47 protein-coding genes, 2 tRNA genes and 1 pseudogene (1 of these 50 running past the window's edge) are annotated in these 57671 nt (G+C 69.1%); 25 read left to right on the forward strand and 25 right to left on the reverse strand.

From position 1 onward, the window contains the following. Positions 1-69: 69 nt before the first annotated feature. The 3 genes from H149_RS0106790 to H149_RS0106800 all read right to left on the reverse strand — a co-directional run bounded on the left by H149_RS0106790 (position 70) and on the right by H149_RS0106800 (position 3087). On the reverse strand, positions 70-1722 hold the full coding sequence (locus H149_RS0106790) for an AMP-binding protein (protein WP_020648992.1): 1653 nt from the start codon (positions 1720-1722) through the stop codon (positions 70-72). Between the two features lie 250 nt (positions 1723-1972). Next, positions 1973-2545 carry a TetR/AcrR family transcriptional regulator gene (locus H149_RS20055; protein WP_020648993.1) on the reverse strand — a complete coding sequence of 191 codons (573 nt, stop codon included), beginning with the start codon at positions 2543-2545 and terminating at the stop codon, positions 1973-1975. Next, complete coding sequence (locus H149_RS0106800) at positions 2542-3087, reverse strand: hypothetical protein (RefSeq protein ID WP_154654673.1); 546 nt, start codon at positions 3085-3087, stop codon at positions 2542-2544. Before H149_RS0106800 ends, H149_RS20055 begins: the two co-directional genes overlap by 4 nt. A 167-nt stretch (positions 3088-3254) precedes the next feature. On the opposite strand from H149_RS0106800, the gene rpmB reads away from it, so the two are divergent. Both rpmB and rpmG read left to right on the forward strand, forming a co-directional pair. Further along, positions 3255-3491, forward strand: a complete 237-nt coding sequence (gene rpmB / locus H149_RS0106805; protein WP_020648995.1) for a 50S ribosomal protein L28 — start codon at positions 3255-3257, stop codon at positions 3489-3491. 19 nt (positions 3492-3510) lie between these two features. After that, on the forward strand, positions 3511-3681 hold the full coding sequence (rpmG, locus tag H149_RS0106810) for a 50S ribosomal protein L33 (RefSeq protein WP_020648996.1): 171 nt from the start codon (positions 3511-3513) through the stop codon (positions 3679-3681). Between the two features lie 154 nt (positions 3682-3835). Here rpmG and H149_RS20060 read toward each other — a convergent pair whose 3' ends face one another. Continuing rightward, the gene (locus H149_RS20060) at positions 3836-4141 is read right to left on the reverse strand and encodes a hypothetical protein (protein ID WP_020648997.1); all 306 of its coding nucleotides are present in this window, start codon (positions 4139-4141) and stop codon (positions 3836-3838) included. 256 nt (positions 4142-4397) lie between these two features. On the opposite strand from H149_RS20060, the gene H149_RS0106820 reads away from it, so the two are divergent. Beyond that, on the forward strand, positions 4398-5210 hold the full coding sequence (locus H149_RS0106820; protein WP_026352938.1) for an OmpW/AlkL family protein: 813 nt from the start codon (positions 4398-4400) through the stop codon (positions 5208-5210). A gap of 81 nt (positions 5211-5291) precedes the next feature. On the opposite strand, the gene H149_RS0106825 is transcribed toward H149_RS0106820, so the two are convergent. Then, on the reverse strand, positions 5292-6110 hold the full coding sequence (locus H149_RS0106825; RefSeq protein ID WP_051101813.1) for a dienelactone hydrolase family protein: 819 nt from the start codon (positions 6108-6110) through the stop codon (positions 5292-5294). A gap of 37 nt (positions 6111-6147) precedes the next feature. Next, positions 6148-6708 (reverse strand): NADPH-dependent FMN reductase, encoded by a 561-nt coding sequence (locus H149_RS0106830; RefSeq protein WP_026352939.1) that lies wholly within the window; start codon positions 6706-6708, stop codon positions 6148-6150. Between the two features lie 125 nt (positions 6709-6833). Between H149_RS0106830 and H149_RS0106835 the strand changes: the two genes are divergently transcribed. After that, on the forward strand, positions 6834-7040 hold the full coding sequence (locus tag H149_RS0106835; RefSeq protein ID WP_020649001.1) for a SlyX family protein: 207 nt from the start codon (positions 6834-6836) through the stop codon (positions 7038-7040). A gap of 8 nt (positions 7041-7048) precedes the next feature. On the opposite strand, the gene H149_RS0106840 is transcribed toward H149_RS0106835, so the two are convergent. Both H149_RS0106840 and H149_RS20065 read right to left on the reverse strand, forming a co-directional pair. Next, the gene (locus H149_RS0106840) at positions 7049-7564 is read right to left on the reverse strand and encodes a DUF3016 domain-containing protein (protein WP_026352940.1); all 516 of its coding nucleotides are present in this window, start codon (positions 7562-7564) and stop codon (positions 7049-7051) included. Between the two features lie 64 nt (positions 7565-7628). Continuing rightward, a complete protein-coding gene (locus tag H149_RS20065; RefSeq protein WP_169518320.1) occupies positions 7629-8666 on the reverse strand; it encodes a GNAT family N-acetyltransferase in 1038 nt (345 codons plus the stop codon). Between the two features lie 99 nt (positions 8667-8765). On the opposite strand from H149_RS20065, the gene msrA reads away from it, so the two are divergent. Both msrA and H149_RS0106855 read left to right on the forward strand, forming a co-directional pair. Next, positions 8766-9386, forward strand: coding sequence for a peptide-methionine (S)-S-oxide reductase MsrA (msrA, locus tag H149_RS0106850; protein WP_020649004.1), 621 nt, complete (start codon positions 8766-8768; stop codon positions 9384-9386). 164 nt (positions 9387-9550) lie between these two features. Then, positions 9551-10255, forward strand: a complete 705-nt coding sequence (locus H149_RS0106855) for a hemerythrin domain-containing protein (protein ID WP_020649005.1) — start codon at positions 9551-9553, stop codon at positions 10253-10255. A 32-nt stretch (positions 10256-10287) separates the two neighbouring features. On the opposite strand, the gene H149_RS0106860 is transcribed toward H149_RS0106855, so the two are convergent. From H149_RS0106860 to H149_RS24340, 7 genes and pseudogenes are all read right to left on the reverse strand, one after another. Next, positions 10288-11637: a GAF domain-containing protein gene (locus H149_RS0106860; RefSeq protein WP_020649006.1), complete on the reverse strand. Its 1350-nt coding sequence runs from the start codon at positions 11635-11637 to the stop codon at positions 10288-10290. After that, positions 11634-12131 carry a hypothetical protein gene (locus H149_RS20070; protein WP_039748394.1) on the reverse strand — a complete coding sequence of 166 codons (498 nt, stop codon included), beginning with the start codon at positions 12129-12131 and terminating at the stop codon, positions 11634-11636. The genes H149_RS0106860 and H149_RS20070 overlap by 4 nt, the downstream gene beginning before the upstream one ends. Before the next feature lie 382 nt (positions 12132-12513). Beyond that, positions 12514-13563: an NAD(P)-dependent alcohol dehydrogenase gene (locus H149_RS0106870; RefSeq protein WP_020649008.1), complete on the reverse strand. Its 1050-nt coding sequence runs from the start codon at positions 13561-13563 to the stop codon at positions 12514-12516. 126 nt (positions 13564-13689) lie between these two features. Next, positions 13690-14868, reverse strand: a complete 1179-nt coding sequence (locus H149_RS0106875) for a BaiN/RdsA family NAD(P)/FAD-dependent oxidoreductase (RefSeq protein ID WP_020649009.1) — start codon at positions 14866-14868, stop codon at positions 13690-13692. A 51-nt stretch (positions 14869-14919) separates the two neighbouring features. Next, entirely contained in the window at positions 14920-17181 is a 2262-nt protein-coding gene (locus H149_RS20075; protein WP_083930874.1) for a DEAD/DEAH box helicase, read from the reverse strand. Positions 17182-17319: 138 nt separating this feature from the next. Then, entirely contained in the window at positions 17320-18042 is a 723-nt protein-coding gene (locus tag H149_RS24335) for a pseudouridine synthase (RefSeq protein ID WP_026352942.1), read from the reverse strand. Positions 18043-18104: 62 nt separating this feature from the next. Beyond that, positions 18105-18453 (reverse strand): annotated as a pseudogene (locus tag H149_RS24340) (DUF72 domain-containing protein); the annotation flags it as partial. An 89-nt stretch (positions 18454-18542) separates the two neighbouring features. Between H149_RS24340 and H149_RS0106890 the strand changes: the two are divergent. Beyond that, the gene (locus H149_RS0106890; protein ID WP_026352943.1) at positions 18543-19583 is read left to right on the forward strand and encodes a lysylphosphatidylglycerol synthase transmembrane domain-containing protein; all 1041 of its coding nucleotides are present in this window, start codon (positions 18543-18545) and stop codon (positions 19581-19583) included. Here the strand turns inward: H149_RS0106890 and H149_RS0106895 are convergent. After that, a complete protein-coding gene (locus H149_RS0106895) occupies positions 19564-20931 on the reverse strand; it encodes a cytochrome P450 (RefSeq protein WP_020649013.1) in 1368 nt (455 codons plus the stop codon). The genes H149_RS0106890 and H149_RS0106895 overlap by 20 nt on opposite strands. Before the next feature lie 151 nt (positions 20932-21082). Here H149_RS0106895 and H149_RS20080 point away from each other — a divergent pair, with 151 nt between their 5' ends. From H149_RS20080 to H149_RS0106910, 3 genes are all read left to right on the forward strand, one after another. Next, positions 21083-21904 (forward strand): DUF3014 domain-containing protein, encoded by an 822-nt coding sequence (locus H149_RS20080; RefSeq protein ID WP_020649014.1) that lies wholly within the window; start codon positions 21083-21085, stop codon positions 21902-21904. A 75-nt stretch (positions 21905-21979) separates the two neighbouring features. Further along, complete coding sequence (locus H149_RS0106905; RefSeq protein ID WP_020649015.1) at positions 21980-22390, forward strand: DUF6491 family protein; 411 nt, start codon at positions 21980-21982, stop codon at positions 22388-22390. A gap of 41 nt (positions 22391-22431) precedes the next feature. Beyond that, positions 22432-23343, forward strand: coding sequence for a 2-hydroxyacid dehydrogenase (locus H149_RS0106910; RefSeq protein ID WP_020649016.1), 912 nt, complete (start codon positions 22432-22434; stop codon positions 23341-23343). Between the two features lie 41 nt (positions 23344-23384). Here H149_RS0106910 and H149_RS0106915 read toward each other — a convergent pair whose 3' ends face one another. Next, a complete protein-coding gene (locus H149_RS0106915; RefSeq protein ID WP_020649017.1) occupies positions 23385-23717 on the reverse strand; it encodes a hypothetical protein in 333 nt (110 codons plus the stop codon). Between the two features lie 307 nt (positions 23718-24024). Between H149_RS0106915 and H149_RS0106920 the strand changes: the two genes are divergently transcribed. The 5 genes from H149_RS0106920 to H149_RS0106940 all read left to right on the forward strand — a co-directional run bounded on the left by H149_RS0106920 (position 24025) and on the right by H149_RS0106940 (position 37806). Beyond that, positions 24025-26193 carry a TIM-barrel domain-containing protein gene (locus tag H149_RS0106920; RefSeq protein WP_083930857.1) on the forward strand — a complete coding sequence of 723 codons (2169 nt, stop codon included), beginning with the start codon at positions 24025-24027 and terminating at the stop codon, positions 26191-26193. Continuing rightward, positions 26190-27635: a purple acid phosphatase family protein gene (locus H149_RS0106925; protein WP_020649019.1), complete on the forward strand. Its 1446-nt coding sequence runs from the start codon at positions 26190-26192 to the stop codon at positions 27633-27635. Before H149_RS0106920 ends, H149_RS0106925 begins: the two co-directional genes overlap by 4 nt. A 244-nt stretch (positions 27636-27879) precedes the next feature. After that, positions 27880-32745, forward strand: a complete 4866-nt coding sequence (locus H149_RS0106930) for an NAD-glutamate dehydrogenase (RefSeq protein ID WP_020649020.1) — start codon at positions 27880-27882, stop codon at positions 32743-32745. Positions 32746-33008: 263 nt separating this feature from the next. Next, a complete protein-coding gene (locus H149_RS24195; protein WP_020649021.1) occupies positions 33009-37106 on the forward strand; it encodes a M36 family metallopeptidase in 4098 nt (1365 codons plus the stop codon). 64 nt (positions 37107-37170) lie between these two features. Then, positions 37171-37806 carry a DUF6438 domain-containing protein gene (locus tag H149_RS0106940; protein WP_020649022.1) on the forward strand — a complete coding sequence of 212 codons (636 nt, stop codon included), beginning with the start codon at positions 37171-37173 and terminating at the stop codon, positions 37804-37806. Positions 37807-37999: 193 nt separating this feature from the next. On the opposite strand, the gene zapE is transcribed toward H149_RS0106940, so the two are convergent. The 4 genes from zapE to H149_RS0106960 form a co-directional block, all read right to left on the reverse strand. Beyond that, positions 38000-39070, reverse strand: a complete 1071-nt coding sequence (gene zapE, locus H149_RS0106945) for a cell division protein ZapE (RefSeq protein ID WP_026352946.1) — start codon at positions 39068-39070, stop codon at positions 38000-38002. 26 nt (positions 39071-39096) lie between these two features. Then, positions 39097-40407, reverse strand: coding sequence for a D-arabinono-1,4-lactone oxidase (locus H149_RS0106950; protein WP_169518321.1), 1311 nt, complete (start codon positions 40405-40407; stop codon positions 39097-39099). Between the two features lie 71 nt (positions 40408-40478). Then, positions 40479-41231 carry a lysophospholipid acyltransferase family protein gene (locus H149_RS0106955; RefSeq protein WP_020649025.1) on the reverse strand — a complete coding sequence of 251 codons (753 nt, stop codon included), beginning with the start codon at positions 41229-41231 and terminating at the stop codon, positions 40479-40481. Positions 41232-41267: 36 nt separating this feature from the next. After that, positions 41268-42167, reverse strand: coding sequence for an AraC family transcriptional regulator (locus tag H149_RS0106960; protein WP_039748403.1), 900 nt, complete (start codon positions 42165-42167; stop codon positions 41268-41270). Positions 42168-42269: 102 nt separating this feature from the next. On the opposite strand from H149_RS0106960, the gene xerD reads away from it, so the two are divergent. The 5 genes from xerD (at position 42270) to H149_RS0106985 (ending at position 48943) form a co-directional block, all read left to right on the forward strand. Then, positions 42270-43199, forward strand: a complete 930-nt coding sequence (gene xerD / locus H149_RS0106965) for a site-specific tyrosine recombinase XerD (RefSeq protein WP_020649027.1) — start codon at positions 42270-42272, stop codon at positions 43197-43199. A gap of 87 nt (positions 43200-43286) precedes the next feature. Next, positions 43287-44045: a DsbC family protein gene (locus H149_RS20090; protein ID WP_020649028.1), complete on the forward strand. Its 759-nt coding sequence runs from the start codon at positions 43287-43289 to the stop codon at positions 44043-44045. Between the two features lie 145 nt (positions 44046-44190). Next, positions 44191-46803 carry a bifunctional lysylphosphatidylglycerol flippase/synthetase MprF gene (gene mprF / locus H149_RS0106975; RefSeq protein WP_026352949.1) on the forward strand — a complete coding sequence of 871 codons (2613 nt, stop codon included), beginning with the start codon at positions 44191-44193 and terminating at the stop codon, positions 46801-46803. Next, positions 46800-48272 (forward strand): virulence factor family protein, encoded by a 1473-nt coding sequence (locus H149_RS0106980; RefSeq protein WP_020649030.1) that lies wholly within the window; start codon positions 46800-46802, stop codon positions 48270-48272. Before mprF ends, H149_RS0106980 begins: the two co-directional genes overlap by 4 nt. Beyond that, positions 48269-48943: an HAD family hydrolase gene (locus H149_RS0106985; RefSeq protein ID WP_020649031.1), complete on the forward strand. Its 675-nt coding sequence runs from the start codon at positions 48269-48271 to the stop codon at positions 48941-48943. Before H149_RS0106980 ends, H149_RS0106985 begins: the two co-directional genes overlap by 4 nt. Positions 48944-48945: 2 nt before the next feature. On the opposite strand, the gene H149_RS0106990 is transcribed toward H149_RS0106985, so the two are convergent. After that, entirely contained in the window at positions 48946-49719 is a 774-nt protein-coding gene (locus H149_RS0106990) for a metallophosphoesterase family protein (RefSeq protein WP_020649032.1), read from the reverse strand. A gap of 443 nt (positions 49720-50162) precedes the next feature. Here H149_RS0106990 and H149_RS0106995 point away from each other — a divergent pair, with 443 nt between their 5' ends. Genes H149_RS0106995 through H149_RS0107005 form a run of 3 tightly spaced genes read left to right on the forward strand, consistent with a single transcriptional unit; the run spans position 50163 to position 52091 of the window. After that, positions 50163-50507, forward strand: coding sequence for a hypothetical protein (locus H149_RS0106995; RefSeq protein ID WP_020649033.1), 345 nt, complete (start codon positions 50163-50165; stop codon positions 50505-50507). A 23-nt stretch (positions 50508-50530) separates the two neighbouring features. Next, on the forward strand, positions 50531-51169 hold the full coding sequence (locus H149_RS0107000) for a hypothetical protein (RefSeq protein WP_020649034.1): 639 nt from the start codon (positions 50531-50533) through the stop codon (positions 51167-51169). Between the two features lie 19 nt (positions 51170-51188). Beyond that, on the forward strand, positions 51189-52091 hold the full coding sequence (locus tag H149_RS0107005) for a hypothetical protein (protein WP_154654675.1): 903 nt from the start codon (positions 51189-51191) through the stop codon (positions 52089-52091). Positions 52092-52217: 126 nt separating this feature from the next. Here H149_RS0107005 and H149_RS0107010 read toward each other — a convergent pair. The 3 genes from H149_RS0107010 to H149_RS0107020 all read right to left on the reverse strand — a co-directional run bounded on the left by H149_RS0107010 (position 52218) and on the right by H149_RS0107020 (position 56430). Beyond that, positions 52218-52294: transfer RNA gene (locus H149_RS0107010), tRNA-Val, on the reverse strand. A gap of 72 nt (positions 52295-52366) precedes the next feature. Beyond that, complete coding sequence (gene uvrB / locus H149_RS0107015; protein WP_020649036.1) at positions 52367-54433, reverse strand: excinuclease ABC subunit UvrB; 2067 nt, start codon at positions 54431-54433, stop codon at positions 52367-52369. A 125-nt stretch (positions 54434-54558) separates the two neighbouring features. After that, a complete protein-coding gene (locus H149_RS0107020; protein ID WP_020649037.1) occupies positions 54559-56430 on the reverse strand; it encodes an ATP-binding cassette domain-containing protein in 1872 nt (623 codons plus the stop codon). A 108-nt stretch (positions 56431-56538) separates the two neighbouring features. Here H149_RS0107020 and H149_RS0107025 point away from each other — a divergent pair. Both H149_RS0107025 and H149_RS0107030 read left to right on the forward strand, forming a co-directional pair. Further along, positions 56539-56614: transfer RNA gene (locus H149_RS0107025), tRNA-Asn, on the forward strand. A 76-nt stretch (positions 56615-56690) separates the two neighbouring features. Beyond that, a protein-coding gene (locus H149_RS0107030) for an amino acid aminotransferase (RefSeq protein WP_020649038.1) crosses the window boundary here: on the forward strand, positions 56691-57671 show its 5' portion. Its footprint extends 216 nt past the window's final position; only the first 981 of its 1197 coding nucleotides appear in the window; it begins with the start codon at positions 56691-56693; its stop codon lies off the right edge, out of view.

A 57671-nucleotide genomic window follows, 5' to 3' on the forward strand; every position in this document is an offset into this window, starting at 1 on the left:
AAAAAGCCCTCGCGGAGGCGAGGGCCGAAACGCGCATGCCGGCACGAGCGGCCGGCACTGTGCAGGTTTTCAGTCTTCCCAGACGACCTTCGTGTCGCGGTCGCCCGCGCACTTTTCGAGCAAGGCCGCATAGCGCTTCTCGACCTCGTTGCGCTTGACCTTCATCGTCGGCGTCATCATGTTGTTGTCGATCGTCCAGGCGTCCTTGGTGACGACGATCTTGGCGATTTCCTCGTGGTTTTCGAGCGTGGCGTTGACGGCTTCCATTTCCGCGATCAGGCCGGCCTCGACCTCGGCGCGCGATCTCTTCAGCGCCTCGGCGGTCAGCGTCACGATCATGATCGGCTGCTTGAGTCCGGCGCCGACGAAGCACAGCTGGTCGATGTCGGTGTCGCGCGACAGCGCGCCCTCGATCGGCGCCGGCGCCACGTACTTGCCCTTCAGCGTCTTGAAGATGTCCTTCACGCGGCCGGTGATGTAGAGATAGCCGTCCTCGTCGACGCGACCCTTGTCGCCGGTGCGCAGCCAGCCATCGGCGGTGAACAGCTCGGCGGTCTTCTCCGGATCCTTGTAGTAGCCCGGCGTGACGGCGGCGTGCTTGAACTGGATTTCGCCGTCATCGCCGATGCGCATGTCGGCGCCCGGCTGCGCGCGGCCGACCGAGCCCCAGCGATTGGCGCCCGGCAGGTTCACCGTCGCGTAGATGTTGTTCTCGGTCATGCCGTAGCCCTGCAGCACGGTGATGCCGAGCTTGTCGAGCCACTGCATCAGCGGAATCGGCATCGGCGCGGCGCCGACGATCAGGTAGCGCGCGTTCTGCAGGCCGATGCCGGTCTTGATCTTCTTCTTGATCAGCGACGAGAGGACCGGGATCTTCAGCAGGACGTCGAGCTTCTTCTGCGGCAGCTTCTTGAGGATGCCGGCCTGGAAACGGCCGTAGACCAGCGGTACGCCGAAGAAGCGCGTCGGCGCGACTTCCGGCAGCTGCTCGGCGAGTTTCTCGAGGTTCTCGAGGAAGAACACCTCGGCCCCGTAATAGATCGAGCCGAGCTCGACGGCACCGCGCTCGAAGGCGTGCGCGAGCGGCAGGTACGAGAAGAAGCGTTCCTGGCCCTTGGCCGGCATCGACTTGAGCATGCCTTCGGCCGCGAACAGGACGTTGCCCATCGTGATGATGACGCCCTTCGGATTGCCGGTGGTGCCGGAGGTATAGACGAGCGTGTGGATCGCGTCGAGCGCCGGCGGCTGATAGCCGGCGAACGGCTCGGATGCCCGCACCAGATCGTCCCAGAGGTGGTCGCAGCCGGACACGCCGGCGTACGGGAAGCCGATCTTGACGATGCCTTCCGGCAGCGCCTGCATGAACTCGTCGGCATCCGGCATCGGGCCGATGAAGATGGCCTTGGCCTCGGCGTGGTTGAGGATGTACTTGACGGCGTCGCTGGCCTGCTTCGGATAGAGGCCGACGCTGATGTAGCCGGCCATCGCGATCGCCAGATCGGCGAGGAACCAGTGCGCGGTGTTGCGCCCGGAAATGGCGATGCGCGAGCCCGGCGGCAGGCCGAGCTTGCGCAGCGCGGTCGCCATGCCGCGAACCTGCGCTTCGCATTCGGCGAAGGTGTACTTCTTCCAGATGCCGTCGACCGGCTGGTAGAGCCAGGCCTTGTTCGGCTGCTCCTTGGCCCATTGCACCAGCATCTCGACCGGGTTCTTGAGAGACATCTGCACTCCTGCAAGTTGCGAAAACCGTTTGCGGAGCGATCCACCGGCGGACGACCGCCAGCCTAGGGCGCCTGCGGACGCGCCGGCATGAACAGGCACGGGTCCGGCGGATCCGGATGGTCGTATGGCCCGTCGAGGGTGAACGGCTCCGAGGGCGGCGCGGGGCGGCGGGGGAAATCGCGGCGCGGCGGCCCTTCTGTCGGGCGATTGTAGCGGCGTTCGCCGGCGACGTGGTCCGCGCGAGCGCGCGTCAGCGGGTGGTCAGGCGCGATGCGAGCGGCGTCGGCGCGCCGGCGTGGTCGAGGAAATGCCAGAGCGCATCGCGGTACGCGTTCTGGCGTCCGCCGGCGCGCAACTCGATGCTGGCGACCTCGTTGAGCATCGCCAGATAGAGACGCGCCAGCGCGTCGGCGTGCGCGCGGCCGGCCGCGCGCATTTCGGCGGCCAGCAGCAGGCCGTAGATCTGCGTCTGCTGCCGGATCGCCTGCAGCACGCTAGGCTGCCCGTAGGCGGCCAGCAACCAGTGGCGCAAGGCGGCGTTCTCGAGGTTGTAGCCGAGGTAGGTTTCCGAGGCGAGCATGATCCGCCGCAGCCCCGGCGCGGTGCCTTCGGTGACTTTGATCAGCCGCTGCCGCATCTGCTCGAGAAAGTGGTTATGCAGGGCCTCGACATAGGCGGACAGATCGTCGAACGCCAGGAGAAAAGCGCCCGGCGTGACGCCGCCGGCCGTGCAGACGCGTTCGACGGAAAGCGCGCTGTACGGGACACGCTCGGCCAGCTGTGGCGCCACGGCGAGCAAGCGCGAGCGAAGCTGATGCGTCATGCCGCGCGCACCTGATCGAAATAGCCGAGCAGCGCGGCGCGCAGCTCCGGCAGGCGCCGACCGGCCGCGGCTTCGGCGGCCGCCGTCTCGATCAGCGCGGCCGTGCACAGCCGCGCGGTTTGCGGCGCGAACGGCCAGCCGACGGCGTTCAGCTCCAGCTGGAACATCAGGCTGAAGCCGGTGACGCGCTGGCGGATGATGGCGGCGCCTTGCGGATGGAAGCGCAGCCGACGGGCGAGGGTGGCGAGTGCCGGTCGATCGAGCAGGGCCTGCAGGTAGGTGTCGATCGCCAGCTGCAGGCGCACGCGGCCGGCCGGCATGTTCAGCGTCAGCTTGGCGACGAGATCGCGTACCTCGTCGTACAGCCGGGCAAGCAGTTCACACTGCAGGGCGACGCATCCGCCGAAATGCGCGTCGACGGCGTCTGGCGGCATCTGCGCCGCCTGGGCGATGCGTGCAGCGTCGAGCGCCGCGCCGCCCTCGCTGGCGAGACGGCGCGCGGCCTGCAGCAAACGGATTCTGGGCGGAAGCGATTCGGACATCGGCGGAGTATCCTTTGCGGCCGAGTCTGTCGTCCTTGCGCGGGATCACGGCAGTCCTCGAACGTGGGGTGTCCGCGCCTCTTGCTCTGGCCGAGTTCGGCTGGCACAATTGCGCCCCTTTTCGTGGCCCTTGGGCCGCGTCGCACTGTCCCTAAGGGTTTTGTGTCATGTCGAAAGTCTGTCAGGTCACCGGCAAGCGTCCGATGGTCGGTAACACCGTCTCGCACGCCAACAACAAGCGCCGTCGCCGGTTCGAGCCGAACCTGCACACGCATCGCTTCTGGCTGGAGTCGGAGAAGCGCTTCGTGTCTCTGCGTGTTTCCGCGCAGGGCATGCGCATCATCGACAAGAAGGGCGTCGACACCGTCGTCGCCGAGCTGCGCGCGCGCGGCGAAAAGGTCTAAAGAGACCGGGAGCTAGATCATGGCCAAGAAGAAAGACGTCGAGAAGATCAAGCTGGTGTCGACTGCCGATACCGGTTATTTCTATACGACGACGAAGAACCGCAAGAACACGCCGGACAAGTTCGAGTTCAAGAAGTACGATCCGGTCGCGCGCAAGCACGTCGCGTTCAAGGAAGCCAAGATCAAGTAAAAGCCGCCAGGCTTTTGCTGGTTTGTGCCGACAACGCCGCCCTCGGGCGGCGTTGTCCGTTGGGCCCCGAAGATTCGCGAACGGCGGCAGACGGCATCCACGCGCAACAAAAAGCCGGGCATTGCCCGGCTTTTTGCATGAAGTCCGTCGCCGTCTAGTGATGGTGGCGGTGATGGTCCCGGCCATGCGGCGGAGGACCGTAGCCGCGCGGGCCGCGGTCGACGTAGACGACACGCCGCTCGTAGTAATACGGCGCCGGGTAGTACGCGACCGGGGCCGGCGCGTAATAGCGCGGCGGCGGGGCGTAATAAACCGGGGCCGGCGCGACGTAGACCGGCGGCGGCAGGCCGAGGCCGATGCTGAGGGATACGTCCGTATGCGCCAGTGCCGGCAGCGGCGCCACGGCTGCGGTCAGCAGGCCGGCAGCCACGAAGGCGGTCATTTTCGTCTTGATGTTCATGGTCGATGCTCCTGTCCTCCTCGGACGCCTTGCAATCTACGGGCAGGCGATGAACCGCTTCTGAATATCGCCCGAGATGGCGCGCTCCGGCGGGCGCGCCGCTGGCGTGCGCTTGCGCGTTGGGGCGGCGCGCATCGACGGTGCTGCGGTGCGTGCACTAGTTACTTCGTCCGCGCGGCGGCGTAGAGTCGCGCGCTTTCCCCAAGAGCACGCCGGCGCCATGCAGCGCCGGCCGACGACGACGGAGTTCGCAAACATGAGAGGCGCTCTGCTGCTGCTTGCGCTGTGCCCGTTTTCCCTACCGGCACTGGCACAGCAAGCCGGCTCGGTCGTCCTGCAGGCTGGCTGGATTCATGGGCAGACGCTCGACAGCAGCAAGCCGCTGCATACCGACCTCAAGCCGGGGCTCGGTGCGCTGATCGGCATTCCCGACAGCTTCGATTCGCCCGGCACCGCGGCGTCCATCAACGATGCCGATACGCTCCTGCTGGCGAGCACCTATTTCGCCACCGATCATTGGGCCGTGAAGATCGAGGGCGGCATTCCGCCGACGTTCGATCTGCACGGCGAGGGTGTCGTGCAGCCGAACCGGAACATCGACGCGCTGAGGGTCGATCTCGGCGCGCACAATCCGATCGCCTCGTCGCGCCAATGGAGTCCGGTGCTGCTGCTGCAATACCACTTCGGCCGCGCCGAGGCGCGCTGGCGGCCTTATCTCGGCCTTGGCGTGACGTACACGTGGTTCACCAACGTCGAGCTCGGCAAGGGTTTCTACGATGATCTGAACAACACCTTCGGTCGCGCGCTGGCGGTGGCCAACGGCAAGCCGCCCGGCGACACCTATGTGGAGGCCGATTCGTCGCCGGGCTGGGGGCCGATCGTCAACGCCGGCCTGTCGTACGCACTCAGCCGGCAATGGGGGCTGTCCGCTTCGGCTTCGTACGTGGCGTTCAAGACCGAATCGACGATCGACATCTATGCCGGCGACGGCACGCGCCTGTCGCACAGCACCACGCAGATCGACGTCGATCCGCTGGTGATGGCGCTGATGCTGACGTACGTCTGGTAAGCGCGGCCGCCGTCCAGCGAAGGCCGGTCGGATGACCGGCCTTCGTCGTTGCGGGCGCGGCGCTTGCCGCCGCAGCGTCTGTCAGCCCGGGACGCCGGCCGCGAAGGCTTCGGCCAGGAAGTCGCGCATCAGCGCGAAGGCGCGGCGCGCGGTCTTGGCGTCGTACATCGACTGGCCCGGCTGATTGGCTTTCTTGTCGGTGAACGAATGCACGGCGCCGCCGAAGTGCACCAGCTCCCAGTCGACGCCGCTGCTGCGCATTTCGACGAGGAACGGTTCGATCTGATCGGCCGGCACATAGGGATCGGCGTCGCCATGCAGCGCCAGGATGCGGGTGCGGAACTTCAGGTTCCGGTCCGGTGCCGCGATCGCGAGGTTGCCGTGGAACGACACCGTCGCTGCCAGCGGTTCGCCGGTACGGGCCAGTTCCAGCGCCGTGCCGCCGCCGAAGCAGAAGCCGATGATGGCGACCTTGCTGGTATCGGCGATCCGCGCCTCGCCGGCGTAGCGGACGGCCTCGTCTTTCGCGGCCTTGGCGCGGCGGCGCAACTCGGGGCGATCGCTGTACAGCGCACGCACCGCCTGGCCGGCGGCCGCGGCGTCGGCCGGCTGGCGGTCGCGGCCGTACATGTCGGCGACGAACACGACGTAGTCGCGCGCGGCGATTTCGCGCGCCTGCTCGCGGTTGTCGGCGTTCGTGCCGAGCCAGTTCGGCACCATCACGACGAGCGGCAGCGGCTGCTTCACGGCGTCGTCGTAATAGACGTAGCCGCGATACTCGCCATCGCCGATCTTGTAGTCGACGATCTTCTCCACGCTGCGTGCCGCCACCGGCATGCTCAGCGCAGCGAACGTCAGGGCGCCGGCGGCGGCGAGCAGGGTTGTCATCTTCGTTCTCATCGGGACTCCTCCATGGTTCTTCGTGTCAATGCGCGCGTCAGCGACGATGCCAGAGCGCCCACTCGCGCAGCGCGAGCAGGAACTTGCCGAGCAGCTCGCGGGTCGGTTCGTGCACGAGCTGGCCGCTCGCGTCAAAGCGCTCCGGCGCGTGGCCGATCATCACCTCCGGCTTGTTGAGAAAGCGCAGATCCAGATACACGCCGATCTGCCGCAGGTGATATTGCGCACGTGCCGTGCCGAGCATCCCGGAACTGGCGCCGATGATCGCCGCCGGCTTGCCGGCGAACGGATTCGGCTGCAAGCGCGATACCCAGTCGATCGCGTTCTTCAGCGTGCCGGGCACCGAGTAGTTGTACTCCGGCATCGCGAACAGCAGAGCGTCGGCTTCCGCGATCTGCCGCGCCAGCCGCAGCACCGCTTCGGGATAACCCTCAGCCTGGCGGTCGGCATCATAGAGCGGGACGTCGGCGATGCTGCCGATGTCGATCTGCATGTCTTCCGGGGCCAGCGCCTGGCAGGCGCGCAGCGCGGCGGTGTTGTAGGAGGCCCGGCGGAGACTGCCCGATAGGGCGAGACCTTCAGTGCGTGTGACACGGATTCGATTCCTCTTGGATGACGACCGATCCCAGACCCCGCGCGCATGGTAGCGAAGCATCACGCGCCGCGGTGCGCACGCGTGCCGCCGCGATGCGACAATGCCGCGGCCGCCATGAGTACGCACCGATGAACGACGACCGGCTGATCGATCTCGAGACCCGCCTGACTTATCAGGAGGCGCTGCTGCACGATCTCAACGCGGTGGTGGTCGCGCAGCAGCAGCGCATCACCGAGCTGGAGACGCTGGGTCGCCAGCTGCTGGACCGCGTCGTGCGCCTCGGCCAGGACATCGACAAGGGTTCGGCGGCGGACGAGATTCCGCCGCACTACTGACGCCGCCGTCAGCGCGCCGGGTTCCTGCGCGTGAACGTCTTCGCGAACCAGGCGTCGAGCATGTCCTTCTCGTAGCGCAGCGGCTCGCTCGAGCGGCGCAGGCTGCTGTTCGCCAGGTAGCTCATGTCGCTGAGGCTGGCGTCGCTGTCGGCCAGCGTGCGACCGTCCTGCTGCAGCGTGTAATGCAGGTCGATGCGCGGCCAGTCGACGTCGCGCATGATGCGAATGCGATCGTTGCCGCCGGGCTGCGGATCGAAGCGGCCGGCGAGGTCGATGTCGGTGATGGTGATCTGCAGCGTCTCGCCGGCCGGCAGCTTCTTCGCGCCGAGCTGCTCGAGATGCGCTTTCAGCGCATCCAGCACCTGGGGACTGGTGCGCGAGCCGATGCCTTCGGTGCCGGCGTCGGTGAACTTGTCCGGTTTCTTGAAGCTGACCGTGGTGTTGCCGGCTGGCGGCGCAGCGGCTGGCGGGGCAGCGATCGCTGTGCCGGCGACCAGCAGCAGCAACAGGGCGGGAGCACGCATGACGGAACTCCAGGCTGGGTGAACGCGGCTAGTGTGCGCCGGACGCCGGGCGGTCGCCACACGGTCAGGCGCCTTGCCCCTGCTGCGCGGCGACCCAGTGTTCGAGGCGCTGCCGCTCGTCGGTGAAGGCGCGCCCGATCGCGTCGTGCAGGCCGTCGTGCGCGAACCAGTGCGCCGAGTAGGCCAGCTCGGCGGCGAAGCCACGCGCCAGCTTGTGCTCGCCCTGCACGCCGGCGTCGAAGTGCGGCAGTCCGCGCGCCAGGCAGCGCTCGATGCCCTGGTAGTAGCAGAGTTCGAAGTGCAGCGCGTCGACCGGCATCGCCGCGCCCCAGTGCCGGCCGTAGAGCGTGTCGCCGTCCTCGAAGAAGAAGGCCATCGCCAGCAGGCGCGGGCCGTGGCGGGCGAGGCAGAACGACATGCGCACGCCGAACGCGTCCGCCCAGCGGCGCAGGCAGTCGAGATTGAGGTACGGTTCCTGGCCGCGCTGCGCATAGGTGCCGGCATACAGCGCGTAGACCTGCGGCCATTCCGTGTCCGACAGCTCGGCGCCGCTGCGCCACTCGATCGTCAGCTCCGTCAGCTTGCGGCGTTCGGCGCGGATGTTCTTGCGCTTCTTGCCCGGCAGGCGGGCGAGAAAGGTGTCGAAGTCGGCGGCGCCGTCGGCATGCCAGACGTAGCGCGGCTGGGCGCGGCCGATCCAGCCGTCGGCGGCCAGCAGCGCCAGCTCCTCGCGCGGCAGGAACAGCACGTGCGCGCCCGAGCCGGCGCGGCCGGCCTGTTCGCGCAGCGTCGCGCCGAGCGCGCGCCGGCCGGCGTCGTCCGCGGCGAGCAGGCGCGGGCCCGGCACCGGCGTGAACGGCACGCAGGCGACCTGCTTCGGGTAATAGCGCAGCCCCATCTGGCGATAGACGCGCGCGATCTCGAAGTCGAAGACGAACTCGCCCCAGGAATGGCTCTTTTCGTAGCACCAGACGCGGCCGGCGCCGGTCTCGACGTGGCGCGGCGTCCAGCCGGTCTCCGGTGTCGCGCAGCCGCTGTCCTCGAGCGCGGCGATGTAGGCCGGATCGGTGAACAGCGTAGCGGGCGGCGGGCGGGATGGCACGGCTGCGATCATTGTGGCGCAAATATCCGTCCCCATCTTCACGAACCCGGCCGGCGCAGGCGCTATCGTGTGGCCGGTCCCCGCACTCGGAGCAGGCAAATGATCGGCAGTCTTTTCGGCGGCAGTCTCAAGATCAGTCCCAAGGACGTTCCGGCCGCGGCCTACGATCCGCCGGAAAGCGGCGCGCCGAAGCTTGCGGTACTGGCCGGCGGCTGCTTCTGGTGCGTCGAGGCGGTCTATCGCGAGCTCGACGGCGTGCTGGCAGTGACCTCCGGCTACGCCGGCGGCAGCGCGCAGACGGCCGACTACAAGGCGGTCTGCAGCGGCGATACCGGCCATGCCGAAGTCGTGCAGATTGCCTACGATCCGGCGCGGACCAGCTTCGGCAAGCTGCTGAAGATCTTCTTCGCGGTCGCCCACGATCCGACCCAGCTGAACCGCCAGGGCAACGACGTCGGTACGCAATACCGTTCGGCGATCTTCTACGCCGACGCCCAGCAGAAGCAGGTCGCCGAGGCTTACATCGCCCAGCTCGACGCGGCCGGCATCTACAAGGCGAAGATCGTGACCCGGCTCGAGCCGCTGCAGGCCTTCTTCGAGGCCGAGGCCTACCACCAGAACTACGCGGCGCTGCATCCGGATCAGCCCTACATCGCCGCGATCGCGCTGCCCAAGGTCGACAAGCTGCGCGCCTACTTCGGCGAAGACCTCAAGGTCTAGCCGCGCTGAGGGCGAACCGCCGGCTGCGTCACAGTGCGCGGCCGGCTTAAGGATTCTTTATGGTTTTCTTAATCAAGAAATAAGAACGCCGGCGTTCCCGCTTGCCTACAGTGACGGCCATCCGGAGCAAGGCCTCCGCCCCAACCACGAGCCGGGAACCGACCATGCAGCACAGTGAACAGACCATCGCGCGCTACGACATCTACGCGCGCATCCACAAGGCCATCCGCGCGATGATGAGCGAGACGCTGACGGCGGTCGGGCGCTGCGACTGGCTCGATCGCGATGAATGCGCGCAGACGCTGGCACAGCTTCGCGATCTCGCCGACTTCTGCTTCGCGCACCTGACGCACGAGAATCAGTTCCTGCATCCGGCGATGGAAGCGCGTGCGCCGACGACGTCGATGGCGGTCGCGCACGAACACGTCGAGCACGAGACGGCGATCAAGCGCCTGCGCACGCAGGCCGCCGCCGTCGAGATGCTGAACGGCGATGCGCGCCTGGCTGCCGGCGATGCGCTGTACCGCATGCTCGCCGCCTTCGTCGGCGAGAATTTCCTGCACATGCACGACGAGGAGACGCGCCACAACGCCGTGCTGTGGGCGACCCATAGCGACGCGGAGATCGCCGGCATCGAACAGGCGCTGGTCCGTTCGCTGGCCCCGGGAGAGAACCAGCAGTCGATGCGCTGGATGATTCCGTCGCTGACGCATCACGAGCGCGTCGCGCTGTTCGCCGGCATGCGCGAGCATGCGCCGGCGCCGGTGTTCGAAGGCACGCTGGCGATGGCGCGCGGTCTGCTGCCGGCCGCCGACTGGAACAAGCTCGATGCGGCGCTGCAGCTCGGCGTGCAGGCTAACGCCGCCTGAGACGGCGTCCACGCGACTGCGGCGAGATTTCCTCAGGCCACTTCGATGAGGCGCAGCGGCCGGCCGACCTGCAGGCGGAAGCGGCCGCGGCCGGTCTTCTCGATGCGCAGGCAGTCGCTGCGCTCGGCCAGGCGCCGGGCGAGCAGCACGAGGCGCGCCTCGAGGTTGTCGGCGATTTCCGGCAGGCGCAGCGAGGGATCGAGGCGCAGCTCGCGATTGCTGAAATCGGCGCGCCCGTCCCGCTGCCAGCTGCCGAGCAGCTTCCAGATGATGGCGCCGGCAACGCCCTTGATCAGGTAGTCGTCGTCGAGGAACACGCTGTCGTCGCCGCGGTAGCGGCGTACCGTCAGCGGCGCGCCGGCGGACGCCGGCGCCGGTGCCGCGGCCAGGCCGCGTTCGTCGGCGACCGCTTCGGCGTCGTCCTGCTGGGCCGCCCGCTGCGCCTGTTCGAGCGCGAGCCCGAGCTGCGCGGCGAGCGCCATCAGCGCGTCCTCGTCGTCGTAGCCGAAGCGACGCTGCTGCGGGCTCTCGGCGTAGAGCGCGCCGAGCACTTCGCCGCCGTGCACGATCGGCACCGCGAGCTGGCTCTCGGCGTCGGCGAGCCCGGGAAAGGCGATCTCGGTCGGCGCCGGCGGCAGGCCGCTGCCCTGCGCGGCGGCGCGCACGTAGCTGTACTCGGAAGTGGCGTAATTGATGCGGATCGGGATGTTGTGCGCGGCGGCGACGCCGATCACGCCGTCGCCGAGCGCGATCTCCGCGCCGACGCCGGACTCGGCATAGCCGCGGCTGGCGATCGCGTAGAGCCGGCCGCGGCCGACGTCCAACATCAGCAGCAAGGCATGGCGGATGTCGAAGTGGCGCTCGAGCGCATCGAGGGCGGCGTCGAGCAGCGCCTCGAAGCCGCCGTTGCACGACGCGATCGCGGTCGACGCGGCGCGCAGCGCGGCAAGTGGCTTGCGGCCCGGGGGCCGAGGCAGCGGCGCCAGACCGGGCACGGCCTCGATCTCGCGCACGCGGTAGACGTCGGCGCCGCGCAGGCGGAACACCGCAGCCATGCTGCTGTGCGAGGCGATGCCGGCGAGTCGCGCCTTCATGCGCTCGAACAGCGGTCCCTCGGATTCGGTGCGCAGATAGTCCAGCGTCAGACGATAGCTGGCGCCGGTCTGCGAGTCGGTCGCGTAGAGCACGGCCTCGCGCCGGCACAGGACGTTCTCGCGGGTCTTGTTGAAGAACTGGAAGCTGAGCGCCAGATGCGCGGCGTCGACATACTCGGCGTGCGAGACGAGCGTGACGTTGGGCACGCCGTCGACCGAGATGGTGGCGATCGCGCAGGGAATCGCGCTGTCGAGGCATTCGCGGACGGCGTCGAGATCGGGCTTCACGGCGTCTGATCGGCAATGCGCTGGCCGGCCTGCGGCCCCGGCGTCTGTTCGAAAGCGGTGTGCGGAACGAATGCGATCGCAGCGAGCGGCGCCGGCGTGCCGCCGATGATGATTCGCACCAGCGGCCGGCTGAAGCCCATCGGCGCGATCATCGCCGCGAAGGTCTCGAAATGCCGTTCGGCGAGTGCCGCCGTCTCGGTCGGCGGCAGCGCGACGCGCACCGCATGGCCCTTGAGCTGCAGCGTCTGGTGCGTCTCGGGGGCATTGATGACGACCGCTAGGTCCGGATGGCTGTCGAGATCGCCCAGGAGTTGCGCGGCCTGTTCGGAGTGCACGACCAGCAGCAGCCCGCGGCGGTCGTCGGCGACGCGCACGCCGAGCGCGCGCGCCAGCGTCGGCCGCATCTGGCCGTCGCGGCTGGCGGCATAGATCGAGCGCGGCCCGGCGATGAACGCGGCCTGCTCGACCGTCAGTGTGGTGACAGGTTTGCCCATGCCGCGGATCATAGCGGCGTCGGCGCGCCACCGGCGTCATGACGGCCTTACAAATCCCTCACAAATGGCGGAGACCGGGTGCCGGATCTCGATCGCCAGCGTCGCCAGCCGCACCAGCCGCGCAGGCGCAGCTCGGCGCGGTCGAGGAAGCCGGCGAAGGTGCGCGCCTCGCCGGCGGCGATCAGCGAGCCCGGCCCGGGCGCCGGCATCAGGATCACGCCGACGGTGATCCGCCCGCCGCCGCCCGCCAGCAGCAGCGGCCGCTGGCAGCGGTCACGGCGATGCTGCTGGCGGCGGGCGTGGTAGCGGGCAAAGCGTTCGCCGGGCGGCGCTTCGCGGAGGATCGTCCAGTGCTGCCTGATCCGCCCGCGCGCCAGACCGGTCAGGCGGCGAGCGTGGCGTTGTCGATGACGAAGCGGTACTTCACATCGCTCTTGAGCATGCGTTCGTAGGCCTCGTTGATCCTGGCGATCGGAATCAGCTCGATGTCGGAGACGATGCCGTGTTCGGCGCAGAAATCCAGCATTTCCTGCGTTTCGCGAATGCCGCCGATCAGCGAGCCGCCGAGCTTGCGGCGCGAGAAGATCAGGTGCTGGAACTGCAGCGTCGGCGGCGTGTCCGGCACGCCGACCAGCGCCATCTCGCCGTCGCGCTTGAGCAGCGCGAGGTAGGCGTTGATGTCATGCGGCGCCGAGACCGTGTCGAGGATGAAGTCGAAGCTCTTCACGTGCGCTTTCATCTGCGCCTTGTCCTTCGACACCACGACTTCGCTGGCGCCGAGGCGCTTGGCGTCCTCGGCCTTGCCGGGTGAGGTCGTGAACAGCACGACGTGGGCGCCGAACGCGTGCGCGAACTTCACCGCCATGTGGCCGAGGCCGCCGAGACCGACGACGCCGACCTTCTGGCCGGGGCCGACCTTCCAGTGGCGCAGCGGCGAGTACGTGGTGATGCCGGCGCACAGCAGCGGCGCGGTGGCGGCAAGATCCAGCTTCGGCGAGATGTGCAGCGTGAAGGCCTCGTCGACGACGATGTGGTTCGAATAGCCGCCGTAGGTCGGCGTCTGGCCGTCGCGCTCCAGCGCGTTGTAGGTGCCGGTGAAGCCGTTCTCGCAGTACTGTTCGAGGCCTTCGCCGCAGGCCGGGCAGGTCCGGCAGGAGTCGACCATGCAGCCGACGCCGGCGAGGTCGCCGACCTTGAAGCCCTGCACGTGCGCCCCGACCTCGACGACGCGGCCGACGATCTCGTGGCCCGGCACCATCGGAAAGAGGCCGTGGCCCCATTCGTCGCGCACCTGATGCAGGTCGGAATGGCAGACGCCGCAGTAGGCGATCTCGATGCGCACGTCGTGCGGACCGGGCGTGCGGCGCTCGAAGCGGAATGGCCCGAGCGGGCTCTTGGCGGCGGGGGCGGCGTAACCGAGGGCGGCGGTCATGGGAAGGCTCCTTGGGCGGAAGTCGGGAGGCCGCATCATGCCGCACGATGATGAACGCCGGGAAAATCGCGGCGGATCAGGCAAGGCCGGCCGTGGTTTGGGCAGGCCGGATGCGGGTGCCGGGCCCTACACGACTTCGCCGGCGGCGTGGCCGGAGGCCCAGGCCCACTGGAAGTTGTAGCCGCCGAGCCAGCCGGTGACGTCGACGACCTCGCCGACGAAGTACAGGTCCGGCACCTTGCGCGACGCCATCGTCGCCGACGACAGCTCGTGCGTGTCGACACCGCCGAGCGTGACCTCGGCGGTGCGGTAGCCCTCGGTGCCGCTGGCGACGATCGGCCAGTCGTGCAGCCGGGCCGCCAGCTCCTTCAGCTCCTGCATCCGGAACTGTTTCAGCGGCCGGCTCGGCAGCCAGCGCTCGCAAAGCCGCTGCGCGAAGCGCGACGGCAGGATGCCGGCGAGCGCGGTGCGCAGTTCGGCGTTCGGATGCGTGTGCTGCTGCTCGCTCAGGTAGTCGAGCGCGTCGAGGTTCGGCAGCCAGTCGACGCGCAGTTCGTCCTTCGGCTGCCAGTACGAGGAGATCTGCAGGATCGCTGGCCCGGACAGGCCGCGATGCGTGAACAGCAGGCCGGCGCGAAAGGCCTGTCCGTTGGCGCGCGTCTCGACCGGCAGGGCGATGCCGGCCAGCGGCGCGAAATCGTCGAGCGGCGCGCCCGACAGCGTCAGCGGCACCAGGCCCGCGCGTGTCGGCAATACCGTGTGCCCGAACTGGCGCGCGAGCTGGTAGCCGTAGCCGCTGGCGCCCAGGCTCGGGATCGACAGGCCGCCGCTGGCGACCACCAGCGAGCCGCAGCTCAGCTCGCCGAGCGCACTGGTGCGCAGGCGGAAGCCGTCCGCGCCGCGCTCGACCTGTTCGACGCTGCAGTTGACCGCGATCTGCACCGCCGCCGCCGCGCATTCGTCGAGCAGCAGGCGCACGATCTGCTTCGAGGACTCGTCGCAGAACAGCTGGCCGAGTTCCTTCTCATGCCAGGCGATGCCGTGCCGCTCGACCAGGCCGATGAAATGCGCCGGCGTGTAGCGGGCCAGCGCCGACTTGCAGAAGTGCGGATTGGCCGACAGATAGTTGCGGGCGCCGACTTCGAGATTGGTGAAATTGCAGCGCCCGCCGCCGGACATCAGGATCTTCTTGCCGACGCGGTTGGCGTGCTCGATCACCAGCACCCGCCGGCCACGCTGGCCGGCGGTCGCCGCGCACATCAGGCCGGCGGCGCCGCCGCCGATGACGATGACGTCGTAGTGCATGGCTTCAGCGCGGCGCGGTGCGCGCGCGACGGCCGCGGCTCACGAAGCGCCCTAGTAGCGCTTGGTCTTGCCGCCGGGCTTGCCCTTGCCGCCGGCGAAGCCGCTCTTGAAGCCGCCGGGACCCTTGCGCGGTCCGGCCGGACGCGAGTCGCCGTCGGCGGCCCGCGACTTGAAGGGGCGCGGCCCCTCGCTGCGCGCGCCGAAGCTCTTCTTCTCGAAGCCGGGCTTGGCGTAGCTCTTCTTCGCGAACGGCTTGCTGTCGAGGCTCAGCGTGTCGGTGCTCTTCCTAGCGAAGGTCTTTTTCTCGAAGCCCGGCTTTTCGGCGCCCGGCTGCTCGAACGTCCTTCTGTCGCGGCCCTCGTCGTGGAAGGGCTTCTTCTCGAACGGCTTCTTGCCGAAGCCGCGGCTCTCGCCGGCCTCGAAGCGCGGCTTGGACGCCTTCTTGCCGGCAAACGGATGGCTGCCCGCCGCTTCGGCACCGCCTTCGGCCGCCGGCGCCTCGCTGGCGCGCGTGATCTGCAGCTGCCGACCGCAGACCCATGCCTTCTGCAGATCGCGGAAGATGTTGTTCGGCATGCCCTGCGGCAGGTCGACGAGACTGTAATCGTCGAAGATCTCGACGCGGCCGATGTACTGGCTGTCGAGGCCGGCTTCGTTGGCGATGGCGCCGACGATGTTGCCGGGCTTGACCTGGTGCGCGTGACCGACCGCGATGCGGAAGGTCTCCATGCCTTCTTCGGGCGCGCCGCGCGGCGGCCGCGCCGGGCGGCGTTCGCGCACCTCGCGCTCCGGGCGCTCGGAACGCGGCGCGCGTTCGCCGTGCCCGGCCGTTTCCGCCGCCTCGGCTTCGGGACGGCGGAAGGCGGCGGGCGCGTAGTCCTCGCGCGCCGGCCGTGCCGTGTCGCGGCGGCGGGTGTCGTGCGCGAAAGGATTCACGTCGGCACGCGCGGCGGCCTCGCGATGCGGCGCCGGCTTGTCGCCGGCCGGTGCGCTGAGCAGCAGCGGCGTGTCGCCCTGCAGCAGGCGGCCGAGCGCGGCGGCGATGTCGAGCGCCGGTACGCCGTGCTCCTGTTCGTACTCGGCGACCAGCTGACGGAACGGTTCCAGGCCACCGGCGCCGAGTGCCTCGCCGATGCGTTCCTTGAACTTGGCGAGGCGCTGCGCGTTGACGTCCTCGACGCTCGGCAGCTCCATCGGCGTCACCGGCTGCTTCGAGGTGCGCTCGATCAGGCGCAGCAGATGACGTTCGCGCGGCGCGACGAACAGGATCGCCTCGCCCGAGCGTCCGGCGCGGCCGGTGCGGCCGATGCGGTGCACGTAGGATTCCGGATCGGTCGGAATGTCGTAGTTGACGACATGGCTGATGCGCTCGACGTCGATGCCGCGTGCGGCGATGTCGGTGGCGACGACGATGTCGATTTCGCCGCCCTTGAGCCTGGCGATCACCCGCTCGCGCGCCTTCTGCTCCATGTCGCCGTTCAGCGCCGCGGCGCTGAAGCCGCGCGCCGCCAGCTTGTCGGCGAGCTCGACGGTCTCGGCCTTGGTGCGCACGAAGATGATCATGCCGTCGAACGGCTCGGCTTCGAGGATGCGCGTCAGCGCGTCGAGCTTGTGCAGGCCGACCGCCAGCCAGTAACGCTGCCGCACGTTGGTCGCGGTCGTGGTCTTGGCGGCGATGCGCACCTCGACCGGCTCGTTCAGATAGGTCTGCGCGATGCGGCGGATCGGCGGCGGCATGGTCGCCGAGAACAGTGCGACCTGGCGCGAGTCCGGCGTCGCCTGCAGGATCGCCTCGATGTCTTCGACGAAGCCCATCTTCAGCATCTCGTCGGCCTCGTCGAGCACGAGGTAGCGGACCTGCGAGAGGTCCAGCGTGCCGCGCTTGAGATGGTCGAGCACGCGGCCCGGCGTGCCGACGACGACGTGCACGCCGCGGCGCAGCGCCGCGAGCTGCGGGCCATAGGCCTGGCCACCGTAGATCGGCAGCACATGGAAGCCCGGCAGGTTCGCCGCGTAGCGCTGGAAGGCTTCGGCGACCTGGATCGCCAGCTCGCGCGTCGGTGCCAGCACCAGGGCCTGCGGCGCGCGCTGGCCCCAGTCGAGGCGCGACAGGATCGGCAGCGCGAACGCCGCGGTCTTGCCGGTGCCGGTCTGCGCCATGCCGAGCACGTCATGGCCGTCGAGCAGATGCGGGATCGTCTGCGCCTGGATCGGCGAAGGCGTTTCGTAGCCGACCGCCTCCAGCGCGGCAACGACTTCGGGGGCGAGCGCCAGATCGCGGAACGTGAGCGGGGCGACGGCTTCGTCGGACATCGGCATAACCTCGGTGGCCAGTGCTGCGGCCGGCTGACTGCGGCGGCGCGAAGTTGCGCCGATCCCGCGAAGGCGGCTAGGGCCCGCCAAAAGGGCGGCGATTCTACTCGCTTGCGGCCCGTAAAGCCCGTCCGGACCTCACCAGATCGTGCGCCCGGGCAACAATCCGCGCAATTCGGCTTCGCTCAGATCGCGCCACTGGCCGGTCTTGAGGGCGCCGAGGCGGACGTTGACGATGCGCACGCGCTGCAGGCGCCGGACCTTGCAGCCGAACACTTCGCACATGCGGCGGATCTGCCGGTTCAGCCCCTGCGTGAGCACGATGCGGAAGGTGTTGCCGGCGATCTTCTCGACGCGGCAGCGCTTGGTCGTCGCGTTCAGCTCCGGCAGATGCACGCCGCCGGCCATGCCGGCGATGAATTCCGGCGTCACCGGGCGGTCGATGGTGACCAGGTATTCCTTCTCGTGGTTGTTCTCGGAGCGCAGGATCTCGTTGACGATGTCGCCGTTGCTGGTCAGCAGGATCAGGCCGTCGGAGTCCTTGTCGAGGCGGCCGATCGGGAAGATGCGCTGCGGGTGGCCGATGAAATCGATGATGTTGCCGGCGACGTGGCGCTCGGTCGTGCAGGTGATGCCGACCGGCTTGTTCAGCGCGATGTAGACACGGCGCGTCGTGTGCTCGGCGCCGCGCACGCGGCCCTGCACCGGCCTGCCGTCGACGCGCACCTCGTCGGCCTCGCCGACCTGCTGGCCGAGCTCGACCGGCTTGCCGTTGATCGTCACGCGGCCGGCCGCGATCAGCGCGTCGGCCTCGCGCCGCGAGCACAGTCCGGTTTCGCTGATGTACTTGTTGAGGCGCACGCTGCCGGCCGCATGAAGAACCGGCGCGCATGCTAAGTCGCAATCCGGCGGCCCGCCAGCCGGCGTGCGCTCGGCGGCAGCTGCCAGAGGAAGGGGCCGAGCTTCTCGCGCAGATTGAAGCCCCCCCGACGCGAGAAAGTTCGCGAGCGCCTGCCGGCCGTCGCGCAGGCGCGGCCGATGGCTGATGAAGCGGCTGCCCTCGACCGCGAACACGAAGCCCGGCGGCGTCTGCGCGGACCGACCGGCGTAGTACGCGGGCCGCTGCAGCGAATGGAACGAGCCGTTCAGTTCGATGCCGCCGAACTGCCGCGACGCGTATGCGAGCTCCTCGGCCTGCGGCAGCGCCGCCGGGTAGAAGACGCCGCGCCAGGGCGGGTAGCGCCAGCCCGAAATGCCGATGATGATCTTCATGCCGGTGTAGAGCCGTGGCCGGGCCATGCGCTTCCGCGCCGCGCCAGGGCGCCGGCGATTTCAGCCGCCGTTCACCGCGCGGCGCCAGCATGGAAAGGTCTTCGCACGCCGCTCCGCGCATGGACGATCACGGCCACCGAGGTTTCGCGCAACACCCGCACTGGCGACGGCTCGGCCAGCTGCTGACGCTTGTGTTTTTCGCGCTCGTCGTCGGGATGATCGCGACGCGCGCCCGCACCATCGCCTGGGATCAGGTCGGTGAGTCGCTGCGCGGCATGCCGGTGTCGACGCTGCTCGCGGCGGCGGGCCTGGCGCTTGCGAGCTATGCGATCTACGCCGCCTTTGACTGGTTCGCGCGCAGCTATCTGCCCGACACGCTCGGCGCACGCATGTCACGTCCGCGCCAGTTCGCGATCGCCTGGGTCAGCTATGCCTTCAATCTCAATCTGGGCTCGCTGATCGGCAGCGTCGGCTTTCGCTACCGGCTGTACTCGCGTTCGGGCGTCGAGGCGCAGACCATCGCGCGGATCATCGCGCTGAGTCTGGTGACGAACTGGAGCGGATACTTCCTGCTCGGCGGCACCGTGTTCGCGCTGCGCTGCGTGCGACTGCCGGAGGGCTGGGAGCTCGGCACCACCGGCCTGCAGCTGCTCGGCGTCGGCATGCTGGCGCTGCTGAGCGCATACGTCGCGCTCTGCGCGCGCTGGCACGACCGCACGCTGTCGCTGCGCGGGCACGAGTTCCGGCTGCCGACGCTGCGGCTGGCCTGCGCGCAGATCACGCTGTCGTCGCTGAACTGGCTGGCGATCGCCACCACGATCTGGGTGCTGCTGCCGGAGCATGTCGGCTTCGCGGCGGTGCTGTCGGTGTTCCTGCTCAGCAGCGTCGCCGGCGCGGTGACGCACGTGCCGGGCGGCATCGGCGTACTCGAGGCGGTGTTCTTCGCACTGCTCGGCAGCCGCGTCGCCGAGCACGATCTGCTTGCGGCCTTGCTGGCGTTCCGCGGCGTCTATTACATCGGGCCGCTGGCGCCTGGCTTTCTGCTCTATCTGTGGATCGAGCTGCGCGGCCGGCGCGGCAGCGCGCGCCGCTTGCGCACGCCGCGCCGGCTCAGTGGCGCAGGCCCTTGACGCGCACCTTGAAGTCCATGGCCGGGCCGGGCGTCGGCGCGGTCTTGGTCTTCAGCACGTAGCCCGGCGGGTCGAGCTCGAGATCGAGCTTGTAGAACAGGCGCGCCATCGACAGCGCGATCTGGATTTCGGCGAGGCTCTTGCCCAGGCAGGTGTGCGGACCGCGGCCGTACGGCGAGTAGACGCCGGGCTGCATGTGCTCGGCGCGCGGCTTGGCGTAGCGGTCGATGTCGAACTTCTCCGGATCCGGCCAGTACTCGCCCATGAAGTGCGGGACCGAAGTGCCGACGTAGATCATCTCGCCGGCGCGGATCTGGTGGCCGGCGAAGACGAAGTCGCGGGTCGCGGTGCGCATCTGCGCGACGGCGATCGGATACAGGCGCATGGTTTCCATGATCGCGCCCTGCAGCGACGGAATGCGCTTGAGCAGATCCTCTTCCTCGATCGTGCCTCCGGCGAACAGCGCGTCGACCTCGGCCTGCACGCGCGCGAGCACGTCCGGGTGCTTGAGCACGGTGTAGACGATCGCCGCCGTGGTGTTGGCGACGGTGTCGAGGCCGGCCACGTAGGGGCCGGTCAGCGTCACGATCAGATCCGAGGCCGGCATTACCTCGGGCGTGTCGAGATGCGCCTGCATGACGTCGTCGATCAGGTTGCGCTCCTCGTCCTTGATCTTGCCGACGCGCGCCTTGGCGGCGGCGATCATCTTCTCGCCGAGTTCGTAGACGCGCGCCTTGGCCTTTTTGTACTGCGGCCGCTTGAGCAGGATCTTCGGCCGCTGGCGCGTCACCAGCACGTTGAGGATGTGCAGGATGGTGATGCGGATGTCCTTGACGTATTCGAGCGGTGCGGCGCCGGTCAGGATGGTGCCGAGCTGGTCGACGACCATGTACTGCATCGCCTCGACCACCGGCACCTTCTTGCCGACCGGCCAGTCGCGCTGCAGCGAGCCGTCGGTGATCGCGATCAGTTCGTTGTAGCGGCCCTGGATCGATTCCTTCGAGTAGCCGTGGCGCATGACGTCGCGCAGCTTCTTGTGCGCCTCGCCGTCGGTGCCGGGCAGCACCTGGGTCGCGCCGTATTCCTCGACCAGGCCCTGCCAGAACTCCTTCGAGCGCAGGCATTCCTTGCCTTCGCGCGTGCCCATGAAATTGGCGGCTTCGACGCCGGCGATCAGCACGTACGGCTGGCCGAGCACCTTCATGCGCACCACCGGCCCGAAGCGGCGATAGCAGTCGAGGAAGAATTTGGCCGGGTCCCGGGCCATCGGGATCAGGCTGCCGATCAGCGGCAGGCCGCGCAGCGTCGGCGTTGCGCGCATGTCGAGCGTGGGATGGACGGTGCTCACGGGACTTCCTGTCGGCAGGCGGCATCGGGCGCCGCGGATCGGGCTCTTGTAGCAAAGGGTCGCCGGGCTCAACTCATCCGAGCGGGGGAGGCGGTGGGCCGTCGCGCGCGGACGTGGGACACTCGATGCTCCACGGATCGGAAGGAGCGCCATGAGCCAGGCCCGCAGCATCCTGATCGCGGTCGTCGTCGCCGCCGGTGTCGGCGGCATTCTCTGGTACCACTACGGGCGCGATCGGCTGCCGGACGAAGCGCTGTCGTCGATCGTGCCGGAACCTGCGGCCACGCCGCCGTCGGCCCCGGCGGAAGCGGCACCGGCCTACCGCGTACCCGACCCCGGCGCGACGGCGCCCGGCTTCGTGCTGCCCGAGCTGGCCGGCAGCGACGGCGCCGTGCGCGGCGAACTGGAAGGCCTCGTCGGTCGCCAGCCGCTCGAGGCCTGGCTGATTCCGAACCAGATCGTGCGCCGCTGGGTGGTGTTCATCGACAACCTCGACCGCGACGGCGTGCCGCTGCCGCAGCGCCCGGCGCGCCACGTCGCCGGCGTGCCGATCGTCGAGCAGCGCGACGGCCGGCTCGTGCTCGGCGCCGCCAACGCGCAGCGCTACGCGGCGCTGATGACGCTGGTGCGCAGCGTCGACCCCGAGCGTCTGGTGGGTTTCTATTTCCGTTACTACCCGCTGTTCCAGCGCGCCTACGGCGAGCTGGGCTACGGCCAGCGCGACTTCAACACGCGCCTGCTCGAAGTCCTCGATCATCTGCTGGCGACGCCGAGCGTCGACGGGCCGATCGCGCTGACGCAGCCGAAGGTGCTCTACCAGTACGCCGATCCGCAGCTCGAGGCGCTGTCGTTCGGCCAGAAGGCGATCATTCGCCTCGGCCCCGACAACGAAACACTGGTCAAGGCCAAGCTGCGGCAGATTCGCGCGGCGATCGTCGCGCGGGCGCTGCCCGCCGATGCGCCGTCCCGCTGAGGCGCTGGTCAGCGGCGCCGGCCAATGGCAAAGTCCGGGGCGTTGCCGCGCCCCCCGCGCGGCCGGAGTTTCGCCATGCAGCGCATCCGCCTGAAGGCCGCCGTCGTGGCCGGCATCGTTGCCGTCCTGCTCGGGGCCTGCGCCTCCAGTCCGCCCGGACAGAAGCCGAAGACGCTCGAGCAGAAGCTCGGCGACAAGGGCTACGCACTCGGCAAGCCGGTCGACCGCATCATCAACTGGACCATCGACGGCTGGGGCTACATCGACGACGAGCACGTCGTTTTCAGCGCCGGCCTCAGTCGCGACTATCTCGTCACCGTGCTCGGGCCGTGCAATGACCTGTCTTCGGCGACGGCGATCGGCTTCACCGCGATGGGCGGCGAAGTCACGCGCTTCGACAAGCTGATCACGCGCAACATGGGGTTCTCGCAACAGTGCCCGATCCGCGAGCTGCACGAGCTCAAGCGTCTCAAGAAGAAGGACTAGCGACCGGCGCGCGGCCGCGCGTCCTGCAGGTCGGCCGCCTGATGCGGTCGCTGGAGGCGGCGCTCGACGCCGAGTTCGATCTGGCGCCGCTGTGGCGGCAGGCCGACGCCGACGCTTTCCTCGCCGCGCAGGGCGCCGGCTTCGTCGGGCTGGTCACCTCGGTCTGGGGGCCGGTCGACGCGGCGCTGCTGGCGCGCCTGCCGAACCTGCGCGTCATCGCGAACTTCGGCGTCGGCTACGACGCGCTCGACGTCGCCGCGATCCGCGCCCGCGGCATCGTGTTCAGCAACACGCCGGATGTGCTCACCGACTGCACGGCCGACCTCGCCTGGGCGGCGCTGCTCGATGTCGCGCGCGGCGTTTCGGCCGCCGAGCGCTTCGTGCGCCGCGGCGACTGGGCCGCCGGCCGCCGGTTTCCGCTGCAGACGCGCGTCAGCGGCAAGCGGCTCGGCATCGTCGGACTCGGCCGCATCGGCCGTGCGATCGCGCGGCGCGGCGAGGGTTTCGGCATGCGCATCGCCTACCACGGCCGCCGGCCGCAGGCCGACGTGCCGTATGCCTATCACGCGACGCCGCAGGCGCTGGCCGCGGACAGTGATTTCCTCGTGATCGCCGCGGCCGGCGGTGCGCAGACCCGGCATCTGGTGTCGCGCGAGGTGATCGCCGCATTGCCGCCGCAGGCCTTCCTCGTCAACGTCGCGCGTGGCAGCGTCGTCGACGAAGCCGCGCTGGTCGCGGCCCTCGTCGAACGCCGCATCGCCGGCGCCGCGCTCGATGTCTATGCGCACGAGCCGCAGGTGCCTGAGGCCCTGCTGGCGCTCGACAACGTCGTGCTGCTGCCGCACATCGGCAGCGCCACGCGCGAGACGCGGCAGGCGATGGCCGATCTGACGATCGCCAATCTGCGTGCGTATTTCCGCGACGGACGACTGCTGACGCCGGTCACGGACTAGACGCGCTTGACGGGCGCGGGCCTGTGCTTTGCGGCGCTGCCTTACTTTTCCTTCGGCTGGTCATCGCGGGCCTTCGCGACGAGATCCAGCAGCTCCTTCGCCGAAGGCGGCGGGTCTTCGGCATGGCCGCCGTATCCGGAGGCGCCGTCGCGGCGCGTGAAATGCCCGGTGACGAGGAGCGCCATGACCAGCGCGAAGGTCACGCCAACGACGTAGCTGGCGCTTGCGCCGCCACTCTTTTTGTACACGTGCCAGCCGATGAGCGCGGCGCTGGCGATCAGCGAGAACACGATCGCGGCCGCCCCGTACGGCGCGCCGCGGAGGCGGCCGTTCCTGGCCGCCAGCCGGTCCTGGCGCGGTTCGTGGTCGTTCACGGGCCCTCCTGCTGATCGCGCGCCGATGCCGGCGGCGCAGCGCAGCGTACGCTGCCGGACGCGAGCGGTGTAGTCCCTCGAGTGGCTCGACCGCAGGTCGAAGAGGTGTCGGCCACGCGGCGCCGATATCACGAGCGGCGGCTGGTAAATCGGGCCCTGTCGCCGGCGCCGCGTAGCGGTTTCACGATTCCTTCACGCCACTGCAAAGGAGGTTCGTTGCAATCGCGGCGGCGGCCATGGTGTCGCGCTTGCGTTCCGGCCGGCGCCTTTTCACGAGCGGGCCGGCGGTCTATCGGGGATCTCGTTCATGTCATCTTCGCGTCCGTCGCCGTTGCTGGCCGGCGTCCTTCTCCCGTTCGTGCTCGTCGCCTGCGGCGGGGCGTCCGGCGACCGCGGCGGCGCATCGCCGCTGACGCTGCAGGAAAGCGCGACGCAGTACGCGATCGGCGACGGCCGCAGCGTCGTCGAGCTGGACCGTGCGCAGTGGCGGCTGCGCTGGCGCGACGCGGACGGCGCGGAGCTGACGGTCGATGCGGCGCCGTCGGGCGTGATGAGCAATCCGGACTACGCACGCTTCAACGACAAGCAGGACGGCATCGACAAGGCCTATCCGGGCCTGCCGACGATCACCGACCAGCCGTTCGCCTATCTGGCGGGCGAGACCTGGCATGCGGCGCTGCGGCCGACGGCGGTGACGCTGCAGGGGCGCGAGGCGATCGTCGCGGTGCAGACCGACGACGGCGCCGGCGCGACGCTGACGCTGCGCTTCGCCGACGACGGCACGCTGCGTTTGCGCTACGCGCCGCAGGCGGCCGGCGTCACCGCCGTGTCGACGGTCTGGCAGGCGGACGAGGGCGATTCCTGGTTCGGCGGCGGCCAGCGTTTTTCCGGCTTCAATCTGCGCAATACGGCACTGCCGCTGTGGATCAGCCACGGTCCGGGCGCCAACCGCGAAGGCTCGACCAACGAGATCGCCGCGCCGTTCTTCTGGTGCCCCTGCGGCTGGGGCGCGGCGCTGGCCTCGGACGCGCGCGGCGAGATCGTCTTCGCGCGCCGCAGCGAGCGCGACGATGCGGTGCGCGCGACGATCGAGGACGACGCGCTCGACCTCGTCTACTACCGCGGCACGCCGGCGCAGATGCTGTCCGCGCACACCGCGCGCGTCGGCCGTCCGCAGTGGACGCCGCCCGACTGGATGTGGCGGCCGATGGTCTGGCAGGACTCGGACACCAGCACCGAGAGCGTGCGCAAGCTGGTCGACGGCATGATCGAGCGCGACATCCCGCTCGGCGCGGTCTGGCTCGACAACCCCTGGGACGCCGGCAAGGCGAGCTTCGATTTCGATCCGGCGCGCTTCGACGACGCGGACGCGCTGATTCGCGAGGTGCACGATAAGGGCGTGCGCTTCATGGTCTGGCTGTCGCCATTCGTGTCGGGCGACGCGCAGACGCTGGCGACGCAGAACGGCTGGACGGTCACCGGCACGCGCGCCGACGGCAACGACGCGACCTACTACCCGACGCGCGGCATCGACACGCATCTGGATTTCACCAACGCCGCCGCCTACGCCTGGTGGCGCGACGGTCTGCGCCGGCTGATCGCGCGCGGCGTCGACGGCGTCAAGGTCGACCGCGGCGAGGAAGACCTCTCCGACGATTCGGTCTGGGCCAACGGCCTGCCGAACCGGCTCAATCACAACGCCTACGTCGGGCTTTATCACAAGGCGATCTACGACGCCTTCGCCGCCGCGCGTCCGTCCGGCGATTTCGCGATCTTCGCGCGCGGCGGCTGGAACGGTTCGGCGCAATGGGCCGGCCACTGGGCGGCCGACAACACCAGCCTGCTCGGCGAGCTGGGGCTGACGCAGGCGCTGCGCTCGCTGCTGTCGCTGTCGGTGTCGGGCTTCGCGTTCAACGGTTCGGACATCGGCGGCTATGCCGGCGCGCGCCAGGACCTGGGCGAGGCGGCCGGCGGCATTCCGCTGCTGCCGCCGACCGAGGCGACCTATATCCGCTGGACGCAGCTCGGCGCGCTGTCGCCGATCATGCAGACGCCGGTGCCGCCGTGGTGGGTCAGCGCGCGCGCGGTGACGGTCTACCGCCGCTACGCGACGCTGCATGATCGTCTCGTGCCGTACATCGCCGCCGCCGCGCGGCGCACGATCGCCGACGGCACGCCGATCGTGCGGCCGCTGCCGTACGCGTATCCCGACGATGCCGACGCGGTGGCGGCCGACGACGAATACCTGTTCGGCGACGACCTGCTGGTCGCGCCGGCGACGACGCTGGCCAGCGGCCTGCCGCTGAGCACGCGCCGCGTCTATCTGCCGGCCGGCCGCTGGCGCGACTTCTGGAGCGGCGCGGTCCACGAAGGTCCGCAGACGCGTCTCGAACTGATCGACCTCGAAACCCTGCCTCTTTACGTCCGCGACGGCGCCGAGCTGCCGACGGGCGTCACCGCCGGAGAATTGCCGTGATTACCCGCCGCACCCTGCTCAAGTCCACGCCCGCGCTGCTGCTGCCGCCGCTGTTCGGCGCGCTGCCCGGCTGCGGCGGCAGCGACGGCGACGCCGCCGGTGCCGGCTGCGCGACGCCGGTCTCGACCGCGGGGACGCAGCCGCCGCGCGGCCTGCACGCGAGCTGGACCGGCGATCCGCGCACGACGCGGACGCTGACCTGGTTCACCGACGGCAGCAGCGATCCGGGCAGCGTCATCGAGTACGGCCCGGTCGAGGCCGGCATGAGCGACTGCGAGATCGCCAGCGCGGCGTTTCCGTCGCGCGCCGAAGGCCGCGCACAGGCGACCTACGGCGTCGACGCGCTGACGCACACGGCCACGGCGAGCGGCCTCGATCCGGCCAGGGCGCTGCGCTACCGCGTCGGTTCCGAAGCCGGCGGCTGGTCGGCGGTGCACGTGCTGCCGGCAGCGCCGGCCGAGGGCTTCCGCTTCTGCCACTTCGGCGATCACGCGATGTCCGATGCCAGCCGCGCGGTGGTCGCGCGCGTGCAGCAGCGCGCGCCGGACTTCACGATCATCGCCGGCGATCTGTCGTACGCCAACGGCGAGCAGCCGGTCTGGGATCAGTACTTCGACATGCTCGAGCCGCTCGCCGCGCGCGTGCCGCTGATGACCTGCCCGGGCAATCACGAGGCCAAGGACGGCGGCGGCGACGGTTATCGCACGCGCATGACGCAGCCCGGCCAGAACACCTACTACAGCTTCGACTACGGCAACGTGCACTTCTGCTTCAGCACCGGCGGTTCGCTGGTCGGCGATCTCGCCGATGCGGGGGCGCTGCTCGCCGAGCTGGCGTGGCTGGAGTCGGATCTCGCCGACGCCGCGCGCCGTCGCGCCGCCGGCGCGATCGACTTCATCGTCTTCGTGCAGCACTACACGATCTGGACCAGCTGCGAAGGCCGCGATCCGGCCAACTTCACGCTGGTCGCGCTCGAGGAGAACATCCTGCTGCGGCACGGCGTCGACCTGCTCGCGGTCGGCCACGACCATATCTACGAGCGCTCGCAACCGATGGGCTACGGCCGTCCGCGCGACGGCGGCTACGTGCAGGTCACGCAGGGCGGCGGTGGGCAGTCGCTGTACGAACTGGTCGTCAATCGCTCGGACTGGTCGGCGATCGCCCTGCTGCGGCACGGCTTCACCGAATTCGTCGTCGACGGCACGACCATTCGCGGTACGACCTACGGCGTCGAGAACGACGCGCTCGAAGTGCTGCCCGACGGCGCCGAGCTGCCGGTGCTCGACACCTTCGAGATCCCGGCGCGCAGCACCGCGGCGCGCGCCGCATTCGTCGCCGCCGCCGCCAAATCGCGCGCCGACGCGGACTTCGACCACGAGGCGATGGTCCGCCACACGATCGAGCGCAATCGCCGGCACGATCTCGCCGAAGCCGGCGCCTGATGTTCCGCGAGGAGCGCCGAAGAAGCTTCGGCGCTCCCGACGGCAGCGGTGCATGGACACACCTGCCGTCCGAAGAAGGAGGCGCGTGCGAGCAATGGGCCGAACAAGGTTCGGTGCGTACTCCTGACTTCCACCCAGGCGACGGCAATCCAAGGGTTTTCACCGCAGGCGCTTCGCGGCGCCGGGCATATACTCGTCCGAAAAAAGCGGTGTCTATCATCCCCTCGGCCGTGCAGGAGCGCGCATGAGATCGGAAGCCGTCGAAGAACAGGCGATGCTGCTGGAACGCCTGCAGGTCCTGGCCCGCGAGCGCGCGCCAGCCAATGTCCGCACCGCCTTCGTGCCCTTCATCAAGGCCTACTACGAGATGGCCTCGCAGGACACGCTGCGCATGCGCTCGGCCGATGAACTGGTCGACACTGCGCTGCGCCACTTCCTGTTCGCGCAGCGGCGCGCGCCGGGCGAGGCACTGGTGCGGGTGCTGCCGCCGGCCGATGTCGCGTCGCGCGACAGCCGCGGTCTGGCGCGGCTGGAGACCGTGGTCGACGACATGCCGTTCCTGGTCGATTCGCTGAGCATGGCGATCCGCGACACCGGCGCACCGATCGACTGGCTGGTCCATCCGATCGTGCATGTCGCCCGCGACCGAGAGCAGCGCTGGGACGAACTGGCCGCCGACGGCGAAGCCGAATCGATGATCCACATCGAGTTTGAGGCCTTCGCCAATGCCGCGAACTACACCGCGCTGGAGGCGACGGTCGGCGGCGTGCTCGACGACATCCGCTGCGTGGTCGACGACTTCTCGGCGATGCGCACGCGCGCCGTCGAGCTGGCCGAGCATTACGAAGCCTTGCGCGCGGACGCGACCAGCGACGACGGTCACGAGGCCGGCGAATTCCTGCGCTGGCTCGAGGACGGCCATTTCACTTTCCTCGGCTACATCGAGACCGACGTCGTCGCCGGCGACGACGGCCGGCCGCGCTTCGCGACGCGGCCCGAGGCGGCGCTCGGCCTGGCCCGCGCCGGGCGTCGCTACGCCGACGCCGACGCGCTGATCGCGCCGCGCGAGGAACTCGACAAGTACAGCGAATCCTCGCGGCTGGTGGTCATCACCAAGGGCAACTTCCGTTCGCACATTCACCACGCCGAGTTCGTCGACGTGGTCTCGGTCAAGCGCGTGCGCGCCGACGGCAGCATCGGCGGCACCTCGCGCTTCATCGGCCTGTTCTCGGCCGATGCCTACATCGACCGGCCGCGCAACATCCCGCTGATGCGACGCAAGGCCGAGCACGTGATGCAGCGCTCGCGGCTGCCGGAGCTGTCGCATTCGGGCAAGTACCTGCGCGAGATCCTCTATCAGCTGCCGCGCGACGAGCTGTTCCAGTCGAACGAGGACGAGCTCTACGAGATCTGCATGGGCGTGCGCGCGCTGCGCGAGCGCGCCCAGCTCAAGCTGTTCATGCGCCGCGACCGCTACGGCCGCTTCTTCTCGTGCCTGGTGTTCCTGCCGCGCGAGCGCTACTCGCGCGAGCTGCGCGACCGCATCGGCAACGAGCTGATGGCGGCTTGCGGTGGCACCGGCATGGACCGCAACACTGAGTTCCTGCGTCACGGCATGGCGCGCATTCATTACATCGTGCGCACGCCGCCCGGCACGACGCTGACCTCGACGCCGGCGCAGATCGAGCATCGCCTGCTGGCGGCGACGCGCTCCTGGCGCGAGCAGCTGCGCGATGCCTGCGCGCGCGGCAAGCTGAGCGATAACGTGCATCTGAACCGCTTCCTCGACGCGTTCCCGCTCTCCTACCAGGAGACCGCGAGCGCCGAGGAGGCGGCGATCGACCTGCGCTACCTGCTGCAGCTGACGGCGGCGACGAGCGTGCTGCCGCGCCTGATCGTCGAATCGGGCGACGAGACGCCGCCGCGGGTGACGGCGCTCAAGCTCTATTGCCGGGGGCAGCCGCTGCCGCTGTCGGACGTGCTGCCGACGCTCGAGAATTTCGGGCTGCGCGTGCTCTCGCAGGACCCGCACGAGATCCGGTCGAAGGATGGCCCCGTGCTCTGGGTGCAGCAGTTCCAGATCGCGCTGGCCGGCGCCGGCCCGCTGCCGGCCGAGCAGCAGCGCGCGTACTTCGAGCACGCGTTCCTGCAGACCTGGCAGAACCAGACCGAGAACGACGGACTCAATCGCCTGGTGCTGCTCGCCGGCCTCGACGCGCGCCAGGTCGTCTGCCTGCGCGCCCTGACCAAGTACCTGATCCAGACCGGCCTGCCGTACAGCCAGGACTATCAGGAGCGGCTGCTCGCCGAGTACGCGCCGGTCGCACGTCTGCTGGTGCGGCTGTTCGAGACCCGCTTCGATCCGGCGCTCGCCGACGACCGCCGTCGCGACGAGGAGATCAAGCTCGCGCAGGCGCTCGACGACGCACTCGACAAGGTGGCGACGCTCGACGGCGACCGCGTGCTGCGCGCCTATACCGCGGTGGTGCGCGCGTCGCTGCGCACCAACTACTTCCAGAAGGCCGCCGACGGAAGCGCCAAGCGCTACGTGTCGATCAAGCTCGATCCGCGCAAGGTTCCGGAACTGCCGGCGCCGCTGCCGATGTTCGAGATCTTCGTCTACGCGCCGGAAGTCGAGGGTATCCATCTGCGCGGCGGACGCGTCGCGCGCGGCGGTCTGCGCTGGTCCGACCGCCGCCAGGATTTCCGCACCGAGGTGCTGGGCCTGATGAAGGCGCAGATGGTCAAGAACGCGATCATCGTGCCGGTCGGTGCCAAGGGCGGCTTCGTCGTCAAGCAGGGCGATCCGGCCCAGCGCGAGGTGTGGGCGCAGCAGGGTGTCGAGTGCTACAAGACCTTCCTGCGCGGCCTGCTCGACATCACCGACAACCGCGTCGGCGATGCGATCGTGCCGCCGCCGGACGTGGTCCGCCACGACAGCGACGATCCGTATCTGGTCGTCGCCGCCGACAAGGGCACGGCCACGTTCTCCGACATCGCCAACGGCCTCGCCGCCGAGTACGGCTTCTGGCTCGGCGACGCCTTCGCCTCCGGCGGCAGCGCCGGCTACGACCACAAGAAGATGGGCATCACCGCGCGCGGCGCCTGGGAGAGCGTCAAGCGCCATTTCCGCGAGCTGGCGTGGACCGACGCGAGCGGCGCGCAGCGCGCCGGGCGCGACATCCAGCGCGAGCCGTTCACCGCCGTCGGCATCGGCGACATGAGCGGCGACGTGTTCGGCAACGGCATGCTGCTGTCGCCGCAGACCCGCCTGATCGCCGCGTTCGATCATCGCCATATCTTCATCGACCCTGAGCCCGACGCCGAGCTCGGCTTCGCCGAACGCGAGCGCCTGTTCGCGCTGCCGCGCTCGTCCTGGGACGACTACGACCGCGCGCGGATTTCGGCCGGCGGCGGGGTCTGGCCGCGCAGCGCCAAGCTGATCCGGCTGTCGGATGCCGCGCAGCGCGCGCTCGGCCTGACGCAGGGCAGCGTCACGCCGCAGGAGCTGATGCGCGCGATCCTGCTGGCGCCGGTCGACCTGCTGTGGAACGGCGGCATCGGCACCTACGTGAAGAGCCATCTGCAGTCGCATCAGGAATGCGGCGACCGCGCCAACGACGCGATCCGCGTCAACGGCCGCGAGCTGCGCTGCAAGGTGGTCGGCGAGGGCGGCAACCTCGGCTTCACGCAGCTCGGCCGCATCGAGTACGCGCTGCAGGGTTGCGGTGGCGCCGGCGGCCGCATCAATACCGATTTCATCGACAACGCGGGCGGCGTGCACACCTCGGATCGCGAGGTGAACATCAAGATTCCGCTCAACGGCCTGATGTACGAGGGCAAGCTGACGCGCGCGGTGCGCGATCCGCTGCTCGCCGGCATGACCGGCGAGATCGCCGCGGCGGTGCTGCGCGACAACTACGTGCAGAGCCTGGCGATCAGCCTGATCGAGCGCGGTGCCGCCGGGCAGCTCGGCGAGCACAACGAGGTGATGCGCACCCTCGAGCGCGACGGCCGCCTCAATCGCGCCGTCGAGTTCCTGCCGGACGAGGAGGGCCTGAAGGAGCGCCGCGCGCGCAGCAAGGGCCTGACGCGGCCGGAGCTCGCCGTGCTGCTGTCGTACAGCAAGATTTCGCTGTACGACTCGCTGCTGCAGTCGGGCGTGCCGGACGAACCGTTCTTCGATCGCGACCTGCTCGATTACTTCCCGCGTGCGCTGGTCGCGCAGTACCGCGAGCCGCTGCTCGGCCATCGCCTGCGGCGCGAGATCATCGCCACCGTGCTCGCCAACGCGGTCATCAACCGCATGGGTTTTTCGTTCGCACACCGCTTCGCCGAGGATCACGGCGTGCCGCGCGCCGAGGTGGTCAAGGCCTATGCGGTCGCGCACGAGATCTTCGACGGCGACCGCTACTGGCTGCCGATCCAGGAACTCGACGGCCGCATCCCGGCCGCGCAGCAGCTGCGCCTGTTCGGCCGCGCGATCGGGCTGATGAAGCACGCCACGACCTGGCTGCTCAGCTATCGCTGGACCGCCAGGCCGGTGCACGAGGCCGTCGAGCGCTTCCGCGAGGGCGTCGGCAGTCTGGCAGCGATGTGTCCCGACCTGCTGCCGCCCAGCTATCGCGCCGACTGGGACAAGGCCGTGGCCACCATGCTGGCCGACGGCGTGCCGGTCGGGCTCGCCCACCAGCTCGCCAACACCATGGTGCTCGGCAGTGCGCTCGACATCATCGAGCTGGCGCGCGACACCGGGGTGCCGCTCGGCGAGGCGGCGCGTGCCTACTTCCTCGTCGGCGACCGCCTCGGCATGCTGTGGCTGCTGTCGACGATCATCGCCTTCCCGACCCAGAGCAAGTGGCAGGCGCTGGCGCGCTCCAACCTGCGCGAGGACAGCTATCGCCTGCACCGCAAGATCGCCGGCCGCGTCCTGCAATGTCCCGGCGCAGATGCCGAAGCGCGCTTCGCGGCATGGGCGCAGGCGCAGCAGGCGAAACTGCAGTTCGCGACCCAGCGGCTGCAGGAGCTGCAGGCCGGCGGCATGGCGGACTTCATGACGCTCGCGGTCGCGGTGCGGGAGCTGCGCAAAGTCGGCGCGGGGCCGGACTGATCGCGCCCCGCGGCGCCGCGGCGGCGGGCTGCGGAGCGTTCGGGCGAGGGCAAATCGGCAGGTGTGCGGCCGCGCACATCCCCGGATTTCATGATGTTGTAGCGCAACAAACATGAAGACCGGAGCACCGTCAAGGCTCTGAGGGGTTTCCCGGGGTTGTTCGTGAACGGGGCATGAACGCATTCTCGAACTTACGCCGCGCTGTGAGGAATCTGTTGGGGAGTTTCGCGGCGACGCTTCGTCAACCAAATGGGAGTTTCGCGATGAAAATGACCGCGATCGCCGCTGCCGCCTGCGCGCTGGTAGCGACGTCTGGTTACGCTGCCACGGCCAGCAAACAGACGGTACTGCCGCAATACGATGCCTTTTCCGACAAGCTCGGCACTGCCGCGACCGCGAAGTCGATGGCGGGACAGGCCAAGCTTTCCCGCCAGGCGGTAGCGAAGGCCAAGAAGGCCAACGTCGGTCCGCGCGGCCTCCAGTCGCACTACGACGCCAAGCTCGGCGCGCACACGTTCCTGTGGCTTGCCAACGGCAAGCAGGTTGCCGAGAAAGCATCGGTCTCTCCCCTCAAGCGCTCGGTGCTGGCCGAGTCAGTGGCACGCTCGGCTGTCGAAGCCAACGCTTCCGTGCTCGGCATCGGTCGTTCAGCGATCCGCAACGCCAAGCTTGCCGACCTGCAGGACGATGGCAAGGGTCTGGTGATTGCGAAGTTCCAGCAGCGCGTCAGCGGCCGCGATGTCTTCAACCGCCACGTTGCGGTGCTCATGGATCGCCAGCTGACGCCGAAGTCGGTCTCCGGCTACTTTGCGCAGGACAAGTTCCAGCTCGAGGAAGCCAAGAGCGCCAATTTCAGCCGCAGCGCCGCCGAGGCCATTTCCATCGCCTTCCGGCAGATGGGCGGAAGCGTCTCCCCGGGGGCCTTGCAGGTCGCCGGTGCGGCGGGCGATTACAGCGTCTACATGATTCCGTCGACCGACGGTTACGTGATGCGCTCTGCGCCGCGCGTCAAGGAAGTTTTCTATCCGACCCAGGATCGCCTGGTTCCGGCCTACTATGTCGAGCTGTCCGGCAAGCAGTTCGATGGCGGCGCCATCGACCAGTACGGCTTCGTTGTCGCAGCTGACTCGGGCGAGGTGCTGTTCCGCAACAATCAGGTCGCCTACGACGCCGCGTTCACCTACAAGGTGTACGCGGATGCGAATGGCATCCAGCAGCCCTTCGACGGTCCGCTCGGCAACGATAAGCAGCCGGTGACGGCGGGCCCGAACGGGCCGTTCTCGCGCGCCGCGGCGACGCAGAACAGCGTCACGCTGGTCAACGGGCCGATCGTCCCGACGACCCTGGTGCGTCCATGGCTGCCCACGGGCGCGAGCGTGACGACCGGCAACAACGTCAACGCCTACCTCGACCTCAACGATTACCTGCTGCCCAGCGGCGCGCACGGCGCGGACGGCTTCGACGAAGGCAGCAGCGATGTTCGCGGCGAAGCCAGCGCGGCGAACACGTTCGCCTATACCTACACGCCGGATGCGGATCCGACCACGCCGACGCAACGCCAGGCGGCCGTCGCCAATCTGTTCTACATGAACAACTGGCTGCACGACTGGTGGTACCACAACGGCTTCGACGAGACCGCCGGTAACGCGCAGGACGACAACTTCGGCATCGGCGGCATCGGCGGCGATGCGATCGAAGCGCAAGGCCAGGATGGCACCGGCACGGACAACGCCAACATGTCGACGCCTGCCGACGGCGGCCGGCCGCGCATGCAGATGTACCTGTTTACCGGGCCGATTGCGGGCCATGTGACGGTCAACTCGCCGGCCAGCATCGCCGGCGAAAAGGAATTCGGCGTCGCCGCGATGGGGCCGGCCAATTTCGATCTGACCAAGGATGTCGCGATCTATTCGGACGGCACGGCGAGCCCGAACCTCGCCTGCAATCCGGCGACCAACGCCGCCGCCCTGGCGGGCAAGATCGCGCTGGTCACGCGCGGCACCTGCAACTTCACGGTCAAGGTGAAGAACGCGCAGGATGCCGGCGCCGCCGCGGTGCTGATCGCGAACAATGCTGCCGGCGTTCTGTCGTCGTTCGGTGGCGTCGATGCGTCGATCACGATTCCGTCGATGATGGTGTCGAACACCGACGGCGCCGGCATCAGCGGTGCGATCACGGGCAGCGAGACCGTCAACGTGCGCTTGCAGCGCAACGAAACGCCGATGCGCGACGGCACGATGGACAACGGCATCATCGCGCACGAGTGGTTCCATTACGTCAGCAACCGCCTGATCGGTGATGCGAGCGGTCTGTACAACCAGCAGGGCCGCGGCATGGGCGAGGGCTGGTCGGACTTCGCGACGCTGATGCTGGTCGTCCGCGAGGAAGACCGCATGGTGCCGGGCAACGACCAGTGGCAGGGCGTTTACTCGACCGGCACCTATGTCGACGACAATCAGTACTTCGGCATCCGTCGCGCGCCCTACAGCACGGACTCGACCAAGAATCCGCTGACCTTCAAGCACATCGAAGCGGGCGTGCACCTGCCGCCGGGCACCTATGCGCCGGGCACCGACCTGACCGGTTCGGTGATGTACTCCGACGGCTCGGTCGGCAATGCGGAAGTCCACAACGCAGGCGAAATCTGGGCGAATACGCTTTGGGAGCTGTATGCGGCGCTGTTGAAGGACAGCCGCTACACGTTCGCCGAGGCGCAGGACCGGATGAAGAGCTACGTCATCGCGGCGCTGAAGATCACCCCGGTCGCGCCGACGATGCTGGAAGCCCGCGACGCCTTGCTGGCGGTGGCGTCGGCGACCGACGATCAGGATTTCGACCTGTTCGCCAAGGCGTTCGCAAAGCACGGCATGGGCTACGGCGCCGTCGCTCCGGATCGCTATGACGATCTCAACTCCGGCGTCGTCGAGAGCTTCGAGCCGTATGGTGCGTCGTTCATCTTCGACAGCGCCGCGGTCGATGCATCGTATAACAGCGATGCCGAGGGCTATTGCGATACCGACAACGTGCTGGATGTCGGCGAGACCGTCGAACTCAAGCTGACGATCCGCAGCACGGGTTCCGAAATGATGACCACGCCGATCACCGGCAAGCTCGTTGCGCCGGAAGGCGTCACGCTGCCGGATGGCGATGAAGTGACGTTCACGTCGCTGGGCCTCTTCGATCAGACGGCGACGGCCTCGGTGCTGGTCAAGCTCGACGGCCCGGCGAGCACGGGCGAGCCGCTGACGTTCTCCGTCGAATTCCCGGAGCCGGAAACGGACGACGGCATCGGCCGTCCGGATACGGCCGAGTTCGAACTGGCGGTCAACTACGACCTCGGCGCCGGCGGCCGCAGCGACAATATGGAAGCGCCGCTGGCGTCGCTGCACGACTGGACCGTGGCCGATCTCGAAGGCACGCCGCTGCCCGGCTACGAGAACCTGCCGGGCTGGCAGATCACGGATGCGTACGATGGATTGCTGCACACCGGCAACATCTGGTACGCGCCCGATAACGATGGCATCTCCGACCTGACGCTCACCTCGCCGACGCTCCAGGTGGGGGCGCAGCCGTTCACCCTGAGCTTCCAGCATCGCTTCCAGCTCGAAGTGGCGGGCCAGCTGCAGGATGGCACGATCGTCGGTTACGACGGCGCCGTCATCGAGATCAGTGTCGATGGTGGTCCATGGGAAGACGCGCTGACCTCGGAGGATGTCGGCGGCACCGTGACGACCGGTGCGGGATACAACGGCAAGGCTCTGGTCTTCAATGGCGCGAGCGATCCGGCCGATTGGCGCCCGGCCTTCGTCTACCGCAACGGCGCGTTCGTGTCGACGGCGATCGACTTCGGGACCAAGCTGGCAGGTCACGCAGTGCAGATCCGTTTCCGTGAGCGCTCGGACCAGTCGAGCGGCGACGTCGGTTGGCTGGTGGACAACATCGCCTTCACGGGCATCAACAACTCGCCGTTCTCGGTGGTCAGCGACAACACTGGCGAGTGCGCCGCGAGCGTCGATGCGGGCCCGGACCAGCACGTGCTGGCGCCGGCGTCGGTGACGCTGCATGGCAGTGGCTACACGCTCGGCGGCCTCACGTACCAGTGGACGCAGACTTCCGGACCTGCGGTCAGTCTGGACGACCCGACTTCGCCGACGCCCAGCTTCGGCGTCACGACGGCCGGTTACTACACGTTCAAGCTGACGGCGGAGACGCCGGACGGCCGCGTGCTGACCGATACGACGGAAGTCACGTCCTCGAAGACGGTGTCCAGCGGCAAGTCGGGCGGTGGCGGCGCGATGGGATGGATGGTGCTGCTGCTGGCGCCGCTGGCGCTGCTGCGTCGTCGCCGCAAGCTGCACTAAGTCTCGGCACGCTGTACGCGGTATGCTCGCACGCGGAGGACTTTCCTCCGCGTGCGATTTTTTTATGAACGCCAGGTTTGCCGGCCTTGCCGTGGCACTCGCGCTGTCGCTGGCGAGCTGCGGCCATGTGCGCCACCAGGGTGCGGAAATGCGCAACGCCGAACGTCCTGCGGAGCTCTCCGCGAACAGTGATCCTGCGCTGCAACCGCTGCACGCCGGGCAGATGGTCCCCGCCATCCCGGGCAGCGAGCTGGCGCAGGCCGGCAACGGCGCCGAGGCCCTGGCGGCGGGGCCCTCGTTCAAGATCGGCATGCGGCGCGGTCCCTGCTACGGCCGCTGTCCCATCTATCGCGTTACCGTGGGCTCCGACGGACGTGTCGAGTTTGTCGGCGACCGCTTCGTTGCCGCGCCCGGCGTCCAGCAGAAGCAGGTCGACGTTGCCGGCGTCGCGGCGCTGGGCATGAAGGCGAGACAGCTATTCGCGACGGTGGGGGATGTCACCCCGGGCACGAAAGCGTGCGGCACATACACCACGGACATGCCGCAGATCAGTCTGGAGTTCGACGAGGGCGGCAGGATCCATACGATCGCCCACTACACCGGTTGCGCTAACGTCCCGGCAGCGCTGGCGGAGTTCGAACAGGCCTTTGCCGATACGGTGGCCATCGACGAATGGGTCCGGGGTCCCGTCCTGCGCTGAAACCGGATGCGTTGCACGCCGGCGCGCAGCGAACGGACGCGTGCTCGGGCGCCGGCTCAGGCCAGATGTTCCTTGACCAGATATTCCCCGGACTGCATCTCGGTGAGGCGCGACAGCGCGCGGCGGCGACACGGTGTCTGCGCAGCAGCGGGTGCGGGAGCCGCCGCGAACGGACGCGTGCTCGGGCGCCGGCTCAGGCCAGATGTTCCTTGGCCAGATATTCCTCGGACTGCATCTCGGTGAGGCGCGACAGCGTCCGCTGAAACTCGAAGCGCGATTTCTCGCCGCGATAGAGTTCGTCGAGCGCGACGTCGGCGGCGAGCAGCAGCTTGACGCCGCGGTCGTAGAACTCGTCGACGAGGTTGATGAAGCGGCGCGCCGCGTCTTCGCGGAACGCGTTCATCTGCGGCACGCGCGAGATCAGCACGGTGTGATGCGTGCGGCCGATCTCGATGTAATCGGCGGCGCCGCGCGGGCCTTCGCAGAGCTCGTCGAAGTCGAACCAGATGACGCCGTCGAGCTCGCGGCGGGCGTGGATCACGCGATCGTTGATGCGCAGGTCCGGATCGGCGCGGCCTTCGCCGTGGGCGATGGCGGTGAACCACTTCTGCAGCGCCTGTTCGCAGGCCTCGTCGCAGGGCCAGCGGTAGATGTCGGCGTGGGTCAGCGTACGCAGACGGTAATCGACGCCGCCGTCGACGTTGAGGGCGTCGACGTGGCGCTTGAGGATGCCGATGAACGGCAGGAAGTTGGCGCGCTGCAGGCCGTTCTCGTAGAGCCGTTCCGGCGGGATGTTGCTGGTCGTGACCAGCGTCACGCCGAGCGCGAACAGGTTCTCGAACAGGCGTCCGAGGATCATCGCGTCGGCGATGTCGGAGACGAAGAATTCGTCGAAGCACAGCACGCGGACTTCGCTCGCGTATTCCTCGGCGACTAGCTTGAGCGGATCGCGCTCGTCGGGATAACGCTTGCGGCGTTGGTGCACGTCGAGCATGAAGCGGTGGAAGTGCGTGCGCAGCTTGCTCGCGAACGGCAGCGCGTCGCAGAACGTATCCATCAGATACGTCTTGCCGCGGCCGACGCCGCCCCACATGTAGAGGCCCTTGACCGGTGTCCACGACTGCCGGCGGAACCAGCGGCGCGGTGGCGTGTCGACCAGGCGTTCGTAGACGTTCTGCAGAGCGTCGATCGCGCGCGACTGGGCCTCGTCGTGCGCGAAGTCTTCGCGCTGGAGGTCATGCTCGTAGCGTGCACGGGGGGACAGCGGGCGTTGATGCGTCATATTCGGGTTCAGCGCAGGCTCGCGCCGAACAGCCGGGCGAGGTGCGGGTTGAGAAAGAGGCCGCGCGGATCCAGCTCGGCGCGCAGCCGGCAGAAGTCGTCGAAGCGTGGGTACAGCGTGCGCAGCTCGACAACGGTCTTGTCGTGCGCCGACGCCCAGTGCGGGCGGCCGTCGACGCGGTCGAACAGCTCGGTGGCGGCTGCGTAGTAGTCGCTGTGCGGGCGGTCGCGGTAGGCGGGCAGGGTGATGCAGACGCTGTCGCGCTCGTACTGCGGCGACAGCCAGGCGTCGTCGCGGCGCACGAAGCGGATCTCGACCGGCACGTGCACGCGGAAGTCGAGCGCGCGAACCACGCGTTCGAGCTGGCGCAGCGTCTCGCCGGCGTGCTCGATCGGGATCGCGTACTCCAGCTGCTGCACGCGCGTGCGGCGCGGCAGGCGATAGGCGTGCTCGGCGCCGAGCACGATGTTCTCGGCGGGAATGCGTGCGGCGAGCAGCTTGCCGGCGTACTCGGCGGCCTGCGGCGAGCGGCGCGCCAGCGTGCGCATGCTGCGCATCACCACCTGGTCGTAGAACAGGCCGCGCAGGGCCTGCCGGCCGAGCGGACGGTCGGGGAACTCGCGCGTTTCGTCACCGAAGCGCTGGCGCACGATATTGGCGTACGGGAACCAGTGCAGCTCGAGGTTGCGATGGTCGCGGCGCAGCTCGGTCAGACGTGTGACGGTTTCGCCGAAGCTGGCGCGCCGCGAGCTCATGCGCAGCCGGTAGTGGTCGACGCACTGCAGCTCGACGTGGGTGACGACGCCGAGGGCGCCGAGCGACACGCGCGCGGCGTCGAACAGCGCCGGTTCGCGCTCGCGCGAGCAGACGCGCACCGAGCCGTCGGCGAGCACCAGGCGCAGGCCGGTGACGAAGCTCGACAGGTTGCCGCAGGCCATGCCGCTGCCGTGCGCGGCGGTGGCGATCGCGCCGCCGATCGTCGGCCAGTCGATCGACGGGCCGTTCTCGAGCGCGAGATCGCGCTCGGCCAGCATTTCGTAGAGGCGGCCGAGGCGCGTGCCGGCGCGGACCCAGACGCGATTGCGCTGCACGTCGGCCGCTTCGATACCGGTGAAGCGGCGCAGCGACATGTGGTTGTCGTCGGTCCAGCACAGCGGCGCGAACGAAGCGCCGCCGCCGATCACGCGCAGGCGCTCGCCCTCTTCGGCGGCGCGCAGCACCTCGGACTGGATCTCTTCGAGCGTGACCGGCTCGGAGCACCAGTTCGGTTCGCAGCGGACGGAGCCGGACCAGTTGCTCCAGCCCCGCGGTCGGGACAAGCGCTTCATGAGGGGTCAGCAGCGGTCAGGGCGGCGAGGATAGCGAATCCGCGGGTCGAATACATGACCGTTCAGAGCTCCGAATCGCCGCTGGCGCCGGCGTCGGCCGGCGCGCGATCGTGCTCGCCGCACAGGCGCAGCACCTCGCGTCGCGCCGCGTCGCGCAGGCGCAGGGCGGCGTCACGGTCGCTGCCGTCCGGCACGAGCGGCACGCCGATCTCGATATCGAGCGCGCTCCAGCGCGGCAGGCGCCGTCCGCCGCCGTACAGGCGCCGTGAGCCGCGGATCGCCGCCGGTACGACCGCGACGCCGCAGCGCGCCGCCATCAGGAAGGCGCCGGCCTTGAACGGCAGCAGGCCCGGTTCGGGCTTGAACGTGCCTTCGGCGAAGATCGCCAGCGCCTCGCCCTGGTGCAGGCGCCGCATCAGCGCTCGCGTCGTGCGTGCGCCGGCGCGGGCTTCGGCACGGTTGACGAAGACGACGCCCATCGCGCGCAGGCAGCGGCCGATCAGCGGCCAGCGTTCGGCGCCGTCCTGCACGACGAAGCTGTAGTGCGGCGGCAGCGCCGCGGTCAGCACGATGCCGTCGAGGTAGCTGGCGTGGTTGCAGACGACGATGCCGGCGGCGGCCGGCAGGCGCTCGACGCCGCGCACGCGGACCGGCACGCCGATGCAGGCCATCATCAGGCGCACGCCGAGACGCCCGGTCTGGCGGCGAACCGCGAGCGTCGGGCCGAGGATGACGGCGACGCAGACCGGCGGGATCAGCAGAGCGAGCACGAGCGCCGCGAACGGCGCGTAGATCAGATCGAATAGGCGGCGCATAAACCCGCCCATTGTCGCCGATCGGTGCCGGCGTCGTCAGCGCAGCGGCAGGAACACGTCGGTGCAGGCGGCGTCGGCCGCGACATCGGGGAACGCCGCCAGACGCTGCAGGAACGGCGGATGGTCGCGCAGCGCTTCGCCACTGTCCGGCAACCAGTCTGCGTACAAGCAGCGCAGGGTGTCGCCGAGACCGTCGTCGTCGCCGCGGTGGCGCAGCACCGCGCAGCGGCCGGCCGGAATCCAGGCCGCGACGAGGCCGTCGTCGGCGGTGGTGATCTCCCGCGTCGTCGCCACCGCGAGGCCGAGGCGGAATTCGTCTGCCGGAACGGCAGCGGGATCGTCGTAGAGCAGGTTGTAGGTCGCGGCAGCCGACGGCGGCAGGTGCCGCGCCCGCCGCCAGGCGATGAAGCGGCGGATCGACTCGCCGAGGCGCTGTGGATCGCCGCGGTGCACGAGCAGGGCGATGCGCGTGGCCGGAAAATCGACGATGCGTACGGCGGACGGGACGGGCGGGTTCGGCATGTGCGTGCTCCGGATGTGGCGCAGCGCGTCCTCGCGTGCCTGCCACGTGGGCCAGTCCGGCTGGCGGCGGAATGCGCTCGGCGTCTGTCCGGTGGCGGCTTTGAAGGCGCGGGCGAAGGCTTCCGGCGAACCGTAGCCGCAGGCCAGCGCGATCTGCGCGACGCTCTGCCGCGGCCGGTAGGCCAGCCGCCAGGCCGCGCTGCGCAGCCGGGCCTGCGCCAGATAGTCGCGTGCCGTGCAACCGGCCAGGGCCGCGAACTGCCGATGGAAGTGGAACCGCGAGAACGCGGCGACGCCGGCGAGCGTCGCGGTATCGAGCGGTTCGTCAAGGCGGGTCTCGATGTACTCGAGCACCCGGCGCAGGCGCTGCTCGCGGCGGGTGGCGGCTGTGGCGGCGGATTCGACGGCAGACATGGCGGCACTGTACGGCGCGGCCGGCGCGCCGGCCTGACCCGGATTGCGCACCTGCGTCCGCGGCGCTTGCCCGCGCCGGCGCGGCGAGGCTTCAATACGCGGATGCCGCGCGCCGCCCCGACTTCGCTTCCTCCGCTCGCCGCCGCGCCGTCCGAGGAGGACCGCGCGGCGATCGAGCGCTTTCTCGACCGCCTCTGGCTCGAGCGCGGCCTGTCGCCGAACACGCAGGCCAGCTACCGTTCCGACCTCGCGCTGCTGGCGCGCTGGCTGGCGCCGCGCGGCACGCCGCTTGTCACCGCCGGCGAGGCCGATCTGCGCGAGTACCTGGCGGCGGTGCGGCGCAGTCCGCGCAGCCAGGCGCGCTTGCTGTCGGCGCTGCGCCAGTTCTTCCGCTATCTCAATGCCGACCGCCAGCGCGACGACGACCCGAGCGCGCGCATCGAGTCGCCGAAGCTCGGCCTGCGCCTGCCGAAGACGCTGAGCGAGGACGACGTGCAGCGCCTGCTCGACGCGCCGGACGTCGACACCGATCTGGGCCTGCGCGACCGCGCGATGCTGGAGCTGATGTATGCCAGCGGCCTGCGCGTCAGCGAGCTGGTGACGCTGAAGCTGACCGGCGCCGACCTGCGTCAGGGCGTCGTGCAGATCGTCGGCAAGGGCGGCAAGGAACGCCTGGTGCCGATGGGCGAGGAGGCGGTCCACTGGGTGCAGCGTTACGTGCGCGAGGCGCGCGGCGAGCATGCGCCGGCCGGCGTCGACTGGATGTTCGTCAGCACCCACGGCGCGGCGATGACGCGGCAGAACTTCTGGATGCGCATCAAGGCCCACGCCCGCCAGGCCGGCATCCGCAGCGCGCTGTCGCCGCACACGCTGCGCCACGCCTTCGCCACGCATCTGCTCGAACATGGGGCGGACCTGCGCGCGGTGCAGGCGCTGCTCGGCCATGCCGATCTGTCGACCACGCAGATCTACACGCACGTCGCCAAGGCGCGGCTGCGCGAGCTGCACGCTCGCCACCATCCGCGCGCCTGAGCGGCGGCGATCGGCGGCGCTGCGCTGAACCAGTGGCGGACGGTGCTGTCATAATGGCCGTCCTCATCCGCCCGCCGTGAAACCTCCATGAAGTTCGCGTTGCCGCTTTCCGTCGCCGCCACTGTCCTGCTGCTCGCGGCCTGTGCGCCGAAGCAGGATTCCGAACTCGAAACCGTCCGCGCCCGCGTCAAGGAGCTGCTGCCGAGCGTCAAGGCCGAGAACATCCGTCCGGCGGCGAGCCGGGGGCTCTATGAAGTCCAGGATGGCCCCAACATCGGTTACGTCACCGCCGACGGCAAGTTCCTGATCGAGGGCGATCTGATCAACCTGAAGGACGGCAGCAACCTCACCGAGAACCGCCGCAAGGCCGACCGCGTCGCCAAGCTCGCGGCGTTCGGCGAGGAGAACATGATCGTGTTCGCGCCGGAAGGCCGCACCAAGCATGTCGTCACCGTTTTCACCGACGTCGACTGCGGCTACTGCCGCAAGCTGCACAGCGAGATGGCGCAGTACAACGCCGCCGGCATCGAGATCCGCTACCTGTCGTACCCGCGCACCGGGCCGAACTCGGAATCGTTCCGCAAGGCCGAGGCGGTCTGGTGCTCGGCGGACCGCAAGGCGGCGCTGACTCAGGCCAAGCTCGGTGCAGCGGTCGAGGGCGGCGAGAAGTGCGAGAACGTCGTCGAACGCGAATGGGCGCTCGGCAACGAGTTCGGCCTGCGCGGCACGCCGCTGCTGGTGCTCGAGGACGGCAGCGTCGTCAACGGCTATCTGCCGCCGGCGGCACTGGCGCAGCGCCTCGACGCCGGCGCCGCGCCGGCGTTCGGCGGACCCGGACAGAGTTGAGCGCGCGCGGCAGACTTCGGACCCCGGCCTTGGCCGGGGTTCTTTGCATCCGGCCGCCAGCCGCGCCGCCGTCCGCTGCCGCGGCGCGGTGCCGCCCCTTACAATCGTCCCACGATCCCTAGATCGAGCCTGCCGTTCCACCAAGATGCCGGAACCCTCTGCCTCCGCCGCGCCTGCAGCAGCGTCCTCGTCCTCCGAGCCGTCCGAACTGCCACTCGCCGGGCACTGGTCGCGCTGGCGCATCGCCCTGACGATCGGCGGCGCCGTGCTGCTGACGGCGCTGATCCTCTATGCCCTTCAGCGCCTGACCCAGCAGATCCGCTACGCCGATCTGCTCGCGGCGATCCGGGCCACGTCGGGCATGGGCGTCGTCCTGTCGATCCTGGCCACGGCGGCGAGCTTCATCGCCCTCAGCGGCTACGACTTCTCGAGCCTGCGTTACGTCGGCGCGCGCGTGAAGCCGCGCGTGGTGATGCTGACCTCGTTCATCGCCTATGCGCTCGGCAATACCGTCGGCCTCGGCGTGCTGACCGGCGGCGCGGTGCGCATGCGCATGTACACCGCCGCCGGCGTCGAGGCGCCGCAGGTCGGCCGCGCGATCGCCTTCAACGCGCTCGCCTTCGGCGTCGGCATTTCCACGCTCGGCGCGCTCGGCCTGCTGTGGGGCGCGCGCCAGGTCGCCGACGTCGCGCACCTGGCGCCGAACCTGCTGCGCACGATCGCCGTGCTGCTGCTGATGGGCGTCGCCGCCTTCATCACGCTGTGCGCGGCGCGGCCGGAGATTCCGCTCGGGCCGAAGCTGACGCTGCGCCTGCCGGCCGCCAGGCTGGCGCTGCAGCAGCTCGGCATTTCCGTCGTCGAGCTGGTGTTCTCGGCGGCGGCGCTGTGGTTCCTGCTGCCACACGCCGACGTCAGCTTCGCCGGCTTTGTCGCCTTCTACGCGATCGCGATCGCGCTCGGCATCATCAGCCACGTGCCCGGCGGCCTCGGCGTGTTCGAGGCGACGATGCTGCTGGCCTTCTCCGGGCGCCTGCCGGTCGATCAGCTGGCCGGCGCGCTGGTGCTGTATCGCGGTGTCTACTATCTGCTGCCGCTGCTGGTCGCGGTGGCGATGCTCGCGGTCTTCGAGCTGCGCTCCGGCGTCGCCGCGCCGGTGACGCGCGCCGCGGCGCGCCTGTCGCCGGCGTTCCTCGCCGCGTTCGCGATGATCGTCGGCGTGATGCTGCTGGTGTCCGGCGCGACGCCGGCGACCGACGAAGCCGCCGAGCTGCTGGCGCTGAAGGTGCCGCTGCCGATCGTCGAGGCATCGCACTTCATCGGCAGCATGGCCGGCATCGCCTTCCTGTTCATCGCCCGCGGCCTGCTGCATCGCCTCGACGCCGCCTGGTGGGCGGCGCTGGGGCTGACGGTGCTGAGTTTCTGGCTGGCACTGCCGAAGGGCTTCGCGATCGGCGAGATGGTGCTGCTGGCGTTCCTCTGCCTGACGCTGATCGCCTCGCGCAAGGAGTTCTACCGGCGCGCCTCGCTGCTGTCGCAGAGCTTCTCGCTGGCCTGGTTCGTCGCCGTCGGCTGCATCATCGCAGTGGTTTTCTGGGTGCTGCTGTTCGCCTATCGCGACGTCGATTACGGCAACGAGCTGTGGTGGCAGTTCGCGTTCAACGCCAATGCGCCGCGCTCGCTGCGCGCGATCACCGGCATCGCCGCGCTGGCGCTGGTGTACGCCTCCTGGCAGCTGATGCGGCCCGGCTCGGGCGCCATGACGCCGCCGAGCGACGAGGAACTGCTGCGCGCGCAGGCCATCGTCCGCCAGCAGCCGCGCGCCGAGGCGGCGCTGGCGCTGACCGGCGACAAGGGCCTGCTGTTCTCGGCGTCCGGCAACGCTTTCCTGATGTACGGCAAGCACGGCCGCTCGTGGGTGTCGCTGTTCGACCCGGTCGGGCCGGTCAAGGAATGGCCCGAGCTGATCTGGCGCTTCATGGAGATGGCCTCGGCGCACGGCGGCCGCGCGGTCTTCTATCAGGTGCGGCCAGCCTCGCTGCCGATCTATCTCGACACCGGTCTGCACGCGCTCAAGCTCGGCGAGTACGCGTCGGTGCCGCTGCCCGACTTCACGCTCAAAGGCAGCGCCCGTGCCAATCTGCGCCACGGCGCCAGCCGCGGCGAGCGCGAGGGCCTGAGCTTCGAATGGCGCGAAGGCGCGGCGGTCGCCGACTGGCTGCCGGAGCTGCGCGAGGTCTCCGACGGCTGGATGGCCGAGCATGAAGCGCGCGAGAAGAGTTTCTCGCTCGGCCGCTTCGACGAGCGCTATCTGCAGTGCGGCGCGGTCGGCGTCGCCCGGGCCCAGGGCCGCATCGTCGCCTTCGTCAGCGTGCTGATCACCGAACAGCGCATCGACGCCGTCGTCGATCTGATGCGCTACCGTCCGGATGCGCCGAAGGGTGCGATGGACTTCCTGTTCGCCAAGACCCTGCTGCAGCTGCAATCGCTCGGCTACCAGAGTTTCGGCCTCGGCATGGCGCCGATGTCCGGCATGATCGAGCATCCGCTCGCCTCGCGCTGGCATCGCTTCGGACGCCTGCTGTTCGCGCACGGCGGCCAGTTCTACAACTTCCAGGGCCTGCGTGCGTTCAAGGAAAAATTCGCGCCGACCTGGGAGCCGCGCTATCTGGTCGCGCCCGGCGGGCTCGGGCCGCTGCTGGCGATGACCGACATCGCCGCCCTGATCGGCGGCGGGCTCAAAGGAGTCATCAGCAAATGAGCGCTCGTCTGCTCGCCGCCGCGGCGTTCGCGCTGCTCGCCGCCGCCGCATCGGCCGCGGAACCGCAGCCGGCGCGGCCGGCGCCCGCCAGACCGACGCCGCCCGCCAAGCCGGCCGCAGCGAAGCCGCCGAAGGAAATCCCGCTGGCGCCCGGCGCCGAGCAGATGGTCTCGCACGGGCGCTTCGAAGGCGTCGCCATGTATCCGCCGCGCCATCAGGTGAAGAGTTTCGTGATGCTGTTGTCGGGCACCGACGGCTGGAACGCCGATGACGTGGCGACCGCCAGGCGGCTCGCCGAGCGCGGCGCGCTGGTCGCCGGCATCGACAGCAAACGCCTGTACGCGGACTTCGCGAGCGCCGACGACACCTGTCTGTACGCGAGCGGCGACTTCGAGAATCTGAGCCGCTTCGTCCAGGCCTACTACAAGGTGCCCGGCTACTTCCCGCCGATCCTGGTCGGCGAGGGCAGCGGCGCGGCGCTGGCCTACATGCTGATCGCGCAGGCCGAGGACGGGAAGTTCACCGGCGCGGTGACGCTCGGCTTCTGTCCGCAGACCGGCCTGCGCAAGCCGTTCTGCGAAGGCCAGGGCGTGCGCTACGCCTCGCCGCGCGCCAGGCCCGGCGTGCTGCTGCCGGCCAAGGCCCTGCATGCGCCGTGGACCTGGATCGACGCCGGCGTCGATACGCAGACCTGCCCGGTGAAGATCGATCGCGGCTTTCCGGACGTCGACAATGCGCGGCGCATCACCTCGGCGGCCAGCAATCGCGAGCGCCTGTTCGATCAGGCCTACGACGCGCTCGCCGCCAAGCTCGAGCCGCTGACCGGCACGGCGCTGCCGACTTCGCTGTCCGACCTGCCGCTGATCGAGATTCCGGCGAGCGCACCGGGCGACACCTTCGCCGTGCTGCTGTCCGGCGACGGTGGCTGGGCCGGGCTCGACAAGGATGTCGCCGAGGCGCTGAAGGCACATGGCATCCCGGTCGTCGGCGTCGATTCGCTGCGTTATTTCTGGAGCGAGAAGACGCCGGCCAGCCTGGCCCGGGACCTGGACCGCGTGATCCGCTACTACGCGCACCAGTGGAAGCGCGACAAGGTGCTGTTGATCGGCTACTCGCAGGGCGCCAACGTGCTGCCGTTCGCGATGAACCGCATGCCGGACCAGACCCGCGAGATGGTGGCCGTCACGGCGATGATGGGGCTGTCCGAGCGCGCCGATTTCGAGTTCCACGTGACGAACTGGGTCGGCGGCGGCGACGACGGTCTGCCGATCGCGCCGGAAGTCGCCCGGCTCGACGGCGGCAATCCGCTGTGCATCTACGGCGCCGAGGAAGACGACACGCTGTGCCCGTCGCTCGATCCGAAGAAGGTCAAGCTGGTCAAGCTGCCGGGCGGCCACCACTTCGACGGCAACTACGATCATCTGGCGCGCATCATTCTCGACACCGCCGGCGTGACGGCGCCGAAATGAGCGCGGCGCGAGGCAACGTCCTGCTCGACCTCGACGGCACGCTGACCGATTCCGCCGAAGGCATCGTCCGCAGCATGCAGTACGCGCTGCAGCGGATGCAGCGGCCGGTGCCCGACGACGCGGCGCTGCGCCAGCTGATCGGTCCGCCGACGCAGCTCACCTTCGCGCAGCTGCTCGGCAGCGACGACCGCAACCTGATCGATGAAGCCGTAGGCCATTACCGCGAGCGCTTCGCCCGCATCGGACTCTACGAGAACCGCCTCTATCCCGGCATTGTGGACATGCTCGACGGCCTGCGCGCACTCGGCTGCCGCATGCTGCTGGCGACTTCGAAGCCGCGCGTCTACGCGCAGCGCATCGTCGAGCACTTCGACCTCCAGCGCTGGCTGTCCGGCGTCTACGGCGCCGAGCTCGACGGTACGCGCGCCGACAAGGCCGAGCTGCTGCGCCATCTGCTGCAGACCGAACGGCTCGATCCGGCGAGCTGCCTGATGGTCGGCGATCGTCGTCACGACGTGCTCGGCGCGCACGCCAACGGCGTGACGGTGTGGAGCGTGCTGTGGGGCTACGGCGCGCGCGACGAGCTGCTGGCGGCGGGCACCGACGGCTTCTGCGCCACGCCCGCCGAGCTCGTCGCGCGGCTGTCCGCACGTCTCGGCGCGGCGCGCTGAACTCAGCTGCGCGCGTAGCCGCTGCGCAGGGCGATCGCCCAGTCCGGCCGCCCGTTGCGCGCCGCCAGCCGCGCCATCGCTTCGTGATCGTAGGGCACGGCGATCAGCTCCGCCTGCCAGACGCCGGCGCGGCGTTCGGCGAGCGCGTAGCGCGCGTCCGGCGCGCCGTTCTCGACGACATAGGCGTGCGGACGGTCTTCGGCGTAGGCCGGCAGGCCGACGCTGCCCGGATTGACGATCAGCTGGCCGCTCGCCGTGCGCGCCAGCCGCGGCAGGTGCGTGTGGCCGCAGGCGATCAGCCGCGCGCTTGATGCGCCCACACGCTCGGCGATCTCGGCCGCGCGCGCCCGGCGCAGGCCCTGTGGCGTCAGCGTGTCGAGCAGCGGCTCGGTGTCGCTGCGCGGCGTGCCATGGCACAGCAGCACGTCCCCGGCATAGGCCTGGCAGTGGCGCAGCGTGCGCAGCCACGCGAAGACCGCCATCGGCAACTGCTCGTGCGCGTAGGCATCCGACGCGCTGCGCCGTTGCGGCGGATCTTCGAGCAGCTGCCGTTCGTGGTTGCCGGCGAGCTGCGTCCAGTCGTGCCGCAGCATCAGCAGCTCGGCGGTCTGGCGCGGCAGCAGCGGGCCCGACAGGCTGTCGCCGAGATTGACGATCGCATCGGCGCCGCGCCGCGCGACATCGGCCAGCACCGCCTCGAGCGCCGGCAGGTTGCCGTGAATGTCGGACAGCAGGGCAAGGCGCATCGGCGTCTCGTCGACGGTGCGAGGCGCCATTATGGGCAGCGCCGGCTTCAGGGCGCTATCGAAGCGCTCGCGCGATCAACGGTTCGCGCGCCACGCTCGCAAGCGACGGCGGTGGTGCCGCCGCCGCACCAGCGCCGGGCCCGGCGCGGGGTCGCCGATCGGCCACCCGCAGCGTGCTTCGCACCGCGCGCGGAGGCCGCAGCAGTGTGCGCGATGGCGGCCTGCCGGGCGCACGTGCTTCAACGAGATGGTCCGCTTGGCGCGGGGCGGTCGTCGGGATGCGTCGCGACCCAGACCTGGCGCGATGCGGTTTTCGCGGAGGTCGCGGCGCCGGCGCTGGCCATTGCCCCGGCGTGCGTCCGGTCTCGGTGCCGCGGTCCCGGCCCGCCGCGGCAGTGGCGGCGAATCGGCTACAGTCGAAACACCGCGGCGTGATCGTGCGGCGCGGCTCTCGATTTCGACAGGGGGAAATCATGAAGAAGTTTCTCGTCGCGTTGCTGCTCGGCGGCACGGTCCTGCTCGGCGCCTGCTCGACGACCGGCCACTTCGTCACGCCGCCCGACACGCAACTGGTCGTGATGGGCCGCTCGCTCGAGGTGCCGGCCGATGGTGTCGTCACCACCAAGCCGTTCTTCTGGAGCGCCGCCGGCGGCATTCCGTATCGCCTCGAAAAGAACGGAGAGGTGGTCCAGGCCGGCAAGCTGCGCGCCAAGTTCCGCGTCGCCTCGATCTTCTGGCCGCCGGCTGGGGCGATCTACTGGCCGATGGGTTTCAACCCCGACATCACCTACGACCTGGTGCACCAGAAGCAGGAATAGCGTTCGTCGGGTCGGGTATTCGGATGATTCCGGAACTGCGCCCGCCGCGGCGGGCGGCGCGGCGGGAGCGCGATCTGCTGCCGTCGATCCTCGTGCTCGTGCTGATCCTCGGCGTCGGGGCCTACATTGGCTTGCGCAAGCTGGCGCCGCCTGAAGAGCTTGCTGGCGACGTCGAGTCGCCACCGGCGGCGTCCGTCGAAGGCGGACGTGTACCGGCGCCGGCTTCGAGCGCGGGGCCGACGCCAGAGCCCCTGCCGGATGGCACGCGCTTCGATTGCGGACTCATCAACGGCGAGCGCCGCTGCGTGCCGCGTTCGGCCGCCGCGGATGAATCAGGGCCCCCTGCGGCCGAGCGCGTGCAGCGGGCGCTGGACATCATGCGCGAGCGGTCGGCCTCGCCGCCGTCGCGCGGCGACAACCCCGCGCGCTATCCGAGCGTCGATGGCCTGCTCGCGACAGCCGAGCGCGACTGTCGGCTGGTACGGGCGGAGGGCAGCATCGCTTATCGGCAGTGCCGCGCCCGCTGGTGGCAGCACTTCCGGGACCATTGCATCGACTGGCGCGGACGGCTGAATCTGGCCTCCGCCGCGCAGTACGAGGCAGTGCGCAGTCAGACCGACGCGTTCTGCGGCGCCGAGCAGCGCTACCGCATCATCGAATGAAGCGCAGGATGGAGCCGTCATGAGCAAGTCGAACCGGTGGATGACGGGATGTGCATTGCTGCTGGCGGCCTGCGGTGGCGGAGGCAATGACGGCGGCGAGGATGCCGGCGGCGGTCCCGGCAGTCCCGTGCCACTTGCGCAGCCGATGTTCGAAGACTACGCCCAGCTGCAGGATGGTCCCTACCTCGCGGCCAGGCAGACCATGTCGATTGCCAATGGCTTCTTTCAGAGCAGCGATTGCGGGGCGCTGACGTCGGCCACGCTGGAAGACCGCGCTGCGCAGATCCGCGCTGAGGGCGGGATGGTCAGCCTCGACAGCGAAGATGCCTGGTGCGCGACCTCGGAGCGCAGCCGCTGGTGCCTGCGGCGCGGTGAGACAACGTTCGTTCAGGATCACTACTGGCTTGCACCAGACGCTTCTTCATGGACTCACGATCTGGAGATCGTGATGGCCTTCGGCATCGATGTCCATCGCGCGTATTTCTCGATCCACCTTCCGGATGCCGCCTCGGACAACGATCGCGAGAGCGGGCGCGCCCGCGCCGCCTGGCGCGATGTCGCCGCGCCGACTTCCGGCGAGTGCCAGCCGCCGGCATTTGAGCTGCCCGACGATGCGATCGATGGCGTCTGGCGGGGAGCGCGCCTGCGTTATGAGCCTGCGAGCGGCACGCTCAGCGAAGCGGCAGGCGAACTGCGTTGTACGGGAGGGGTCTGCACCTTGAGCGATGGGCCGATCGATTTCATCACGGGCATGCACCAGTTCGGGTCCTGGTTTGGTGTAAGGGCGCAGGCGGCCAGTCCGATCGTCGGCCTGTCGATGACCTCCGACGCGCGAGCATTGGCCGTCTGGACCTGCCCATCTCCGGGCGTCAGTGCCAGCCGGATCGGCAACTGCACGCTGTATGCGCTGACGCGCGAGTGAGGTGTGCGGCGTGCCCCGGCGATTCCGGCGGCGTGACGGATCGCGCGGAGGCGACTGAAAACGCGTCGCTTCGACTCGGCCCGAAAAACAAAAACCCCCGGCATCAGCCGAGGGTTCTTGCGGTGTTGGTAGGCGCGATTGGACTCGAACCAACGACCCCTACCATGTCAAGGTAGTGCTCTAACCAGCTGAGCTACGCGCCTAGGGTCCGTCGAAGGGCGCGAAAGATACCGTGTCGCCGGGCCGGGCGCAAGCCTCAGTGGATTTCCTCTGCGTCAGGCGGCGTTGACGAGGGCTTGTTCGCGCAGCTTGCGGATCTCGTCGCGCAGCTTGGCGGCGGCCTCGAACTCGAGGTTCATCGCGTGCTCCTTCATCTGCTTTTCGAGCTTGGCGATCTTCTTCGCCATCTGCTCGGGCGGCAGCACCTCGTAGCGCGCCTTGACCTCCGCGGCCTTGAGCGCGGCGCCGGCACCGACCTGGTAGTCCTCGTAGCCGTAGCGCATGACGTCGGCGATGCGCTTCTGCACGCCCTTCGGCGTGATGCCGTGCGCCTCGTTGTAGGCGATCTGCTTGGCGCGGCGGCGGTCGGTCTCGCTGAGCGCGCGCTTCATCGAGTCGGTTTCGCGGTCGGCGTAGAGAATCGCCTTGCCGTGCAGGTTGCGTGCGGCGCGGCCGATGGTCTGGATCAGTGAGCGCTCGGAGCGCAGGAAGCCTTCCTTGTCGGCGTCGAGAATGGCGACCAGCGAGACTTCCGGGATGTCGAGGCCTTCGCGCAGCAGGTTGATGCCGACCAGCACGTCGAACAGGCCGAGGCGCAGGTCGCGGATGATCTCGGCGCGCTCGACGGTGTCGACGTCGGAGTGCATGTAGCGGACCTTGACGCCGTTCTCGTGCAGATAGTCGGTGAGATCCTCGGCCATGCGCTTGGTCAGCACGGTGACCAGCACGCGCTCCTTCTTGTCGGCGCGCAGGCGGATCTCGCCGAGCAGGTCGTCGACCTGCGTCGAGGCCGGATGAATCTCGGTCGGCGGATCGATCAGGCCGGTCGGCCGCACGACCTGTTCGGCGATGGCGCCGGCCGAGTGCTCGATCTCGTACGGGCCGGGCGTCGCCGAGACGTAGATCGTCTGCGGACAGATGCGCTCGAATTCATCGAAGCGCAGCGGGCGGTTGTCGAGCGCGCTCGGCAAGCGGAAGCCGTATTCGACCAGCGTTTCCTTGCGCGAGCGGTCGCCCTTGAACATGGCGCCGATCTGCGGAACGGTGACGTGCGATTCGTCGAGCACGACGATCGCGTCCGGCGGCAGGTAGTCGAGCAGACAGGGCGGCGGCTCGCCCGGGTTGCGGCCGGAGAGATAGCGCGAGTAGTTCTCGATGCCGTTGCAGTAACCGATCTCGCGGATCATTTCGAGATCGAAGTTGGTGCGCTGTTCGAGGCGCTGCGCCTCGACGAGCTTGTTCTGCGCCTTGAGCAGCTTCAGACGCTGATCGAGTTCTTCCTTGATCGCGTCGAACATGTTGACGATCTTCTCGCGCGGCGTGACGTAGTGCGTCTTCGGGAAGATCGTCACGCGCGGCAGCTTGCGCTTGACCTCGCCGGTCAGCGGGTCGAATTCGGAGATCGTCTCGATCTCGTCGTCGAACAGCTCGACGCGGATCGCCGCCGCGTCGCTTTCGGCCGGATGGATGTCGATGACTTCGCCACGCACGCGATAGGTGCCGCGGTCCAGCGCGACTTCGTTGCGCACGTACTGCATCGAGGTCAGCTGGCGGATCAGCTCGCGCTGCGGCAGGCGCTCGCCCTTGACCAGATGCATCACCATCTGGAAATACTGCTCCGGATCGCCGAGGCCGTAGATCGCCGAGACCGAGGCGACGATGATGGTGTCGCGCCGCGTCATCAGCGCCTTGGTCGCCGACAGGCGCATCTGCTCGATGTGGTCGTTCACCGAGCTGTCCTTCTCGATGTACGTGTCGCTGCTCGGCACGTACGCCTCCGGCTGGTAGTAGTCGTAGTACGAGACGAAGTACTCGACCGCGTTGTCCGGGAAAAACTCGCGGAACTCGCCGTAGAGCTGCGCGGCCAGCGTCTTGTTCGGCGCCATGATCAGCGCCGGGCGCTGCAGCTCGTTGATGACGTTGGCGATCGTGAAGGTCTTGCCGGAGCCGGTGACGCCGAGCAGGGTCTGATGGGCGAGGCCGTCGCGCAGCCCCTCGACCAGCGTCGCGATCGCGGTCGGCTGGTCGCCGGCCGGCTGCCAGTTGGCCTTCAGATGGAACAGGCCGGCGTCGCGGTCCTTGAGCCGGCGGTCCTTGAGTTCGTCGCGGGGTGCTTCGCGCATGGCGGCAAGATGGGGCCGACGCCGGCCCGGTTCAACAGGGCCCTACAGCCTACTCCAAGGCGACGCCGCACCGGGTGGCGGTGCGCGTGTCTGCTGACGGGAAGGTGTCAGCAGACACGTACGGCTCAGCGGCTTTCGAGTTCTTCCCAGCGCGCATAGGTAGCGGCGAGCTGCGCCTGCAGTGCCGCGAGCCGCTTCTGCATCTCCGTGGCCTTGCCGGGATCGCTCGCGTACAGCTCGGCGAGCTTGAGGCCCAGCGCCTGCTGCTCGGCTTCGAGCTTTTCGATCTTGCCCGGCAGGTTCTTCAGCTCGCGACGCTCGTCGTTGCTGAGCGCCGGCCTGGCCGGCGGCGGGGCGGCGACCGGTGCCGGTGCCGGCGCCGCGGTCGGCTTCGGCGCGGCGGACTTGGCGGCCGGCGCGGGGCGCTGGCGCAGCCAGTCACTGTAGCCGCCGATGTATTCGCCGATGCGGCCTTCGCCCTCGAACACCAGCGTGCGCAGCACGACGTTGTCGAGGAAGGCGCGATCGTGCGAGACGACCAGCACGGTGCCGTCGAAATCGGTGATCAGTTCTTCGAGCAGGTCCAGCGTCTCGACGTCGAGATCGTTCGTCGGCTCGTCGAGCACCAGCAGGTTCGCCGGCTGCGAGAACAGCTGTGCGAGCAGCAGGCGCGAGCGCTCGCCGCCGGACAGTACATGCGTGGGGCTGCGCGCGCGGTCCGGCGTGAACAGAAAGTCCTGCAGATAGCTCATCACGTGCTTGCGCGCGCCGCCGATCTCGATGAACTCCTTGCCGCCGGCGATGTTCTCCCAGACCGGCTTGCTCTCGTCCAGCGTCGAGCGCAGCTGGTCGAACCAGGCGATTTCCAGATTGCTGCCGATGCGCACCTCGCCGCTGTCCGGCTGCAGCTGGCCGAGCAGCAGGCGCAGCAGTGTGGTCTTGCCGGCGCCGTTCGGGCCGACGACGCCGATCTTGTCGCCGCGCAGGATGGTCGTCGAGAAATTGCGACAGATCAGCTGCTCGCCCCAGCGGTAGCTGAGGTTCCTGGCTTCGGCGACGAGCTTGCCGGAGCGCTCGGCCTCCTGGACCGTGAACTGCGCGGTGCCCTGCAGCTTGCGGCGCTGCGCGTACTGATCGCGCATCTCGTAGAGGCGCTTGACGCGGCCCATGTCGCGCGTGCGCCGCGCTTCGATGCCCTTGCGGATCCAGGCCTCTTCCTGGGCGAGCTTCTTGTCGAACAGCGCGACTTCCTGCGCCTCGGCGTGCAGGCGCTCCTCGCGGCGGCGCAGGTAGTTGTCGTAGTCGCCGGGCCAGCTCGTCAGCCGGCCGCGATCGAGCTCGACGATGCGCGTCGCCAGCCGGCGCAGGAACGCACGGTCGTGGGTGATGAACAGCAGCGCGCCTTCCCAGGCCGCCAGGAAGTCCTCGATCCAGGCGATCGCGTCGACGTCGAGATGGTTGGTCGGTTCGTCGAGCAGCAGCAGATCGGGCTCGGCGGCGAGCGCGCGGCCGAGCAGCACGCGGCGCTTGAGGCCGCCGGACAGCGACTCGAACGCGGCATCCGGCGGCAGGCCGAGACGCGAAACGACGCCATCGATGCGCGCATCGAGCGCCCAGCCGTTCTGCGTGTCGAGCACGTGCTGCAGCTTGCCGAGGCGGTCGAGCTGCTCGGGGTCGTGCAGCAGCAGGTGGTGGTATTCGGCGAGCGCCGCGCCGACCGCGCCGGCGCCGCTGGTGACGATCTCGCGGACCGTACCGCTCAGGCCCTTCGGCACGTCCTGCGGCATCTCGGCGATGCGCAGGCCCTGGGTGCGGATCACCTCGCCGTCGTCGGCGTGCTGCTGGCCGGTGATGACGCGCAGCAGCGTCGACTTGCCCTCGCCATTGCGTCCGAGCAGGCAGACGCGCTCGCCGCGTTCGATCGCGAAGTTGACGCCATCGAGCAGCGGCGGGCCGCCGAAACGCAGGGTGATGTTCTTGAGAGCGAGCAGGGTCACGGTTGGGGATTCCGGCGAGGGATGCGGATTCTAGCCGCCGGCAGGGTCGGCATGCGGCCAAGCATTGCATCGGCGGCCGCCGCTCACTAGAATGCGCACCCCTGCCGATCCGCGATAGCTCAGTCGGTAGAGCAAGTGACTGTTAATCACTGGGTCCCTGGTTCGAGTCCAGGTCGCGGAGCCAAACATGGAGGGTCTGCCGGATGGCAGACCCTTTTTTGTGCGGCAGCGATCCTGATCAGCGCTCCCGAGGATTCCGCATGTCCCTCTTCTCCGCCGTCGAAATGGCGCCGCGCGACCCGATTCTGGGCCTGAACGAAGCTTTCGCCGCCGACAAGAACCCCAACAAGATCAACCTCGGCGTCGGTGTCTATTACGACGACAACGGCAAGCTGCCGCTGCTGCAGTGCGTGCAGGCCGCCGAGAAGGCGCTGATGGAAAAGCCGACGGCGCGCGGCTATCTGCCGATCGATGGCATCGCCGCCTACGACGCCGCGGTGAAGGGCCTCGTCTTCGGTACCGACAGCGAGCCGGTCCAGAGCGGCCGCGTGGCGACCGTGCAGGCCATCGGCGGCACCGGTGGTCTGAAGATCGGCGCGGACTTCCTGAAGAAGCTGAACCCGAAGGCCAAGGTCCTGATTTCCGATCCGAGCTGGGAGAACCACCGCGCGCTGTTCACGCAGGCGGGCTTCGAGGTCGGCACCTACCGTTACTACGACGCCGCCAGCCGCGGCATCGACTTCGCCGGCCTGCTCGCCGACCTCAAGGCCGCCGCGCCGGGCACGATCGTCGTGCTGCACGCCTGCTGCCACAACCCGACCGGCTACGATCTCACGGCCGCGCAGTGGGAGCAGGTGATTGCCGTGGTCAAGGAAGCCGGCCTCACGCCGTTCCTCGACATGGCCTACCAGGGCTTCGGTTCGGGTCTGGCCGAGGACGGCGCGGTGATCGGCAAGTTCGTCGCCGCCGGCCTGACCTTCTTCGTGTCGACCAGCTTCTCCAAGAGCTTCAGTCTCTACGGTGAACGCGTCGGTGCGCTGTCGGTGCTGTGCGCGAACAAGGAAGAAGCCGATCGCGTGCTGTCGCAGCTCAAGATCGCCATCCGCACCAACTACAGCAACCCGCCGACGCACGGCGGTGCGGTGGTGGCGGCGGTGCTGAATACGCCGGAACTGCGCGCGCAGTGGGAGCAGGAGCTGGCCGAGATGCGCCAGCGCATCAAGCTGATGCGCAGCCGGCTC

The organism is Solimonas variicoloris DSM 15731 (assembly GCF_000382285.1).
In the GTDB taxonomy this organism is placed as follows: domain Bacteria; phylum Pseudomonadota; class Gammaproteobacteria; order Nevskiales; family Nevskiaceae; genus Solimonas; species Solimonas variicoloris.

Excerpts from the sequence above, each read along its gene's own strand:
- H149_RS0106790 (WP_020648992.1), bottom strand. The coding sequence starts at position 1,722 with ATGTCTCTCAAGAACCCGGTCGAGATGCTGGTGCAATGGGCCAAGGAG.
- H149_RS20055 (WP_020648993.1), bottom strand. The coding sequence starts at position 2,545 with ATGACGCATCAGCTTCGCTCGCGCTTGCTCGCCGTGGCGCCACAGCTG.
- H149_RS0106800 (WP_154654673.1), bottom strand. The coding sequence starts at position 3,087 with ATGTCCGAATCGCTTCCGCCCAGAATCCGTTTGCTGCAGGCCGCGCGC.
- rpmB (WP_020648995.1), top strand. The coding sequence starts at position 3,255 with ATGTCGAAAGTCTGTCAGGTCACCGGCAAGCGTCCGATGGTCGGTAAC.
- rpmG (WP_020648996.1), top strand. The coding sequence starts at position 3,511 with ATGGCCAAGAAGAAAGACGTCGAGAAGATCAAGCTGGTGTCGACTGCC.
- H149_RS20060 (WP_020648997.1), bottom strand. The coding sequence starts at position 4,141 with ATGAACATCAAGACGAAAATGACCGCCTTCGTGGCTGCCGGCCTGCTG.
- H149_RS0106820 (WP_026352938.1), top strand. The coding sequence starts at position 4,398 with ATGAGAGGCGCTCTGCTGCTGCTTGCGCTGTGCCCGTTTTCCCTACCG.
- H149_RS0106825 (WP_051101813.1), bottom strand. The coding sequence starts at position 6,110 with ATGAGAACGAAGATGACAACCCTGCTCGCCGCCGCCGGCGCCCTGACG.
- H149_RS0106835 (WP_020649001.1), top strand. The coding sequence starts at position 6,834 with ATGAACGACGACCGGCTGATCGATCTCGAGACCCGCCTGACTTATCAG.
- H149_RS0106840 (WP_026352940.1), bottom strand. The coding sequence starts at position 7,564 with ATGCGTGCTCCCGCCCTGTTGCTGCTGCTGGTCGCCGGCACAGCGATC.
- msrA (WP_020649004.1), top strand. The coding sequence starts at position 8,766 with ATGATCGGCAGTCTTTTCGGCGGCAGTCTCAAGATCAGTCCCAAGGAC.
- H149_RS0106855 (WP_020649005.1), top strand. The coding sequence starts at position 9,551 with ATGCAGCACAGTGAACAGACCATCGCGCGCTACGACATCTACGCGCGC.
- H149_RS20070 (WP_039748394.1), bottom strand. The coding sequence starts at position 12,131 with ATGGGCAAACCTGTCACCACACTGACGGTCGAGCAGGCCGCGTTCATC.
- H149_RS0106870 (WP_020649008.1), bottom strand. The coding sequence starts at position 13,563 with ATGACCGCCGCCCTCGGTTACGCCGCCCCCGCCGCCAAGAGCCCGCTC.
- H149_RS0106875 (WP_020649009.1), bottom strand. The coding sequence starts at position 14,868 with ATGCACTACGACGTCATCGTCATCGGCGGCGGCGCCGCCGGCCTGATG.
- H149_RS20075 (WP_083930874.1), bottom strand. The coding sequence starts at position 17,181 with ATGTCCGACGAAGCCGTCGCCCCGCTCACGTTCCGCGATCTGGCGCTC.
- H149_RS0106890 (WP_026352943.1), top strand. The coding sequence starts at position 18,543 with ATGGAAAGGTCTTCGCACGCCGCTCCGCGCATGGACGATCACGGCCAC.
- H149_RS20080 (WP_020649014.1), top strand. The coding sequence starts at position 21,083 with ATGAGCCAGGCCCGCAGCATCCTGATCGCGGTCGTCGTCGCCGCCGGT.
- H149_RS0106905 (WP_020649015.1), top strand. The coding sequence starts at position 21,980 with ATGCAGCGCATCCGCCTGAAGGCCGCCGTCGTGGCCGGCATCGTTGCC.
- H149_RS0106910 (WP_020649016.1), top strand. The coding sequence starts at position 22,432 with ATGCGGTCGCTGGAGGCGGCGCTCGACGCCGAGTTCGATCTGGCGCCG.
- H149_RS0106920 (WP_083930857.1), top strand. The coding sequence starts at position 24,025 with ATGTCATCTTCGCGTCCGTCGCCGTTGCTGGCCGGCGTCCTTCTCCCG.
- H149_RS0106930 (WP_020649020.1), top strand. The coding sequence starts at position 27,880 with ATGAGATCGGAAGCCGTCGAAGAACAGGCGATGCTGCTGGAACGCCTG.
- H149_RS24195 (WP_020649021.1), top strand. The coding sequence starts at position 33,009 with ATGAAAATGACCGCGATCGCCGCTGCCGCCTGCGCGCTGGTAGCGACG.
- H149_RS0106940 (WP_020649022.1), top strand. The coding sequence starts at position 37,171 with ATGAACGCCAGGTTTGCCGGCCTTGCCGTGGCACTCGCGCTGTCGCTG.
- H149_RS0106955 (WP_020649025.1), bottom strand. The coding sequence starts at position 41,231 with ATGCGCCGCCTATTCGATCTGATCTACGCGCCGTTCGCGGCGCTCGTG.
- H149_RS0106960 (WP_039748403.1), bottom strand. The coding sequence starts at position 42,167 with ATGTCTGCCGTCGAATCCGCCGCCACAGCCGCCACCCGCCGCGAGCAG.
- xerD (WP_020649027.1), top strand. The coding sequence starts at position 42,270 with ATGCCGCGCGCCGCCCCGACTTCGCTTCCTCCGCTCGCCGCCGCGCCG.
- H149_RS20090 (WP_020649028.1), top strand. The coding sequence starts at position 43,287 with ATGAAGTTCGCGTTGCCGCTTTCCGTCGCCGCCACTGTCCTGCTGCTC.
- mprF (WP_026352949.1), top strand. The coding sequence starts at position 44,191 with ATGCCGGAACCCTCTGCCTCCGCCGCGCCTGCAGCAGCGTCCTCGTCC.
- H149_RS0106980 (WP_020649030.1), top strand. The coding sequence starts at position 46,800 with ATGAGCGCTCGTCTGCTCGCCGCCGCGGCGTTCGCGCTGCTCGCCGCC.
- H149_RS0106985 (WP_020649031.1), top strand. The coding sequence starts at position 48,269 with ATGAGCGCGGCGCGAGGCAACGTCCTGCTCGACCTCGACGGCACGCTG.
- H149_RS0106990 (WP_020649032.1), bottom strand. The coding sequence starts at position 49,719 with ATGGCGCCTCGCACCGTCGACGAGACGCCGATGCGCCTTGCCCTGCTG.
- H149_RS0106995 (WP_020649033.1), top strand. The coding sequence starts at position 50,163 with ATGAAGAAGTTTCTCGTCGCGTTGCTGCTCGGCGGCACGGTCCTGCTC.
- H149_RS0107000 (WP_020649034.1), top strand. The coding sequence starts at position 50,531 with ATGATTCCGGAACTGCGCCCGCCGCGGCGGGCGGCGCGGCGGGAGCGC.
- H149_RS0107005 (WP_154654675.1), top strand. The coding sequence starts at position 51,189 with ATGAGCAAGTCGAACCGGTGGATGACGGGATGTGCATTGCTGCTGGCG.
- uvrB (WP_020649036.1), bottom strand. The coding sequence starts at position 54,433 with ATGCGCGAAGCACCCCGCGACGAACTCAAGGACCGCCGGCTCAAGGAC.